Genomic DNA, 57,671 nt, shown 5'->3' on the forward strand with positions numbered 1-57,671 from the left:
GTTCCCGTTCGGCCGTGACGGGGTCGAGGCCCGTGTCGATGACACGCAGGTGATCGATGCCCATCGCGGCGGCTGCGGCGTCGAGGAACGGCTCCGGCCCGTCGACCCGGAGCTCGCGGGTTCCCTCGGCGGAGACGCCGTCGCCCGGCCGCATCGTGTACGCGACGAGCGAATCGCGGGCGAGCGGGTACATGACGACGGCGTCGGGGCCGACCATGGTGCACACCGTGTCCAGGTGCATCGTTGCGCGGTTCTGTGCGATCGGGACGGCCAGCACCGTGTGGGCGATGCCGTCGGCGAACACCGACCGTGCGAGCGATTCGGCCCCCGCGGCCGTCGTGCGCTCGCCGACGCCCACGGCCAGCACGCCCGGCGCCAGCAACAGCACGTCACCGCCTTCGACCGGGGCCGAATGCGCTCCGTACGCACGTGCCGCCCCGCGGAACCGCGGGTGATACGCGTACGCGAGGTCGAGCAACGCCGTCTCCCTGCTCCGTGCGGGCATGGCCAGCGACGAGATCGCCACGCGGTCGGCGATCCACGCCGACGAGTCGCGCGTGAACAGCAGGTTCGGCAGCGGATCGACCACGAACTCGTGCGCGTGGTGCATCTTCCGCACCAGCGAGGCGCCTTCGGAGGCCGGCAGTTCCTCGAACGTCATCCCGCGCATCAGTGCCTCACGCAGCCCGCCGGCGCCCAGGCCGGACAGATGGGAGCGCAGCGCATCCGCCAGTTCGGTGCCGAGCCGGCGCTCGTCCACCGCGGCGTGCACCCCCGCCGCGTGCGCCCGCGGGTCGGCCAGCGACTCGCCGAGGACATCGGCGAGCAGCAGCACCTCGACTCCCCGCGAGGTGAGTACCTCGGCGAACGCGTCGTGCTCCTGCTGTGCGCGTTCGACCCACGGGATCGAATCGAAGAGCAGTTGGTCGTTGTTGCGCGGCGTGAGCCTCGTGAGCTCGCCGCCGGGCCGGTGCAGCAGGACCGACCGCAGCGGGCCGACCTCGCTGTCCACGCCCGGGGCGATCGTGGTCGTGTTGTCCGAGTCCGGGCCGGTGATCGTGTTGGCTGTGTTCGTCACGCGCGTGAGCGTAGTGATGCTGGGCAATCACGGCTGCGTCTTCGGCCGAGGCGGCCACCGACCGGGCGGAGTGTCCCACGTGGTGCGCCTTTCCAGGTGCGCGAGCGCATCGGCGGTCGCCGAGCCCGGATCGGCGGTCACGAGGACGATCTCCTGGTCTTCCTCGTGGACGGGCAGCACGTCGCAGTTCAACTGCAGCGCGCCGACGTCGGGGCGCAGCATCGTCTTGCGGCGATGTCCGGGTGCCGGAGCCGGATGCCGATGCCAGAACTCACGGAACTCGCGGCTTTCATGCCACGTGCGGCCGGACGCCGCGTGCAGGATGCCGCGGCGGCATTGCGCGCGTGCCGGCGAGGCGGAACAAGTGCATCCGTTCGGCCGGGTGCGCCGCGCTCGACGAGTGCGCAGGAAGTCCGCGAGTTCCGTGCGCGACATGTCGCCCCCGGTCGCGTGCGGGAGGGATCGTCGATACCTGGTTGGTGGGCCGGGGCGGTGCCACCGTCGACGGTGTGAACACTACGACAGCCCTGGTCACGGGTGCGAACAAGGGAATCGGCAAGGAGATCGCCCGCCGGCTGGTCGCCGACGGGTGGACTGTCCACGTCGGTTCCCGCGACGTCGAACGCGCCAGGACGGCCGTCGACGAGATCGGTGGCGGCGCCGTGCCGTTGCAGCTCGACGTCACCGACCCCGGCAGTGTCGCGGACGCGGCCAGGGTCGTCACCAACGCGTTCCTGCCCGCGTTCGGCGCTCGTCACATCCGCGCATCGTCAACGTCTCCAGCGGGACCGGATCGCTGACCTGGAGCGTGGAGACCATCCCCAGTTCACCCCGGGCGGCGGAGCGGCAGCTGCCTACCGCTCGTCCAAGACGACGCTCAACGCTCTCACTGTCTTCTACGCCACCAGCTTGTCCGGCGCCGGGTCCGAGGTCAACGCGCTCGCTCCGGGGATCCGGGCCACCGGGCTCAACGCGTGGGCGGCCGAGGCCGGCGGTGACCCGGCCGAAGCGGCTCACGAGGCCGTTCGGCCGGCCCGGCTGTCCGACGAGGGGCCGACCGGCGCCTTCTTCTCCTGGGGTGGAACAGCCGTGCCGTGGTGACCGCAGCGGCCGGGCCGCGGGCCTTATCCGACCTGTTCGAGCGTGCGCCGGCGCGGAGCCCGCTCCGGGTACGGGCCCCAGCCGTACTCGGCGACCACCGACGGCACCGTCGTGAACACCCAGTTCTCGACGCCGCCGCCCATGATCTCGGCGTACCGCTCCGCGGCCTCCCGGTTCGCGAACCGGATCTGCTGATCGTGCAACGCCCGGTGCGTGATCTTGCAGGCCATCTCCATCCCCTCCGACACGGTCCCTTCTCTGCTTGCGGCGGCGCCGTCCCCTCGGCCGCCGCTCGTCGGCTGTGCACTGCTTGTCGGTTGTGCACTGCGGAAACGACGGAACTGTCGTACCCGCGTCGTACCTTCTTCCTGTCCGGCCCTCCTGTCCGGCGCAGCGGTTCCCCTGTCGTGCCGGCCCCTGTCGTGCCGTACCCGCTGTCGTGCCGACCCCGCCGCGCCGTTGGCCATAAGTAGAACACACGTTCGATGTGCTGTGCAAACCTCCCGGTCGTGCCTGCTGTGGTGATCATGACCGCGGGAGCGGGGCGGGCTGCTACGGCAACCACGAGACGCGGCCACGCAGCAGCGCGTAGCCCACGAAGGCGACAACGTCGAGCAGGGTGTGCGCTGCGACCAGCGGCCACAGCCGGTTCGTGCGCTGCCACACGCGGCCGAAGACCAATCCCATGACGACGTTGCCGAGAAATCCGCCGAAGCCCTGGTAGAGGTGGTACGACCCGCGCAGGACCGCGGAGATGATCAAGCTCGTATTCTCGCCCATGCCGAGTTGTCTCAACCGGGTGATCAGGTACCCGACGACGAGTACCTCCTCGGCGAAGCCGTTGCCGAAGGCCGACAGGGTCAGCGTGATCGGTCTCCACCACGTCTCGCCCAGGGTCGACGGCTGCACCGTGAGGTTGAGGCCGAACTGCCACATGGCCAGGTAGAACAGCAGCCCCGGGACACCGATCAGCGTGGCGAGGCCGATGCTCCAGCGCAGGTCGGCGGACCGTGGCCAACGGGGGAGGCCGATCTCGGCGAGCTTCGTGCCGCCGCGCCACAGCAGGTACAGACCCAGTGCGCCCCACGCGACGAGCTGAGTGGCACTGAGTAACTGTCGAAGGAGGTCAATTGCCTCGTTGGTGGCTTGCGGCGCGTTGATTGCGACCTGCTGACCACTCAGAGTCTCGGGACGTAACAGTGCGTCGACCAGGGCGAGCAGAGAGCGTGCGCCGGATAAACCGAGTGTGACTGCAAACACAATAACGACTTCGACGGTCAGCACCCGCCGCCGTCGCGCGTCGTCGCCGGTGGGAACCGGCGGTGGAAGTGGTGGGCTGTCAGGTGTAAACCACCTGCGCAGCCAGCGATTCAGGCGATCGCGTGAGCCCGATGACACCGGGGCACGTTAACGCCTCGTCACGGCTTCGATGCCGACCGGGGGAATCGTGAATCATCACGATCCCGCTAACAATGCGGCCGGTTATCCATAAATCGCCCGAACGGCCTACTAGGGTGCAGCGGTTGAAAGAAACGATGAAGGAGGAGAGCCTCGTGGCGGAAACGTCAGAAGCTGAGGCCGCGCCATCCACATCGCCGAAGGACACATCGTCTGGTCACATGGGGATCGCGCCGAGGGTTTTCTGGCCCTCTGTGATCATCGTGCTGGCCTTCGTCCTGCTCTCCGTGATCTTCCCCGACACCGTCGCGGAGATCGTCGGAAACGTCCAGGACGTGGTGATCGGCACGTTCAGTTGGTATTACCTGCTGCTCGTGTCCGTATTCGTGGTCTTCGCGATCTGGATCGGTGTCAGCCACTTCGGTGACATCAAGCTCGGACCCGACGACGAGGGGCCGGAGTTCGGCCTCGGTTCGTGGTTCGCGATGCTGTTCGCGGCCGGCATGGGTATCGGTCTGGTGTTCTGGGGGGTGGCTGAGCCACTCAACCACTTCGCCGGTATCCCGAACCGGGCTACCGGGATCGAGGAGGGCACCGAAGCAGGTGCCCACGAGTCGATCCTGCAGACGATCTTGCACTGGGGTCTGCATCCGTGGGCGATCTACGTCGTGGTCGGTGTGGCCATCGCGTATGCCATCCACCGCAAGAAGCGTCCGGTGTCGATCCGGTGGGCGCTCGAGGGCGTGCTCGGTAAGAAGGTCAACAGCTGGATCGGTGACGTCATCGACGTCGCCGCGATCTGCGGCACCCTGTTCGGTGTCGCGACGTCGTTGGGTCTCGGCGTCATGCAGGTCGCAGCCGGGTTGAGCTTCATCGACGTCATCGAGGAGCCGAACAACCTGACCTACGTGGTCCTCATCGGTGCGATCACGACGGCCGCGGTGATCTCCGTGGTCACGGGTCTGAAGAAGGGCATCAAGTACATCTCGAACATCAACCTCGGCCTCGCGGCCGGGTTGCTGCTCTTCGTGCTGATCGCCGGTCCGACCCTGTTCATCTTCCGTGACGTGGTCCAGTCGTTCGGCGACTACCTGCAGAACATCCTGCAGATGAGCGTCAACACCACGGCCTACTCGGGCGAGAACGGCACCGAGTGGCAGGGCTGGTGGACCACGTACTACTGGGCCTGGTGGATCTCGTGGGCGCCCTTCGTGGGTGTGTTCATCGCGCGGATCTCGCGTGGCCGCACGGTGCGCCAGTTCGTCGCCGGTGTGCTGCTCGTCCCGACCGTGGTCGCGATCATCTGGTTCTGCGTCATGGGCGGCACCGCGCTCTACCGTGAGCTGTGGGGCCAGGGTGGCCTGATCGGCGTCGACGACGCAGGCGCAGCGACGGTCGACACGAACACGTCGCTGTTCGCCCTGCTCGACGCTCTGCCCGGCGGGTCGGTGGTCATCGTCGGCGCGATCATCCTGATCGTGCTGTTCTTCGTGACCTCGTCCGACTCCGGTTCGCTGGTGGTCGACATGCTGTCCTCGGGCGGCGACCCGAACCCGCCGGTGTGGAGCCGGGTGTTCTGGGGTGTCGCCGAGGGTGCGGTGGCCGTCGCGCTGCTGTTGCCGGGTGAAGGCGGTGCGCTCGACACACTGAAGCTGGTCGCGATCCTCATCGCGTTGCCGTTCAGTGTCGTGATGATCGGTATGTGTGTATCGATCTGGCGCGAGTTCAGCGCGGAACGCAGAGCGGCGCTACGCGCACAACGGCGCATGCAACGCGACGAGCTCGCCGATCACGTGACGAGCAACCTCGTGGATGCCGGCATTGTCGAGGACCCGGAGAACGGGGACAGCGGCAACACCAAGGCGTAACGCCTGCCGGTAGCGCACGACGCGCGAAACCAACGGCGCCCCCGGGAGTCATCGTGCTCCCGGGGGCGCCGTTTTCGTGCCGAGGTACGCGTGTTTCGTGCCGGGGTCCGCGTGTCGTTCAGCTCTGCGGGCCGAAAGGGCAGCCGATGAGCCTGCGCAGGGCGAGTCCGAGCTGCTGGCGGCAGTCGACGGGTTCGCCGAAGGCGAGGCGCACGTCGTGGTCGGCGGTGGTGCCGTCGGCGGCGGTGTCGTCGGTGGGTGTGCGGAACGGGTCCGCGTCTCCGAGGTCGCCGGGGTGTTCGACGCGCAGGCGCAGGCCGTAGCGGTCGATGCCGAGCGGGCGGATACGGCCGCCGCGGAGTTCGTCGGGCAGGTGCCGGGCGAGTGCGGTGACGACCTCGGGGTGGGCGTGTTCGAGGTGCCGCAGCCACGCGGTCTCCTGTCGGCAGAACGGGTCGGGACTGGCCGAGCCGAACGTCTGAGCGGTCAGCGAGTGCGTGCCTTCGGGGTCGGCGAGCACGAACGAGGCGGGTACGAGATCGAGCATCGTCAGTCCGTGCCCGAGGTCGAGCAGACTCGGTTCGGCGCGCTGCTCGGCGATCGTGGCGGCGCGGGTCCGGGCGGTGCGCGGGTCGAGCCCGCGGAGCCAGCCGGTGAGCCACAACAGGCCGCGTACGGGACTGCGCAGGGAGACGGGCGCCTCGTCGGTGATCTCGAGCGTGACGGCGAGCTCACCCTGCGGCGTGGCGGCGCCGGTGGTGTCGGCCGGGTCGCCGACGGCGAGCACGAGCGGGTCGTCGTCGGGGAGCAGAATGCTGGCGCGGCCGCCTGCGTGCACGTGGTGCAGGACGGGCTCGGTGTGCGGGCCGGACGCGGGTTCGCGGGCGACGGCAGGCATCAACACGGCGGGTCCGCCGCGGGCGGCGATGCTCTTGGCGCGCTGCGCGGGACACGGGGTCCGGGGTGCTTGCGGACGGGTACGGGTCACCGGTCACCTCCAACTAAGGTGAGGCTAACCTATTTCCGCGATGAGGGGAATGCGCGATGAGGGAAATTCCCGAGCGGTCCTGGTGAGGCGGGGCGCGGCGGTGCCGGCCACCGGTCTGTCGGCATCCCGATATTCAGTCCGGAAGCGGGCGCTATTAGCGTGTGAAGGGTGTCAAGCGCTGTGGAACTCACGCCCCCCGGCCCTCGCGGAGTCCCTCCGCTGTTCGCTCGACTCGTTGACGACTCGGTGCTCTTTCCGCCCAGTGAGGCGGCGATGCCGGAGGCCCTGAAGGGTCACTTCGCTTCTCGTGGCGGAGACAGGTCGGGTGTGCTGGGCGTTTTCCTGTGCCAGGCGTCGCGCCTGCCCGAGTTGATCACGGAGCTCATCAAGATCAAGCCCGCCGAGCCGCTCCCGCTGTCGCTGATCATCGACACGGGTCTCGGCGGGGTGCCGAAGGCGATTTCGATCGTCGAGTCCCGGAGCGAGCTGCTGGCGCTGAAGATGGTCGAGATGCCCGCGCCGTCGGACGTCGACGAGGTGTGGCTCGAGCGGGTCTCGGAGTTCGTTCCCGAGGACGTCGTGCGCGTGGTGGAACCGCGGCGCGGCGTCGGCTGGCTCGACGGTGTGCAGAAGGTCGTCGAGCACGGCAGCAGGCCGAAGATCCGCTGTGGGGGTCAGTCGCCGGAGAACTTCCCCGGTCTCGACGAAGTGGCCGACTTCCTGTCGGTGGTCGCGAGTTCGACGGGTGCGACGTTCAAGGCGACGAACAGCCTGCATCGCGCGGTGCGTCACACCGCCGACGACGGTATCGAGCACCACGGTTTCCTGAACCTGCTCGTGGCGACGGCGCGCTGCCTGTCCGGTGGGGATGTGCGCGGGGCGCTGGCGAGTACGGACGGCGCTGCCTTGGCTGCGGAGGCCCGCGGTTTGTCCGACGAGGCAGCGGCGGAGGTGCGTGCGATGTTCGCCTCGTACGCGTGCGCCGAGTTCGACCGCCCGGTGGGAGACCTCGTGGACCTGGGGCTGCTCGGGGCGGAGTGACCTCGGGACGGAGTGACCTCGGGGCGGTGTGATCTCGGGGCGGTGCGACCTCGGGGCCGAGTGATCTCGAGGCGGTGTGATCTCGGGATGGAGTGAGCCGGGCCGCTCGCTCGGGCGGGTGGTCCGGACGAGCGAGCGGCTGTCGTGGCCGCACTCCTTCCTGTGGGCCCGCCGGGACTTGCCGTGGCGGGGTCAGCCCAGCAGGGCGGAGCCGAACGCGTAGGCGGCGAGCCCGGCGAATCCGATGCCTGCGGCGCGCTGCAGCAGGTGCGGGCGGACGCGATGGCGGAGCTTGGTGCCGACGACGATCGCGATCGCAGTGACGCACGCCACGGCGGCGAAGGCACCGAGGCCGACGGCGACCGGCTGTCCGTAGCGGGCCGCGAGGCCGGCCGTGGCGAGCTGGGAGGCGTCGCCCCATTCGGCGGCGAACAGGACGCCGAAGGACGCGGCGGCCGCGCGCAGGAACGGGACCCGTGCCGGTCCGGCGCGCATGGCGTCCTCGCCCGTGTCGTCGGTCGAGCGGAACCCCGAGCGAAGCAGGATCGCCGCGCCGACACCGAACATGACGCCGGCGGCGACCGAAACGAGACGTTCGGGAAGCAATGTCAATGCGCTGCCGAATACGACGGCCACGAGCGTTTGAATCGCGAATGCGGCGGTGACACCGGTCCATACGGCGCTCGCGCGATAACGCGTGGTCAGCACCAGTGTGGCGACCGTGGTCTTGTCCGGCAGTTCGGCCACGAAGACCAGCGCAAACGCCGTGAGGAAGGCCGGCAGCACAGTGGACATCAGTAGTTTCACCCCTTGGTCACTTCAACGATAAAGGGGAATTGCCGAAAATCAAGCCGATCGACCTCGCGAATCGGCATTTTTGGCACCCGTGGAAATTGCACTGACCCGTGGCTCACAATTTTTTTCGGGGTGCCGAAATTGTTGGCTGTGGAGCGGAAACGTCCGTGGCGGTGGTGGCGGGCGGGTGCACGCGCGGGCAGGACCTACGTCCTGTCGTAGTCGGGACCGGTGTACCTGTCGGGCGGGTGTGCGCGCGGAGCAGAGTCGTGGTCGTGGAAGTTCTGGAGCTCGCGCGGTGGCAGTTCGGGGTCACGACCGTCTACCACTTCCTGATGGTGCCGTTGACGATCGGCTTGTCGGTGCTGGTCGCGGGCATGCAGACGGCGTGGGTGCGCACGGGTGACGAGCGCTACCTGAAGATGACCAAGTTCTGGGGCAAGCTGCTGCTGGTCAACTTCGCGATGGGTGTGGTGACCGGCATCGTGCAGGAGTTCCAGTTCGGCATGAACTGGAGCGAGTACTCCCGGTTCGTCGGGGACGTGTTCGGTGCGCCGCTCGCCATGGAGGGGATCGTCGCGTTCTTCGTGGAGTCGGTGTTCCTCGGTCTGTGGATCTTCGGCTGGGATCGGCTGCCGAAGCGGGTCCATCTGGCGTGTGTGTGGGCGTTTTCGCTGGCCACGGTGGCATCGGCGTACTTCATCCTGGCGGCGAACTCGTGGATGCAGCACCCGGTGGGGGTGGAGTTCGTCGACGGGAAGCCGACGATGAACTCGATCTGGGCGGTCCTGACGAACAACACGGCACTGGCCGCGATTCCGCACACCGTCGCGGGGTGTTTCGCGGTGGCCGCGGCGTTCGTCGTGGGTATCGCGGCGTGGCGGCTGTGGCGCAGGCGAGGCGGTGACGACGAGCACCGCGCGGTGTGGCGTTCGTCGGTGAAACTCGGCGCGTGGACGGGCGTGGTCGCGTTCGTGGTGCTGGTCGTGACGGGCGATTTCCAGGGCAAGCTGATGTTCCAGCAGCAGCCGATGAAGATGGCGGCGGCCGAGGCCCTGTGTCACACGGAGGAGCCGGCGAGCTTCTCGATCATCGCGGTCGGGGACGTGGCGGACGCCGATTGCGAGAGCGTGAAGACCTTCACCGTGCCCGCGTTGCTGTCGTTTCTGGCGGAGGGTGACTTCTCGTCCGAGGTCAAGGGCGTGCAGCAGCTGACCGGGGAGTACGAGGACAAGTACGGCTCGCACTATCCGGACGATCCGGCGCTCGGCGAGCTGGCGGGTCAGCCGATCGACTACGTGCCGAACCTGCCGGTGACCTACTGGGGTTTCCGGATCATGATCGGCTTCGGTGCGCTGTCGGCGCTGATCGGTGTGGCCACGTTGTGGTTGACGCGTGGTGGGCGGATCCCGGGCGGCCGCTGGTTCCCGTGGATGGCGCTGGGCAGCATCGCGCTGCCGTACGTCGCCAACAGTGCGGGGTGGATCTTCACGGAGATGGGCAGGCAGCCGTTCGTGGTGGTGCCGAACCCGGATCCGAGCGGCGTCGACGGGGTGTGGATGCACACCGCGATGGCCGTCTCGCGCGTGAGCGAGGGCGAGGTGTGGTTCTCGCTGGTGTCGCTGACGCTGTTGTACGCCGTGCTCGGCGTGGTCGAGGTGTATCTGATGGCGAAGTACGTCCGCGGCGGTATCGAGTCGGTGATGCCTGCGCGAGGCGGTGGCGGTTCCGGTGGCGAGGGCGGCTCGCGTGGTGGCGCGGGAGGGGGCGGTCCTGGTGGCGGAGATCCGGCCACCGGCGACGGTTCCGAGGGGGACGAGCCGTTGTCGTTCGCGTATTAGCGCCGGGCCCGGTTCGTAGTCGGATTCGTGGTTCGTGAACGCCGCCGACGAGTGGCCCACGGACAGCAGAGGAGCAGTGGTGATTGTGGAGTTCAGTAGGCATGCCCCCGCCCGTCCCGGGGGACGATCCCAACTCCAGTCTACCGCCTCGACGGCTGTGCCCAGGGGTTGTGCAGCAAGTTGTGGACAACTCGGCACGTTGTGCACAACTCGTTGGGGAAAACAGGTTTCACCTGAAACATGTCGGGGCCGCGTGCTAGGCGCCCGCGACGATGCCCGCCGAGGTGCCTCGCGCCCTCTTTCCGCGGCTCACCGGCACACGTCGATGCGGCAGGGGTACTGATGGAACTCGAGGTCGTCTGGTTCGTCGTCATCGCCTTCCTGTGGCTCGGCTACCTGTTCCTCGAAGGCTTCGACTTCGGCGTCGGGATGCTCCTGCCGGTGCTCGCCCGCAACAACACCGAGCGCCGCGTCATGATCAACACCATCGGGCCCGTCTGGGACGGCAACGAGGTGTGGATCATCGTCGCCGCCGGCGCCACGTTCGCCGCGTTCCCCGCCTGGTACGCGGGCCTGTTCTCCGCCGCCTACCTGCCGCTGCTGTTCGTGCTGCTCGCACTCATCGGCCGCGGCGTCGCCTTCGAGTACCGCGGCAAGGTCGACTCGCAGCGCTGGCGCCGAGCCTGGGACAAGGTCATCGTCATCGGCTCCACCGTGCCGCCCATCGGCATCGGCTTCGTCATCTCCGCCACCGTCCTCGGCCTGCCGCTCGACGCCGACGGCAACCGGGTCGGCTCGGCCTTCGCAGCCTTCCGCTGGGACACGCTGCTCGGGGCACTCGCCGTCACCGGCTTCTCCCTGCTGCACGGCGCCGTGTTCATCGCGCTCAAGACCGACGGCGACATCCGGCGCCGCGCACGCCGCCTCGCCACCGCCATCCTGCCCGTCGCGATGCTGCCCGTCGCCGCCTTCGCGGGCCTCGTGCAGCTCCGCCACGGATCGGACTGGACGTACGTGCCCCTCGCCGTCACCGTCGCCGCCGCGCTCATCGCCTGGTGGCGCATCGCCGCCGGACGCGAAGGGCAGGCGTTCGCCGCGCTCGGCGTCGCGATCACCGGCACCGTCGTCACCCTGTTCGGCGCCCTGTTTCCCGACGTCCTTCCCTCCACACTGGACGCCGCCCACTCGCTGACCGTCCACAATGCCTCCTCCGGCGACTACACCCTCACGGTCATGACCTGGGTCGCGGCGTTCGGCACCCCGGCGGTGCTCGTCTACCAGGGCTGGACCTACTGGGTCTTCCGCAAACGCATCAAGACCTCCCACATCCCCGCTCCCCACACCGCACAGCAGGGAACCTCATGAGCCGTCCCACCCGCGACACCCTTTCCGCTACCGGCACCGGCGCCGAACCGTCCACACCGGACACGCCGGGCCGGTCGCGGGTGGGACACGGCCCGCTCGGCGCGCTCCCGGCACTGTCACCGGCGGCGCGCCGAGCGTTGGCCGCATCCGGCGTGCTCGCGCTCCTCAACGCCGCATGCCTCGTCGCGCAGGCGTTCCTGCTCGCCTCCGTGCTCGCCGACGTCGTGTCCGGGGGAGGAGCCGAACGCACCGGCGACCTCGCGCCCCGGCTCGGCCTGCTCCTGGCCACCGTCGTCGCGCGGGCCGTGCTGGCGTGGGCGATCCGCGTCGTCGCCGCCAGGGCCGCCGCGGGCGCCAAGGAGGAGCTGCGCGCCCACGTCCTCGACCACGCGCTCCGACTCGGCCCCGAATGGATCGCCCGCCGCGGCCCCGGCGAACTCACCGCACTCACCACCACCGGCCTCGATGCGCTCGACGCCTACTTCACCCGCTACCTCCCGGCGCTCGTCACCGCCGCCGTCGTGCCCCTCGCCGCGGGTGCGGCCGTGCTCGTCGCCGACTGGCCCTCGGCCCTGCTCATCGCCATCACCCTGCCGCTGCTGCCGCTGTTCGGCGCGCTCATCGGCTCCTACACCCGCGACCGCGTCGCGGCGGCGAGCGATTCCGTCGCCCGGCTGTCGGCCCACGTCCTCGAACTCGTGCGCGCCCTGCCCGTACTCGCCGCGTTCCGCCGCGCCGACGCGCAGGCCGACACCGTCCGCCGCGTCTCCGACCGGCACCGCCGCGCCACCCTCGGCACCCTGCGCGTCGCGTTCAGCTCGGCCTTCGCCCTCGAACTTGCCGCGACCCTGTCGGTCGCCCTCGTCGCCGTCGTCATCGGCGTGCGCCTCGCCGGTGGCGACATGCCGCTCGCGATCGGACTCGGCGTGCTCCTGCTCGCACCCGAGTGCTTCGCGCCGCTGCGGGCCGTCGGCACCGCGTTCCACGCCAGCACCGACGGCGTCGAAGCCGTCCGCCGCGTCACCGACGTGCTCGCCGAACCCGCACCCTCCGACGGCACCCTGCCCCCGCGCCGCGGCGACATCCGGGTGCGGAACCTGCGCGTCCACCGCCGCGGCGGCGACGCCCCCGACGGCGAGACGTTCACCGCGCGAGCAGGGCAGACCGTGTGGCTGCGCTCGCCGAGCGGCGCCGGCAAGAGCACCACCCTCGCCGTCCTCCTCGGCTTCGTCCGCCCCGACGCGGGCGACGTCGAGGTCGCCGGCATCCCCCTCGCCGACCTCGACCCCGACGCCTGGCGCGAATGCATCGGCTGGGCTCCCCAGTCGCCCTCGTTCACCGGGGGCACCGCCGCCGAGATCGCCCTCGCCGCCCCCGCACTCGACCCCGCCGACACCCACGACCTGCTGCACCGCCTCGGCCTCGACGGGCTCGCCGACCGGCCCGTCGCCACGCTCTCGGTCGGCCAGCGCCGACGCCTCGCCGTCGCCCGGGCCCTGGCGCGCGTGCGCGCAGGCGCATGGCTGCTGCTGCTCGACGAACCCACCGCGCACCTGGACGCAGGCAACGCCCGCCGCGTCCAGGAGCTCATCGACGAGGCGGCACGCGCAGGCTGCACCGTCATCGTCGCCGCCCACGACCGGGCCGCGCTCAGCACCACCGGAACCGGCACCACCGGCACCGGCACCGACCTGCCCGGCGCCCACGAGGACACCCACCCCTCCGAGCACCCCACGGCCCCGGCCCGCCCCACCGCGCTGCGCAGACTCGTCGACCGGCGATTCCTCGGTGGCGTCGCGCTCGGGGCGGGTTCGCTGCTCGCCGGGGTCGCGCTGACGGCCACGTCGGGCTGGCTCATCGCCCGCGCATCGCAGCAGCCGCCGATCCTCATGCTCAGCGTCGCCGTGGTCGGCGTGCGCACCTTCGGCCTGGCCAGGGCCGCGTTGAACTACGCCGAACGGCTCGTCACCCACGACGCCGCGTTCCGCATCGCCGCCGCACTGCGCGTCCGCCTGTGGCGCGTGCTCGTCGCGCGAGGGCCGGCCGCCGCGTTGCGCCGCGGCGCGGACCACCGCCGCCTCGTCGGCGACACCGACACCGTCCGCGACCTGCTGCCGCGCGTGCTCACCCCACCGCTCGTCGTCGGCACCGTACTGATCGCCGCCTGCACCGCCGTGACCCTCGTCCTGCCCGCGGCGGGACTGGTGCTCACCGCCGCGGTCGTCGCCGCCGCGGTCGCCGCACCGTGGACCGCTCTCGTCGTGGAGCGCCGCGCCACGACCACGCTCGCCGCGGGCCGGCGCCGGCTCGACGAGCGGGTGCTCGCCCTCTTCGACACCGCGGCCGAACTGGTCGCCGTCGGCGCTCACCGCCGCAAGCGCCGCGCACTGGCGCGGCTCGACGGGCGGCTCGCCGCCGCGGCGCGCAGACAGGCCTGGGGCGAGGGCGCCGCCGACGCCGTGATCGCCGCCGCCACCGGCGCCGCCGCTGTCGCAGGCGCCTGGCTCGCCGCGGGCGCCGTCGACGCGGGAACGCTGGCCCCCGTCGCCGCACCCGTGGTCGCGCTCGTGCCCCTGGCGCTCGCCGAGGTGCTCGCGCTGCTGCCACCCGTCGCCCAGCACTGGGACACCCTCCGCGCCGCCCGCGCCCGCCTGGCCGACGCCGGCAGCGACACCGACGACAACGCCGACACCGACGACAACGCCGGCACCGGCAACGCCGCCGCCCGCGGGCCGCACCCGGATCGCGAGCAGGAGCGCGAGCAGGAGCGCGAGCAGGAGCGCGAACCGGCACAGCACTCGGGGCGCATGCGGTTGCGCGGCGCCGACATCGCCTGGCCGTCGAGCACGCGCCCGGTGCTGCGCGGCGTCGACCTCGACATCCCGCCCGGCTCGCATGTCGCGGTCGTGGGCGCGTCCGGCGCGGGCAAGTCCACGCTCCTGGCCGCACTGCTGGGATTCCTGCGGCCGGTGCGGGGTGAGGCGGACGTGCCCGAGCGGGTCGCGTGGGCACCGCAGGATCCGCAGTTGGTCTCCACGACCGTCGCCGAGAACCTGTACCTCGCCGACCCCCACGCCACCGGCGCCGAGCTCGCCGACGCCCTCCGCACCGCACACGTCGACCTCGACCTGCACACCGTGCTCGACTCCGCGGGCGCCGGTCTGTCGGGCGGGCAGGCGCAACGGATGGCGCTCGCCAGGGCGCTGCTCGCCGCGCCCGGCGCCGACCTGGTCCTGCTCGACGAGCCCACCGCCCACCTCGACGAGGCGACCGCCGACCGGGTCCTCGCCGACCTGCGCGGCGCGTTGGCAGGAAAGACGGTCGTGCACGTCACCCACCGGCCGGACGAGGTCGACGGCGCCGACCTGGTGCTGGAGATCACCGACGGCCGGGTGCACGCGCGAGCCGCGACACGTCCGCGGGCGCACGCGAGGTGAGCGGTCGTACCGTCGGAAGTCTGATGGAACCGAACGTCGCCGCGCGGGCCCTTTCCGCCGCCACCGAGATCACGACGACCGTGCTGTCCGGGGACGATCCCGACGCCGTACTGCCCATGGTCGTGCGGCACGCCGGGCAGATCGCCGACGCCGATCTCGGCCTGCTCATGGTGCGGGACGAGGACGGCAGCGTCACCGTCGAAGCCGCCTACGGCGCCGACACCACGGGGCTCGTCGGGCTCGTGCTGCCTGCCGAGTCGGCGGCGGGCCGGGTCGCGGGCGGTGCCGAGCCGGTGTTCGCCGACGACGTCACCAGCGACCCGCGTACCTCGCAGTTCGTGCCCGCCGGACTCACCGGTTACGGCCCGTTCGCCGCGGCACCGTTCGGCACCGGCGGCAAACGGCTCGGGGTGCTCACCGCGTACCGGTTGCCGCACCGCGCGCCGTTCGACACCGGCACCGGTGACCTGCTCACCGCGTTCGCGGGACAGGCAGGGGTCGTGCTCGCGCTGGCCGACGGCGCCGACGCGCGCCACCGGTTGAGCCTGTATCAGGAGCGCGAACGCATCGCCCGCGAACTGCACGACGTCGTCGTCCAGCGGCTGTACGCGGCGGGCATGCAGCTCGACCGCGTGCATCGCAGGCTGCACCGGCGGTTCGCCCGCACCGAACGCGACCGGCTCGGCGAGGCCATCGAGCAGCTGGACCAGACGATCGAGGAGATCCGCGGCACCGTGCGCGAGCTGCGCTCGCCCGAACCCGTGCCGGAGACCCCCGACGCCAGTGACCTCGCCGAGTCGGCACGCTCCGAGGTGCGCATCGCCGGGGAGCTGCTCGGCTATCCGCCCACGCTGGAACTGTCGGGCGAGCTGGCCGGCATTCCCGGCGAACGCGGCGACCACATCCGCGCCGCTCTGCGGGAGGCACTGTCCAATGTGGTGCGGCATTCCGGCGCGAGCGAGGTGCGGGTGACACTCGAACGCGATGACCGCGAGGTCCGGCTGCGCGTGCGCGACAACGGATGCGGCGTTCCGGCCGACGTCGCACGGCGCGGGCTGCGTCATCTCGCCGAACGCGCCGGAGCCGCGGGTGGCCGCTTCGACGTCAATTCCTCACCCAGCATGGGCACGATGGTCGCCCTCGAAATCCCGCTGTAGGGGGCTGCCGGTAGTGCACCGCGACGTCAACACGGACTCCGGAGATCCGCAACACGGCCCCCGGAATCCGCAACACGGCCCCTGGAACCCGCAACACGGCCCCTGGAACCCGCAACACGGCCCCTGGAACCCGCAACACGCGTGCACGAGTGCAGGACACGCGAGTCAGGGGGTGCGGTTCGGGTTTGCGGTGTGGCGGGCGACCCATGCGGCGGCCTGGGTGCGGCGTTGCATGCCGAGTTTGCCGAGCAGCGATGTCACGTAGTTCTTCACGGTCTTCTCGGCGAGGAACAGGTGCTGCGCGATCTCGCGGTTCGACAGGCCCTGGCCGATGAGGTCGAGGACGCTGCGCTCGCGTTCGGACAGCCCGGCCATGCGGTCGGCCTCGGCGTCCCCTCGCATCGTGTCGAGCAGCCGGGCGGTGGTGACCGGGTCGAGCAGCGACCGCCCCGCGCCGACCTCGCGCACCGCGTGGACGACGTCCTGCCCGCGGACCTGCTTGAGCAGGTATCCCGATGCTCCCGCACGGATGGCGCCGACCATGGCTTCCTCGTGTTCGAAGGCGGTGAGCACGAGACAGTACGGCGGGCTGCTCAGCGCACGTAGCCGCCGGCACAGCTCCACCCCGTCGCTCTCGTAACCGCCGAGCCGCATGTCGACGACCGCCACGTCCGGTTCGACGTGCAGCGCGACCGCCACTGCCTCGTCCGCGGTGCCGGCCTCGGCGGTGACCGTGATGTCCGGTTCGTCGCCGAGCAGATCGCGCAGCCCGCGCCGGACGACCTCGTGATCGTCGACGAGGAGCACCTGGATGGCCATGAGTCGAGGTTACGTCCTCGCCGGCGAGGACGTGCGGCACGCGAGGCGCTGCCTACGTCACCCGATGAGCCGTCACCCGATGAGCCGCCACCCGATGAGTGCAGCGCCGATACGGAGGTTCGACGCTGAAACCCGCCGTCGACGCGCGTACCGTCACGGCCATGGTCGCCGAGGAGCCGCGTACGGAGCAGTCCGCGAAGCGGGTGAGGGCAGTGCTGGCGGGAGTCGTCGTCGCGGACACGATCCGCCCGCTGCTGGTGTGGGAGAACCCGTACTACCCGGCGTACTACGTGCCGCGCGAGGACGTCCGCGGCGACGTGCTCGTCCCGAGTGGACGGACCCGCGCGTCGCACCTCGGCGACGGGCAACTGTCGACCGTGCGCGCGGGCGGGCGGGAGGCCGTCGACGCCGCCGTCGAATACCCCGGCGATGCGCTGGGTGGCCACGTGCGGCTGGATTGGCCCGCGATGGACCACTGGTTCGAAGAGGACGAGGAGGTCTACACCCATGCCCGCGACCCGCACACGCGGATCGACGTCCTGCCGAGTTCGCGGCACGTGCGCATCGACATCGACGGCGAACCGGTCGCCGAATCGCACTCGCCGTGGTTGCTGTTCGAAACCGGCCTGCCGGTGCGGTACTACCTGCCGAAACCGCATGTGCGCCTCGACCGCCTGACCCGCACCGACACCGTCACGCACTGCCCGTACAAGGGCGCGGCCGAGTACTGGTCCGTCGGCGAGTACCCCGACATCGCCTGGTCGTACCGCAACCCGCTGCCCGAGAGCGAGCGCATCGCCGGGCTGATCTGCTTCGCCGACGAACGAGTCGACGTCCACGTGGACGGCGTACTCCAGCAGCGCCCGCAGACGCCGTGGTCGTGATCGCGGCTCATTAGCTATGCGGCGAGCCGTGGTGAGCTGAACTCAAAGGAAATGACGGAGCGGCCCCTATATGTTCCCCGGAAGACGTGCTCAGATTTTTCCATCGACCCCATTCGAAAGGGGGCCAGAGTAGCAATTTGCAAGGCCGTCGCCATACTTGGCGTATTTCCATCCGAGCCGGTTCGCTGCCGCCTGGCATGAATCCCTTGTTTGCTGCTCCTGCTTCCACGTGTAGTACAGGTATACGACAAGCATCAGTGGTGATAACACAAACCAGAACCAATCGGGCATTGGTCACTCCGGAAGATTTCTGATAATCGATTCTGCGGCCTTGTCTGCAACGGCGCAGGCATCCTTCTGAAGGTCTCCGCCCTGATTTACAATACTGACGACCGCGAACTGCTGCTTGGGGTCACCGGAATCCAATTTCACGCTCACGCCGCAACCTGAATCCGTGGCCTCGAGTCGCTCACCTCCGACTCCTGAAATATCTACGGATTCGCCAGTTGTCATCTTGCTCATATCCTGACCGCGGATGACGTTAAAACTGTCGAAGCCTGTTTGCGAACTGAAATCGCACTGGTAGTCGGCGGGAGTCGTCTCAGTATCGTTAGTCTCGAGTATACGGTTTGCTGCCTTTTTGGGGAGCAATGAGCACGCATCGCCGTCCGGCAGGCGTTTTGACGTCGAGGCTGGCTCAGCACCCCCTTCGCTTGCTCCGCAGCCAGTCGCAAGGAGCAGGAGGGCAGCTGCACAAGTTGATGTCACGCTGCTTCTCACCAGATGAGTTCGCATTTTCACGCCAATCTATCTTGCTCTGAAGGTGTTCATATCCTCTAAGGGTTTCAGTAACGTTGTGCAACCGTATCTGTTCGGGATGTGCAGGCTGGTTCTGCGGTGCATCGACCCAGAGGGCGCGTGACCGGTCTGGACACGCTGAGATCATTCGTGGGGTGCGCCTTGCCGCACGTCGGGGTTGGCAGGCCGTGTGGTCGGGACCGCGGCTGCCGTCCATACCGGCAATTCGACCGTTGCAGCTCCGCGGCGTCATAGTTGACGGCCCAGGGCCTTAGCGTTGTGGTCGCTTTGGCCGATGACCGGGAACTGCTGGCTCCCGTCGTTCGTCGAGAGCTTTACGCTCACGGTGCATGTGGTTTGGCCCGTGGCTTTTGATCGTGGCCCCAGTCACCTGCCCAGTTTGATGGGGTTGGCCTGAGGAAGCTGGGGCAGGTAACGACGGGTGGTGCGGGTGCGCTGCACCGTGTTCGACGCTCAGCTCCGCGATGTCGCACCGTCGGCCTTCTTCACTGCCGCCTCCACGATCGGGGAGGTTCGACACGGTGTTTTCACACCCTCGAAGGACATTCCTCCCGGTAGTGCCTCGAAGACGGTTGGATACCGAGAGGTGTGAAGGGGGACGAGATGGAGAACTGGCGGCACGAAGCTGCCGAGGCGGTCGGTACGGAGACCGCCCACGTCGGGGGAGAGGAACAGCTCACCGAGGACACGTGGCACGAGCTGGGACCGGTGCGCGATTCCGAGGACGGTCCGATCGTGGACCTGCGGGGGACGCGCCCCGGCAGGCTGCTCGACGTGCGCCTCGCCGGGTCCGCCGGTCCGCGGGAAGGCGCGGCCGTGCCGGTCGGGGTGCGCCTGCGGCGCGGTGTCCTGCGGCTCGACGACCCCGGACCGCTACCCGCCGAATGCGATCGCGCCTGGGCGCGGATCGCCACGGCCGACCATCGCGCGAGCCTCCTGCGCGGCCTCGGGTTCGCGCCGCTCGCGGACCGGCTCGCCGCCGGCAAGCCCGACCGTGCCCACGGTGAGCCGAAACGTGCGTGCTTCCTGCCCGGCGTCCGGCTGATCCGGGGCGGCCCCGGCAGCGGCAAGACGACACTGCTGAAGGAAGCGGCCGACGAACTCGCGCGGGAGGGGCACCGCGTGCTGCTGCTGACCCGCACCGAGCAGGTCCTCATATGTGTCCCCGACCAGGCGCGGCTGACCGTGCAGCAGCAGCTGGCCGATCTGTCCGTGGCCGAATCGCGACTGCCGGAACTGCGGGAACTGCTGCACGGATTCGACCGGGCCGCCTACGACGCGGTGCGGCGCCGCATCGACGACCAGCTCCACGCCGACGAGCTCGAACAGCAACTCGCGGCAGCGCAACGGGACTACGGCGCCGCGGCCGCCGACCTCGCGCAGGCACGGCAGGAACTGCGCCGCGCCCGCAACGACTGGTCAGGCGCCGCCGACGGCAGGCGCAACCTGACCGAGGTGCGGGCACTCACGGCGCAGCTGGCCGACGTCGACGCCGAGCTGGCACGGTTGCAGCTGCGCGTCGAACGGCGCCCGTATCGCGGCCGGAACCGCGACCGCAAGGCGCTGTACCGCACGGAACGAGAGCGTGATGCGCTACGTCAGCGCATCACGGTGGCCAGCGACGCGGCGATCACCGTCGAACGGGCCTCCGCCTTGGACACCGCACTGTCGGATGCGCATCACTGGCTCGACGAGGCCGCACGCGACGAATCGGAGGCCTACACCCGCGTCCAGCAGTTGCACGCCAAGATCGCCCAGCTCCGTTCGACGAAACCGTCCGAGCAGGACATGCGCTTCCACGCCGAATGCGTCCGCCGTGGCCTACCGGATCTGCAGACCGAGTACGACGACCTGGTGCGTAACTCCTCCGGGCAGGCGGCGCGCCGCGGCCAGCTCGAGGAACGGCTCTGGTGGCTCGGCGAGGGTGCCTGCGTGGCGACCGACGGCCCGGTGCACTGCTCCGACACGCTGCCGCACGGCGACGCGAACACCCGGTTCGACGTCGTGCTGATCGACGATGCGGGCAGCAGGCCGCTGTCCGAGGTGCTCGCCGCCGTGGGCCTGGCCCGCCACACCGCCGTCGTCGCGGGCGACCCCGATTCGCCGCAGCCGTGGCTGGGCCCGCGGCTGCGCGGCGAGGCCGGGGTGCGCCGCTGGTGCGGGGCGACGGTGTTCTCCCACTGCGGTATCCGCACCGCCGAGGATGCCCGCACCCACGCCGGCTGTTACGTGCTGACCGCGTCCCGCCGGGTGTCGCTCGAGCGCACCACCGGCGGACGTCACCCCGGCAACCGCGATACGGACGCCGGTATGGACGACACCGGTGTGGACGCCCGTGCGGGTGGCGGCGGGTACACCGCTCGGAGCGCCGGCCGGGTGGTCGTGCTCGACACGGCGGGCGAACCGCTGCGTCACGCCGGCATCATCGCGTCGCTGCCCCGCGGCTCGGCGGTCATCGCTCCGCACCGGACGGCTGCGGCACACTGGCTCGACGCGGTGGGCCGCAGGGACGATCTGGCCGTCGGCACGGCGCGCACGATGCACGGTGAGGAGTTCGACGTCGTGCTCGTCGACCTGGTCTCGGACGACTGGCACGCCCGCACCCGCGCCTTCGCCTCCGCGACCAGCCGGGCGCGCGCCACGCTGTACCTGCTGGCCGATGCGGCCTCGCTCGCGTCGGCGGCACCGGGGACGCCGCTCGACCGGGTCCGCAAGGCCGGCGCGGAGGTGCGCGCGGTGGGGGACACCGGGGTGGTGCCGGAGCCGAGAGCTACCACCGAGCCGGCAGTCGTGGCACCATGATCCGGTGCGTCGACCCGGTGAACCTGCGCAGGTGACCGCGGTACTCGACACCCTCCAGCGGATGCTCGACGCGGGTACGCAGGCCGACGTCGCCCGGATCGCGCGCCTCGCCGTCGACCGGATCGCCGCGTCGGGGAAGGAGACCGCCGACGGTGCCGCGGCCGATGCGGCATCGCTCGAGCGGGCGCTCGCTCTGTACGCCCGCGCGTGCGCGGTCCGTCCGCCCGAGGCGTCGGGGCTCGCCGACTGGGTGCTGAGCCTGTCGTTCGGCGACCCGGCCTGCACCGTCTCGCTGCACGACTTCGCCGATGCGCTCGGTGCGGACGGGCTGGCGCGCATCCGGTCCACTGTGGATGAGCGACTTGCGGAGTCCACAGTGGAACAGCCGGATCCGGTCGCGGAACGGCTCGCACAGGAGATCGCCGAACTGACCGGCGAGGTCGACCGGCTGGTGGCCACCTGGGAGAAGCTGCTCCCGAACAGCGAGGTCAGCCTGAAGATCGTGCGGGTGCTGCGCGCGGCGGGCAGGCACTCCGAGGCCGTCGCGCACGCTGCGCGTGCCAGGGGCAATGATCCCTCGCGGATCGGTGAGCTCCTCGCTGCGGGCCGCGACGACGACGCGTGGACGCTCACCCGGAATCTGCTCAGCGGCCACGGCGGCAGCGGCCACGGCGGCAATGGTCGTGGCGGCAGCGGCGGTTCGGGTGGACAACCGCCTGCCGGCCCCGCCGGTGCCGTCATCGACCTCTACCGCGGGCACATCGAATCCCTCATCGAGGCCAGGGACGCCCGCAACCCGGCCACGAACTATGCGCGAGCCGCGGTGGCGCTGCGCCGGCTGCGGTCCCTGTATCGCGACGCCGGGACACTCGCCGAGTTCACCGATTACCTCGCCGGACTCGTCGAGCAGCACCGGCGCAAGACCCGCCTGCTGGACGAGATCCGGGCGGCCCGCATCGCGTTGCCGAAACAGACGCAGCAGCCACTGCGGGGGCTGTGAGCCGTCACCGGTGCCGCCGTGGCCGCCGGTGGGACGGTTCCTCGGTCAGGGTGCGGTTTTCTGTTCCCGGCGGGACTCGTCCACGTCGAGCACGACGGCGCCGCACGCCATCGCCAGCAGTACGACGATTCCGAGAATCGCACCGATCCAGGTCACGATGGTCGCCAGCATGGCTACCGTCCCTTCCCCCTCGTAGGCGTTCGTGTTCGTTCACCAGGGTCGGGCCTGGACTGGACCGCAGCCATCGGCCAACCGGCTAAACCCCGTGCCTTCCGATCGACCGAAAGCACGAGAAAACGTCGCGCTCCGCGGTCAGTGGAACCCCTGGGCAGCATGTGAGTGAACAGGCGTGCCACGGTAGTCCGGTGTGAGCGGCTCCGCTGCCGGAATGACGGACACCGCGGTCAGCATGCGACCTTCGGAGGAGTGCCGACAACGCTCGGCTCCGGCGCCGGACCACGGCCGGGACCATGCCGGTGACCTCCGGCGACCGGATGTGGCGCCCCGGATGTGCCGCTGATCACCGCCGGTTGCCGTCCGACTGGGGGCACCCGTACCGAGCATCGTCACCGAATGCGACCAGTGAGCACCCGCAAATCCGGCTGTGTCCTCCCCGGCCGTCCTCGTCAGAGCTTGCGCAGGCGCACACGGTTGATGGAGTGGTCGCCGTCCTTGCGCATGACGAGCGTCGCGCGCGGGCGCGTGGGCCGGATGTTGTCCACCAGATTCGGCTCGTTGATCGTCTTCCACAGGTGTTTTGCCTCGAAGCGGGCGTCCTCGTCGGACAGGCCCGCGAAATGGTGGAAGTGCGAGCTCGGGTCGGCGAACGCGGTGTGCCGTAGCTCGAGGAAACGCTCGATGTACCAACGTTCGATGTCACTGGTGTGGGCGTCGACGTACAGCGAGAAGTCGAACAGGTCCGACACCGTCAGACTCGGGCCGGGCTGCAGCACGTTCAGGCCCTCGACGATGAGGATGTCCGGGCTCTGCACGGTCTGCTGCTCGCCGGGCAGGATGTCGTAGGCACGGTGCGAGTAGACGGGCGCGTGCACCTCGGAGGCGCCGGACTTGACGTCGGTGACGAACCGCAGCAGTGCACGGCGGTCGTAGCTTTCGGGGAAGCCCTTGCGGTGCATGATCCCGCGGCGCAGCAGCTCGTCCCGCGGATACAGGAATCCGTCGGTGGTGACGAGGTCGACGCGCGGATGGTCGGGCCAGCGGGCCAGCAGGGTGCGCAGGATGCGCGCGGTGGTCGATTTGCCGACCGCGACGCTGCCTGCGACGCCGATCACGAACGGGGCCTTCGCGGGCCGGGAATCCTCGCCGAGGAACGTCGTGGTGGCCTCGTACAGCCGTTGGCGAGCGGCCACCTGCAGGTTGATCAGCCGGGAGAGCGGCAGATACACCTCGGCGACCTCGGTCAGGTCGATCTGCTCGCCGAGGCCCCTCAGTTTGACCAGTTCGTCCGCCGTCAGCGGGAGCGGTGTGGAGCGCCGGAGCTCCCGCCACTGGTCGCGCTGCAATTCGACATAGGGACTCAGCTCACGGACCCGTGGCATTCGCTCACTCCTCGCCCGTCGATGGGCCGGCCTTCCCGCGGCTTTCGTAACGCAGTTCTTACGGTAAGGCGTGGTGCCCGGAAACGGACTGTGACGTTGTGCACCTCACCGGCGGCGTTGCCAGGGTCGCGTTCGTGAGCGCTCCTCGTTCGCCGGTCTATGCGGGATCGGGGGCCGCGGTGGCGATCTGGATCAGGTTGCCGCAGGTGTCGTCGAGCACGGCGGTCGTCACCGGGCCCATCTCGACGGGCGGCTGGGTGAACTCCACGCCGAGTGCGATCAGCCGCGCGTGCTCGGCGTGCACGTCGTCGACGGTGAACGCGGCGAGCGGGATACCGTCGGCGCGCAGCGCGTCCCGGTAGGGCTGCACCGCGGGGTGGCCGGACGGTTCGAGGAGCAGTTCCGTGCCCTTCGGGTTCTCCGGCGACACGACGGTCAGCCAGCGCGCTCCGCCGCCCATGTCCACGTCGTGCTTGGTGCGGAAGCCCAGGACGTCGGTGTAGAAGCGGTGGGCTTTCTCCTGGTCGTCGACGTACACGTTCGTCAGGTTGATTCGCATGGCCTGCTCCGTCTCGGTGTCGGATCGGTGTCGGGCGGTCCAGCTCACTTGCCTCCCGCGGGGCCCGCGGGAGGTGCGCTGCCGGGGAGTGCGCCGTCGGCGTCCGGATCGGCGCGTGGTCGACCGGAGCGATCGAGCCATCGCCCGGAGATCTGTTCGAGCGGGCCGGTGTCGAGGTGCTGTGAGATCGCCTGTCGCGACGAGGCGAGCCCGTGCCGGTGGGATTTCAGCCGAAGACCTCGTCCCACGCGGCGGAGACCTGATGGGCGCAGGTTTCCGGCGCGACGCCGCCGACGCCGGTGCCGAGGCCGGGCAGCGCGATCGTGGTGACGGCCTCGCGCAGCGGCAGCGCCTCACCGGTCTCCGCGCCGTCCACGTCGTCCGGCCCGTCGGGGCCTTCGGTGGTGTCGGCCGTGCCCTCGGCCCACAGCGTGAACACGGCCTTCGCCGCGAGGTAGGGATGCACGGTGTCCGGTGGCAGCTGCTCACCGGGTTCGCGCATCGTCGGTGCGCTGATCAGCCAGGCGGGCATCGGTTCCCCGGTCGGCACGACGAGCGCCTCGCCGACGGGCAGCTCTCCACCGTGGTAGGCCAGCACCGCGCTGCGCACGCGCTGTTCGATGCCGGGAAACGCCTTGGCGTACATCGCGTCGATGCCCCCGCGCATCCAGCCGTACGAGTTGGCCGGGCTGACGACGGCGTGCGCGCCGACGTCCAGTACCGAACCGCGGTGGACGCTCACCGGTCCGGAAACCTTGCCGGCCACCGATTCCCACGCGAGAGCCAACGGTTCGTCGACGGCGCACAGCACGACTTCCGGTGCGGCCGGACGGCGGTTTGCACCGGTCACGTCAGCCACACCATTCCACGTTATATGGGTGCCTGATTCGGCGGTCACCCGTCCAGGATCGCAAATACCCGCGGGTTGTGTAACGGGCTGTGGGAGTGAACATTTTCGCGGTCGGTAACCTTGCCGGTTGTGGTACGCATAGCGTTCTTCGGCCCGGAAGGCACTTTCACCGAGCAGGCCGCGCGGAATCTCGCCGGTGCTGATCGGCTGTTCCCGGTCGAGACAATCCCGGCAGCTTTCGACGCCGTTCGCAGCGGAGCGGCCGAGGGCGCGTGCGTGCCGGTCGAGAATTCCGTCGAGGGCCCCGTCACGGCGACGCTCGACAGCGCCGTCGACGGCGACCCCCTCGTGGCGGTCGCCGAGGTGCTGCTGCCGATCCGGTTCAGTGTTCTCACGCGTTCCGACGCCCCCGATCCGCCCCGCACGGTCGCCAGCCACCCGCACGCACTCGCGCAGGTCCGGGACTGGCTGGGTGAGCACCTGCCGGAGGCACAGCAGCTGGTGGCGTCGTCGACGGCCGGTGCCGCGGTGGGGGTGGTCGACGGCGAGTACGACGCCGCCGTCGTGGCACCGGTCGCAGCGGAGCATTACCCGTTGCGGGTGCTGGCCACCGACGTCGCCGACCTCGCCGATGCGCGCACCCGTTTCCTGCTGCTGCGCAAACCCGGCGAGCTGCCCGAACCGACGGGAGCGGACCGGACGTCGATCGTCGTCGCCGCGGCCAACCGCACCGGTTCGCTCGCCGGTCTGCTCGCCGAGCTCGCGATGCGCGGCATCAACCTCACCCGGCTCGACGCGCGGCCGGTCAAGGGTGACTACGGCACCTACCGGTTCTTCTTCGACTTCGAAGGCCACGTCGCCGAACCGCGTATTGCCGACGCACTCGCCGCGCTGCGGCGGCGTTCGACGCACGTCCGGTTCCTCGGTTCGCATCCGCGCGCCGACGGTGTGGCGGCCACACTCGAAGCGGGTGCGGGTAACGACGACTTCACCGCGGCCGACTCCTGGGTGGAGGCCGTCCGGAAGGGAGAACTGGCGTGAGGTTGTACCTGGTGCGGCACGCCCAGAGCGAGGCGAACGTCCACAAGATCCTCGACACCGCGTTGCCGGGGCCGCCGCTGACCGAGCTGGGCCGGCAGCAGGCCCGTGACCTGGCGGAGCGGCTGGGCGACGAGCCGATCGCGGCGGTGTACACCTCTTACGCCACGCGTGCCAAGCAGACGGCCCGCCCGTTGGCCGATGCGCTCTCGCTGGAGGTCACGCCGTTGCCTGGGGTGCAGGAGGTCGGCGTCGGCGACCTCGAAGGCCGCGGTGACCAGGAGGCCCTCGAGCTGCACGGCAAGATCGTCGGCCGATGGCTCGACGGGTGGCTGGACGTGCCGCTGCCCGGCGGTGAGACCGGTCACGAGGTGCGGGACCGGTACCTCGCGGCGATCGGCGGGCTGCGCGACCGGCACTACGGCTCCGGCGAGGCGGTCGTCGTGGTGAGCCACGGTGGTGCGATCCGGTTCGGTGCCGAATGGCTGGCGGGGAATGTGACCTCGGAGATCGCCGACAACGACCTGTTGCCGAATACCGCGGTCGTGCGGCTCGACGCGGATGCGAACGGCGGGTGGCGGTGTGCCGAATGGGCCGGCATCACCGTCGACAATTGACCCCCCATCCGGTCAATTGTTATCGCACCTTGACCGGATGAGGAAAGTTACGCGCAACCGAAGCGTGTGTGAAACGTCTTCCGGGTAGCCGAGATTCCGGCAAGGGAGGCGCGTGATGAACAAGATTCGTGAAACCGCTTCGTACCCGTCGGTCGTCGCAGGGGCGGCGATTCTGGCCCTCGTCCTCGCAGGCTGTGGTGGCCCGGCGGGAACGTCCGAGTCACCGGAAGCGGGGCAGTCGGCCGCGTCCGCCGCGAACGGCTCCGGTGATTCGGCCGGCTCCGACAACTCCGGCGGCACGCCCGATTCCGGCGACCGGCCGGGAGACGCCGTCACGGGCACCGCGCCGAAACAGGCCGTGCCCACGAACGAACGGGCGGGTGGCACCGGCGAATGCCGCGCCGCCGACCTCGAACTGTCCCTCGGCCGCGGGGAAGGCACCGCGGGCACGAACTACCGCCCGCTGCGCTTCACCAACGTGTCCGGCACCCCGTGCGTGATCCACGGTTTCCCCGGGGTCTCGTACGTCGCGGGCGACGACGGGCACCAGGTCGGCACGGCCGCGTACCGCACCGGGGAGAAGGGCGCTCCCGTGACGCTCCGGCCCGGGCGGACCGCGCACGCGGACGTCGGGTTCGTGCAGGTCCGCAACTACGATTCGGCCGACTGCAAGCCGAGGCCGGTTCGCGGCCTCCGCGTGTACCCGCCGCACGAGACGAACGCGATGTTCATCGCGGCTCCCGGCACCGGGTGCGCCGAGTTCCCGGACGGGCAGCAGCTGACCGTCGCGACCGTGCAGCCCGGCCGCTGAGGAAACCGACGCTGAGGAAACCGACGCTGACGGATCCCGGCCCTGATGAGCGGGTGCTGCCGAGCAGGCGCTGCCGGAGCGGGTGCTGCCGGAGCAGGCTGCTCCGGGGTCCCGCTCACGCCCTGCTGTGCCGTTCCGGCCGGTGCGTCCCGGCTGCTCGGCATCCCGGCTGCTCGGCGCCGTCCCGGTTGCTCGACTTCCGGCTACTCGGCTTCCGCTGCCGAGCCCGTGGTGCGCTGCCGGTCCAGCAGCAGCACCGCGGCGAGCGTGACGGCGCCGAGCGCGATCTGGCAGACGCCGGAGAAGGCGAACGTCGCGCTGGTCGAGCCCAGCACGGTCGTCAGCAGGCCGCCGAACAGGGCGCCGACGGGCAGCATGCCCCACACCACCGTCCGCCACACGCCGAGTACCCGGCCCAGTAGCTCGCCGGGTACGAGGCGGTGGCGGACGGTCGCCAGCAGCACGTTGGCGATGACGACGGCACCCGCGAACACGCCGAACAGCACCGCGCTCGCGACGGGCTGGGCCGAGTTGCCCATTGCGATGAACGCGGCCCCGGCCGCGGCCATGGCGGATGCCAGGACGTAACGGCCGCGGAACCGGTCGACCAGCCGCGAGGCGATCGCCGCGCCCGCCAGGCCGCCGAGGCCGCCCACGAGCCCGAACACGCCGAATGCGGCTTCGCTGAGTGAGAGGTCCTCGAGCGCATACAGCACCAGCTGGGCCTGCGCGAGCTCCGACGTCAGCGCCAGTCCGCCCGCTGCGACGACGAGCCGCCACATGACCGGGTCGCGGATCAGCCAGCGCATGCCGTCGGCGAGGTCGGAGCGCAGCGCGGCGGCCGGCCGGTCCGGTGCGTCGGACGCCGCAGACCGCTGGGGCCGGAAACTGCCTGCGAGGGCCAGCAGCAACGCCGCTCCGATCGCGAAGGACGCCGACGTCAGCAGGAACGGGAAGGCCGCGAACACTGCGAACGTGAGGCTGCCCACCGGACCGCCCGCGAACGTCTGCCCGACGATCTCGGTGGCCTGCAGCTTGCTGTTGGCGCCCGACAGTCCGTTCTGGTCGACCACGGACGGGATGAGCACGTTCGCCGCGCTGTCGGCCACGACCTCGGCCACACCCACGACGAGCGCGCCGATGTAGACCAGCCAGATCGACGTCGAGTCCGTCAGCACGAGCACGGTCATGCCGCCGATCGCCGCGGCTCGCGCGGTGTTGGCCAGCACGATGGCTTTGCGGCGGTCGACCCGGTCCAGCAGTGCGCCTGCCAGCACCGCGAGCAGCAGCCACGGCAGGAACTGGGCGGCCGACAGCCCGGCGATCAGCACCGGGTCGCGCGTGACCGTTGCGGCGAGGAGCGGGAAAGCGACCTTGGCGATGCCGTCGCCGAGGTTGGCGGCGAGGTTGGCGCCCAGCAGCAGAGGTAGTCCGCGGCGGGCGGGGGCGGAAGAAGTCGCTGTTGTCATGGGGTCGTGCGCCATCGCGTTAGAGCAGAGCGTGCCCGGGCGGCAGCCGCCAGTAATCTTACCCTTTCGGGCGAATTCCCGAGAGCGAAACGCGACTTTCGCAGGGGGTGCAGAGCGAGTCAGCCCCAGCCGAGCTCGTGCAGCTTGGCGTCGTCGATGCCGAAGTGGTGCGCGATCTCGTGCACCACGGTGATCAGCACCTCTTCGACGACGTCGTCCTCGGTGTCGCAGCAGCTCAGGATCGGCCCGCGGTAGATCGAGATGCGGTCGGGCAGCACGCCGCCGTAGTCGTGCCCGCGGTCGGGGAGTGCGACCCCGTGATACAGCCCGAGGATGTCGGGCTCGGACTCGTTGTACTCCTCGACGAGGACGACGACGTTGTCCATCGCGCTCGCGAACTGTTCGGGTACCTGGTCCAGCGCCGACGCGACGAGCTCCTCGAAACGCTGCAGCGGCATGTCGACGGCCATGCCGGTCAGCCTCCGTTCCCGTCGCCGTTACCCGCGCTGCCCGTGTCGCCCGAGCTGCCCGCGTTGCCGGAACCGCCGTTGCCGCTGTCGCCGTCGTTGCCGGAGCCGTTGCCGTTGCCGGAGTCGCCGTTGTCGCTGCCGGAGTCGCCGTTGCCGGAGCCGCTGTTGCCGGAGTTCTCGCCCGACCCCTGCGACGGGCGCGGTGTCGATGCGGCGTCCTTCGACACGCTGCCCCGGATCGAGGCCAGGCCGCTGTCGTCTTCCAGGAGCGCGCCGACCTTGCAGTTCACTCGCGTCGAGCCTGCCTGCCAGCTCTTCTTCCCGAGGGTGTCCCACGCGGTGATCAGGCCCTGTTTCCGCAGGTCGGCGTCGCCCGAGTAGTCGCCAGCGAGCTTGTTGCACCGCTTGTCGAGGAACGTGTTCTGGTCCTGCTCCGACGGGAACGCCTCGAACTTCTCGCCCAGGTCGACGACCGCGACCATCTCGTAGGAGTGCCGCTCGGTGCAGTCGACGGGATCGCTCGGCGACTTGTCCTCGATGCCGAGGCAGGTGCCCTTCTCCCACACGTCCGACTGGTCGATGTCGGCGGCGGGCTTCTCGAGGGTCTGCAGCGATCCGCCCGGAGCGGTGCGCTGGAGTCCGCAGTGCAGCCGCCGGTCGCCCGAGTCCCACTGCTGGTCGTCCGGTTGCAACAGGCCGAGGTTGAGCTTGCCCTCCGGGTCGAGCGGTCCGTCGAGGTATTCGCGCGCCTGCTGACCGCAGCGCTGGGTGGTGAGTGTGCGCCACGTCTCGGCGTCGGGTTGTTGCGCGCCGCGCGGGTACTCGGCGGAAATGTCGACCGCGCCGATGACCTCGAACAGGTGCGGCTCGCTGCAGTCGACGGTGCGGATGTCTCCCGCGTCGGCGGCCCGCCAGGTCAGGCAGGTGCCCGGAGGGGAACTGAAAGCCTGGTGCCGGGCTTGCGCGGCCGCTTCGGCACGCGCCTCCGTGCGCTCCTGTTCGGTCTCGAATCCCCAGCCCAGCAGCCACGACAGCGACATCGCCGCGATGGCACCCGCGAACACGCCCGCGACCAGGACACGGGTACGGCGTGCCGATTTCGTGCGCGCGGGTTTTTCCGGATGGAACCGGCGGGGCTCTTCGGACATCCATTCCATGATGCCTGCTCGTGACCGCGGTTGCGCGTGGGTCGCTAGGGTTGAGGTCGACCTCGGACGAGTGGCGGCCCGGCGATCGAGGGCGTGGTCGATGATGTGATCGGCCACGTGAGCCACGACGTGGTGGATGGCCTGGTCGGCTCGGCGGACAACCGGTCCGGCGAGCCCGGCGGACGACCCGGGCGGGACGAACCCCGGGCGGGACGAGCCTCGGGGTGGGACGAACCCGGGGCGGGACGAACGAGGTGCCGACATGTGGAGCCTTCGAGAATGAGCGACGAGAACAACACGCCTGGGGGGCCGCAGGGCCCGTGGCAGGGGCAGCCGCCGGATGGAATGCCGGGTCAGCCGGGGCAACCGCAGCAGGGCCCGCCCAGTGGGCCCGGGCAGCCGCAGCCTGAGCAGCCGCAGCCCGGACAGCCGGGCCAGATGCGGTACCAGGATCCGTCGACCGCGGCGCCGCGCGAGCCCACGCTCGCCGAGCAGCGTGCTCGCAAGCAGGCGGCCGTCGCCGAGAAGGAACGCGCCGCCCAGGCCGACCAGGCGAGGCGCGCGGCCGAGCAGAAGTCCGACACGCGGCGCAAGCTGTTCATCGGCAGTGGTGTCGGACTGGGCCTGGTCGGCCTGGTCGCGGGCTGGTACCTCGTCAAGCCCGAGGAGACGACGGCGGTCTGCACGACCGCCGACGGCACGGTCGTCGAGAACGACCAGTTCTGCGACGAGGACTACGTCAACAGCCAGGGCGGTCACGTCAGCGGCGGGTTCATGTTCCTGCCGATGCCCGGCGGTAACATGCAGCAGTACCGCTACAACTACGGCGGCAGCGGCGCGCCTGGCACGAAGGTGCAGGGCGGCACGTACAACAAGCCTTCCGGCGCGAACATCACGACCCGCTCCGGCAAGACCGTCCAGCGCGGCGGTTTCGGCGTCAGCGGCGGCAGCTTCGGCAAGAGCGGAGCCTGACCCCGTGCAGCGATCCATGTCCGCGCCCCGACCGAACTGGCAGCAGACCGTCGAGCAGCAGGGTCTCGTGTTCGGTAGCCCGGCCCGCTACGGCGACGGCAAGGCTCGGCCCTACTGGGACGAGTCGGTGCACTACGTCCTCCCGATGGACGAGGTGCTCGCGCTCGAGGCCGACGTCGAGCTGCTCCACTCGATGTGTCTCGACGCCGTCGACCACGTGGTGACCGCCGAGCGGTACCGCGAGTTCGGACTGCCCGAGTGGCTGTGGCCGCACATCGCCGAGTCGTGGAAGCGCGGCGACCCACACCTGTACGGCCGGTTCGACCTGCGCTACGACGGCCGCGGCCCCGCCAAACTGCTGGAGTACAACGCCGACACCCCGAGTTCGCTGCTCGAAGCGGCGATCCTGCAGTGGCACTGGAAGACCGAGGTCTTCCCCGACGCCGACCAGTGGAACTCGCTGCACGAACAGCTCGTGGAGCGCTGGCAGTACGTCGGCGGGCTGCTGCCGTCGAAGGAAGTGCACTTCACCTGGTCGAGCGCCGACACCAGCGGTGAGGATCACATCACCACGACCTACCTGCAGGAGACCGCCGCCGAGGCGGGCCTGGACACGGTCGCGCTCGCCATCGAGGAGATCGGCTGGGACCCGCTGTTGAAGCGGTTCGTCGACCTCGAGGAATCGCCCATCGGCACGGCCGTGAAGAACTACCCGTGGGAATGGATCGTCGAGGAGGAGTTCGGCCGCTACGCCGCCGAATCGCAGCCGCAGACGCTGTGGGTCGAACCGCTGTGGAAGACCCTGCTGTCCAACAAGGCGCTGCTCGGCATCCTCTGGGAGAACTATCCCGGGCATCCGAACCTGCTGCCCGCGTTCAACGACCAGCCGGGCCTGCTGACCGAGTACGTGCGCAAGCCCAAGCTCGGCAGGGAGGGCGCGAACGTGCAGATCGTCGCGCCCGGTTACGAGACCGAGACCGCGGGTGTCTACGGCGCCGAGGGCTACACCTTCCAGGCGTTCGACCCGCTGCCCGAGTTCGACGGCTACCGGCCCGCACTGGGGGCCTGGATGGTCGGCGACAATGCGGCGGGCCTGGGGATCCGCGAGACCGCGGGGCTGGTCACCGACGACGGCGCCGCGTTCGTCCCGCACCGCATCTCCGAGTGACCACCGGCGAGCACCACCACATCCGGCGACAAGCAGCGCCGGTTCCCGGCCCCGGCCGGGCCGGCCTTTCCGATACTCGAGCAAGGGAGAGTTCCACGTGAACGTCGCACTGTCCGAAGGCTTCTTCGGGGACATCGCCTGGGGCATCGGCGCGATCGCGCTGTACGCGATCGTCGGCCTGCTGCTGATGTTCATCGGCTTCTACGCGATCGACTTCACCACACCCGGCAAGTTGTCGGAGCTGGTGCGCAGCGGCCTGCCGAACGCCGTGATCGTCACCTCGTCGGGACTGCTGTCGATGGCGTTCATCGTCGTCGTCGCGATCTGGGCCTCGACCGGTGACCTCGCCGAGGGGCTGATCATGTCGCTCGTGTTCGGGTTCGTCGGCATCGTGGTGCAGGTCGCCGCGGTGCGCGTGCTCGAGTTCGCGACCCGCATCGACGTCCGCTCGACCATCGAGAGCGAGCGGTACGCGCCCGCGAGCCTGGTCGTGGCGGCCGCTCACCTGGCGCTCGGTCTCGTGGTGGCCGTCGCCATCTCGTGACGTTCCACCGGGCCGGGCGCCGTGGTTCCGTGCGCCCGGCCGCGGTGGCTCCCGCGGTCGTTCCCGCGGTGGCCCTGTAGTGGCTCCCGTGGTCGCGGACCGGCGGAAACGTTCTCGAGACCCGACCGTCTCGTGATCGTTTCGCGGGGTTGTCAGGTGCACCTGACGCGCTACGGTGGCGGCGTGCGGCTATTGCGGACTCCAGAAGATCGTTTTGAAAACCTTCCCGGCTTCGACCTGCCCGAGCGGTACGCCGAGATCGACAGCCCGGAAAGTGGCATCGTCCGCATCGGGTACGTCGAGGCGGGACCCGCCGACGGCCCGGTCGTGCTGTTGTTGCACGGCGAGCCGAGCTGGTCGTATCTGTACCGGAAGATGCTTCCGGTGCTCGCCGACGCCGGGGTGCGCGCGATCGCGCCCGACCTGGTCGGCTTCGGCCGTTCGGACAAGCCCGCCGACGTCGCCGACCACACGTACGCCGCGCACGTCGAGTGGATGCGCGCGTTCGCCTTCGACGTGCTGGACCTGCGTGACGTCACGCTCGTCGGCCAGGACTGGGGCGGGCTGATCGGACTGCGTCTCGTCGCCGAGCACCCCGAGCGCTTCGCCGGCGTCGTGCCGGCCAACACCGGACTGCCGACCGGTGACGAGGGAATGCCCGACGTCTGGTGGTCGTTCCACGACGCCGTCGAGAAGGCGCAGGTGCTCGACATCGGCCGGTTCGTGCAGTCCGGCTGTGTCACGAAGCTGACCGACGAGGAACGGGAAGCCTACGACGCGCCGTTCCCGAACGAGATGTACAAGGCCGGTCCGCGCGCGATGCCCTCGCTCGTGCCGACCATGCCCGACGATCCGGCGACGGAGGCCAACCGGGCGGCACGCGCCACGCTGGGCAAACTGTCGATCCCGATGCTGGTCGCGTTCTCCGATAACGACCCGATCACCGCGGGCATGCGCCCCGTGCTGGAGCGGCTGCCGGGCGCGGCGGACCGCGAGCACCCGACGATCACCGACGCGGGCCACTTCCTTCAGGAGGACGCGGGGCCCCGGCTCGCGGCGGAGATCGCGAGCTTCGTCCGCTCCCTGTAACCCTGCCCGCCCCCGTAACCCCTGGGCGCGTGTTCTGCACTCGTGTCGCGGCCTCCGGGGCTCGGTCGTTCCCGAACGGTGACGCGCTCCGCCTCCGTGGTCGTGCCTCGTCGGAGATCCGCCGGCCGGGCCGTCTACCCTCAGGGGCGTGATCGACCTCAGGACTCTGCGTGAAGACCCGGACCAGGTACGCGCCTCGCAGCGAGCTCGCGGCGAGGATCAGGGCGTCGTCGACCGGCTGCTGTCCCTCGACGCCGAACGCAGGTCCGCGATCGCGACGGCCGACCAGCTGCGCGCCGAGCACAAGGCCCTCGGCAAGCAGATCGGCAAGGCCTCCGGCGACGAGCGGGAGGCGCTGCTGGCCAAGGGCAAGGAGCTCGCCGCGCAGGTCAAGGAGGCCGAGGCCGAGCAGTCCCGCGCGAGTGACGAGTTCGAGCAGCTGCACCGCGCGGTGCCGAACCTGATCATCGAGGGCGTCCCTGCCGGGGGCGAGGACGACTTCGAGGTGCTCAAGCACGTCGGCACGCCGCGCGAGTTCGACTTCACCCCGCGCGATCACCTCGACCTCGGCGAGCGCCTCGGCGCGATCGACATGGAGCGGGGCGCGAAGGTGTCGGGCGCCCGGTTCTACTTCCTCACCGGGGTCGGTGCGCAGCTGCAACTCGCGCTGCTGAACATGGCCGCGGCGCAGGCGGGCGCCACCGGGTTCGAGCTCGTGATCCCGCCGGTGCTGGTGCGCCCGGAGATCATGGGCGGCACCGGGTTCCTCGGCGCTCACGCCGACGAGGTCTACAACCTCGGCGAGGACGACCTGTACCTGGTCGGCACGTCGGAGGTGCCGCTGGCCGGCTACCACTCCGACGAGATCATCGACCTGGGCAAGGGCTCGAAGCGCTACGCCGGCTGGTCGACGTGTTTCCGCCGCGAGGCAGGGTCGTACGGCAAGGACACGCGCGGCATCCTCCGCGTGCACCAGTTCGACAAGATCGAGATGTTCGCCTACTGCAAGCCCGAGGACGCCGAGGCCGAGCACGAGAAGCTGCTGGCGTTCGAGGAGGACATGCTCGCCAAGATCGAGGTGCCGTACCGCGTGATCGACACCGCGGCAGGCGACCTCGGCACGAGCGCGGCGCGCAAGTACGACTGCGAGGCCTGGGTGCCGACGCAGGAGACGTACCGGGAGCTGACGTCGACGTCGAACTGCACGACGTTCCAGGCGCGCAGGCTCGGCGTGCGCTACCGCGACGCGGGCGGCAAGCCGCAGACCGTGGCCACGCTCAACGGCACCCTCGCCACGACGCGGTGGCTCGTGGCGATCCTGGAGAACCACCAGCTCGCCGACGGTTCCGTGCGCGTGCCCGAGGCGATGCGCCCGTTCCTAGGCGGCCGTGAGGTCCTCTCCCCGGTCGGCGAATAGCGCACCGGGCGCGCCCGCGTCGAGCATCGCGGTGACGATCGCGGCCTCGCTCGCGGCCTCGCCTGCGGCACCGTCGATGAAGCTTCCGGAGCTGCACGAGTACGCGACGGAAGCCGGTTCCGGGGCGAGGACGTCGCGGGTCGCCGTGCGGACATCGTGGGGATCGCTGAGTGCGGCCGCCAGCTCCACCGATACCGGGTCCGGCAGGTACGGCAGGCGCGTGGCGTACAGGTCGACGTGGCCGGGCAGCCATCGCCACAGTTCGCGGTCGAGGGCGAAGTCGAACGGCACCACGAGCCCGATGCCCGTGAGCGTGGGCTCGGCCGGTCGGATCACGCAGTCATCGGACACGGAATTCACGGCAGGGCCGCGCAGGCGTGCGTGTGAGTGAAACGGCGGAAATCGTCACCCGGGCAGGCGGTGGCGGATCTCGGCCGGTGCCGTACCGGTGGGTGCCGTGCCGGTGGGTGCGGAGCCGGCCGGTGTCGTACCGGTGGACGCCTGGTCGGCGGGTGCCGGATCGGTGGATGCGGGGCCGGAGCCCGGTCAGGTCTCGGTGGTGTCGGCGATGTGGCGGGCGATCTCCAGTGCGCTCGTGGCAGCAGGGGACGGGGCGTTGAGCACGTGCACCTGACCGGGGGCACGGTCGATGAGGAAGTCGTCGGCGAGCGAACCGTCCGGCAGCAGCGCCTGCGCACGTACGCCCGCGCCGTGGCGCGCGATGTCGTCCGGTCCGATCGCAGGCACGAGCCGCGCCAGGCTACGGGCGAATCGCCTGCGGGACAGCGATCGCCGCACCTCGTCGAACCCCACCGGGAACGCGTACCGTCGCGTCAACCGCCACGAACCCGGAAACCGTGCCACGTCCGCGATGTCGCGTGGCGAGACGTCCCGCCACCGGTACCCCTCGCGGCGCAGCGCCAGCACGGCGTTGGGTCCGGCGTGGACACTCCCGTCGAGCATCCGGGTCAGGTGCACGCCGAGGAACGGCAGCGACGGATCGGGCACCGGATAGATCAGTCCGCGCACGAGGTGGCTCTTCTCGGGGCGCAGGGCGTAGTACTCGCCGCGGAACGGCACGATCCGTGCCCGCGGGCGCACCCCGGCGAGCTCGGCGACCCGGTCGGCGTGCAGTCCGGCGCAGTTGACGAGCACGTCGGCGCGGAGTGTCTCGGATCCGGGGCCGCTCGCGGAATTCGTCTCCGTCGCGACGTCGACGCCGCCGCCGCTGCGCGGGCGAATCGCCACCGCCCGCGTGCCGAGCCGCAGGTCGGCCCCGGAATCGGCCGACAGTCGCGCGAGCGCCGCGCACACCGCGGGGAAGTCGATGATGCCGGTCGTCTCGACGCGCAACGCCTCGACGCACGTCACCTCGGGTTCGTACTCACGTGCCTGCGCAGGGCCGATCAGCCGCGCAGGCACGCCGTTGGCCTGTGCCCGCTCGGCGAGGACGTGCAGGGCTGCACGTTCGGCCGGTTGCGTGGCCACGACGAGTTTGCCGCAGACCTCGGCGCCCGCGCCGTGTTCACGGGCGAACGCGAGGACGGACCGGTTGCCCGCCACCGACATCCGTGCCTTGCGCGAGCCCGGCTTGTAGTACAGGCCCGCGTGGACGACGTTCGAGTTGTTGCCCGTCTGGTGGGCCGCCCAGTGCTGCTCCTTCTCGAGCAACGTCACGCCGTCGCCGCGCAGGGTCAGCTCACGCGCGACCGCGAGGCCGAGGATACCGCCGCCGATGACCACAACCCGCCGCATGACCGACGACGGTAACGCCTCGCGCGCGACGGTCACCGGCTCCCGGCTCCCGGCTCCCGGCGACCGGCGCCGATGCGGTGCCGCCGACTACGAGGTGGCGAGGTCGCGGCCGGCGAACCCCGCCGTTCCTGCGGCCGCCAGCGTCAGCGCGAGCAGCAGCATCACCACCGGCGCCAGGAGTGTGACCTCGCCGCCCGGCAGTTCCGGCGCGTGTTCGAACGGCGATATGTCGACTACCCACCCGGGCAGCCGGAACGCGGGGCCGAGCAGCGACGCGGTTGCCGCGGCCGCCAGCGCGCCCCACGCCACCGGCGCCGACCGCGGCGCCGCGCCGAACAGTGCCGTCGTCAGCCCGCCGAACACCCACACGGCGGGCAGATACACCATCCCGGCGCCGAGAATGCGCGGCAGCTGCGCGATGTCGCCCGCGGCGACGGCATACCCGGCGCCGGCGCCCGCGCTGCCGATCGCCAGCAGTGCCACGCTCGCCGCACCCGGCACGGTGAGCTGTGCCGCCGTCCACCGGCGTCGACTCATCGCGCCCGCCAGCAACGGTTCGACTCGTCCGGCCTGTTCCTCGGTGCGGGCGCGCAGCACGGCGGCAACCAGGTACCCGCTGATCGCCAACGCCAGGAGCAGTGCGGTCATCCGGAAGAAGACGTCGGTCAGGTCCTCGGCCGCCGAACCGCCGAGCGCGGCCAGCAGATCCGGATTGTCGGCGAGGAGGCCGCCGGTCTGCTCGGCGGCAGCGCCCATGGCCGCCCCCGCGGTGAGCACGCCGACCGCCCAGCCGGTGATTCCGCTGCGTTGCAGTCGCCATGCCAGCCCGGTCGGCGTCGTCAGCCCGGTGGCGGCACGTGCGGGGCCCCGGCGGTGTGCCAGCATGCCTTCGCCCAGGTCTCGGTGCGATTCCAGGATCAGCGCGCCGACCGCACACGCCGCAGCCAGGGCGCCCACGAGCAGCAGCGGCCACCACCGCTGCTCCCCGAACGGCCGCGTCGCCTGCGCCCAGCCGACGGGGGAGAACCACGACAACGTGCCGTCACCGATGTCGCCGGCGGCGCGTGCGAGGTAGGCGGCGCCGAACACGCCTCCCGCGAGGGCCTGCGCCCCACGTGCATGGTCGGCCACCTGCGCGGCGAACGCCGTGATCGCTGCGAACACGATCCCGATCGCCGCGAGAGCAGCCCCGAATGTCGTGCTGCCCGTCCACGGCAGACCCTGCGCGCCCAGAGCCACGGCGATCGACCCGCCGACGGCCACGTCGAACGCGGCGGCGACCAGCAACGTTGCCGTGACCGGCGCATGCCGCCCCACGACCGCCGACCGCAACAACTCGACGCGGCCGAGCTCCTCCTCGGCACGCGTGTTGCGGCCCACCAGGAAGACGTTGCACAGCGCGATGCCGATCGCGGCGAACCCGCCGATCTCGAACACGACCACGCCGCCGAGCGTGTGCAACCCGTGGCCGGGGCCGCCGAGCGCGATGGCCGCGGGGCTGGCACCGGCCGTGCGGGCGTAGTCTTCGAGCGAGGCCTGCGTCGGGTACAGCGATTCGAAGCTGGCGACGGTCACGAGCGGCAGCGCGACGAGGGCGGCGAACCAAATCGCGAGCCGGAGGCGGTCGCGGCGGAGCGTCAGCAGGGTCAGTACCGACGTCGCGGCGAACGTGCGCGTCGTCATCGGTACGTGCTTTCCGGTGCGGTGCCGATGGTCGGGGCGTCGGCTGCCGGGGTGTCCACGGCGGGCCCCCGGTCGGCGGGTTCGCCGGTGCGGGTGCCGTGGGCGCTGTCGTCGTGGTTGCCGTCGTCGTGGTTGCTGTCGTCGTGGTTGCCGTAGTGGCGGAGGAACAGTTCCTCCAGCGACGGTGGTGAACTGGTCAGCGCGGTGATGCCGAATCCGGCGAGGGTTCGCATGGCCGCGTCCAGGTGATCGCCGTCGACGTCGAATCGCACGTGGTGACCGGCGTCGGTGCCGGGGGACTCGTGGGTCGTAGTCGCGGTGGCGTCGGTGCCGGTCGTGCTGGTCACGCCGCCGGGCATGCCGGTGGTCACGTTGTGCACGCCGGGCAGGTCGCCGATCGCGGTCGCAGGGGCGCGGGTGCGGGCGTCGACGGTGGTGTGGGTGAGGTGGCGCAGGTCGTCGAGGGTGCCGGTTTGGACGGTGCGGCCGGCGCGGATGATGCTGACGCGGTCGCACAGCGCCTCGACCTCGGCGAGGAGGTGGCTGGAAAGCAGCACGGTGCGGCCTTCGGCGGTGATCTCGGCGACGCATTCCTGGAAGACGGCCTCCATCAGCGGATCGAGTCCGGACGTCGGCTCGTCGAGGATGAGCAGCTCGGCGTCGGAGGCCAGCGCGGCGACCAATGCGACCTTCTGCCGGTTGCCCTTCGAATAGGTGCGCGTCTTCTTCGTCGGGTCGAGCTCGAAGCGTTCGAGGAGCGCCGAGCGCCGGCGCCCGTCGAGACCGCCGCGGACAGCGGCCAGTACGTCGACGGCTTCGCCGCCGGTGAGGTTCGGCCACAGCGCGACGTCGCCAGGAACGTAGGCGAGCCTGCGGTGGAGGGCGACGGCGTCGTGCCACGGGTCGCCGCCGAACAGGCGTATGCGGCCGCCGTCGGCACGCAGCAGGCCGAGCAGGACGCGGATGGTCGTGGACTTGCCCGCGCCGTTGGGACCGAGGAACCCGTGCACTTCGCCGGGTTCGACCGCCAGGTCGAGTCCGTCCAGGGCGCGGAACCGCCCGAACTCCTTGATCAGCCCGGCCACTTCGACGGCCGTGGCGCCGCTGGTTCCTTGCATCGCAACTCCCGGGACATCGATCGGAACGCGATAGTGACTTCCACTTGACAGTGACTCTACGGAGTGGCGGCAGACTTCTGCAAGTGACTCGATGTTGGCAGTGACTGTCTATTGAGTCCGGCTTTCCCTCGGCGTCGGGTTTTCGGTGATCGCCCGGTGCCGTCGACGTGGTCCGGGGATGCCGGGAACGGAAGTCACTGTCAGAAGAAAGCCGCTGCTATGGTCGTGCGGTGGTGAACGGGGTCGAGCCGCTCCGGGACCGGTATCGGCGTGAGCCGGGACTGCGGGAGCGCAAGAAGCTCAAGGCGATGCGGCACATCCAGGACACGGCGCTGCGCCTGTTCGCCGCGCACGGCTTCACGTCCGTGCCGATCGAGCGGGTCGCCGACGAGGCCGAGGTTTCCCCCAGCACGGTGTACCGCTATTTCGGCACCAAGGAGCAGCTCGTCCTCTACGACGAGAGCGACCCGGGTCTGATGCGGCGGTTCGACGAACTGCTCGTCGAGGACGGTCCCGTCGAGGCGCTGCGTCGTGTGCTGGGCGAATTCGACGACTTCCTGACCGGCGACGAATCGCTCATGCGGACGCGGATCCACTTCATGCTGACCGAACCGTCGGTGCGCAAGGCGCTGGGCTCGGAGGTCGACCAGGCAGAGGCATTGTTGCGGGACATCCTCGCCATCCACACCGGACGGGGGATTGACTCGCTGCGGCTGCGGGTGTTCGTGTCCTCGCTCGTCCACGGGCTCATCGCGTTGGTCGAGTACTGGCACGACACCGGCTACCGCGAACCGTTCGAGGACCTGGTCGAGGAAACGTTCGCGATGCTCGAGAACCTCGAGTTGTAACGGCTCGATACGTTGTTTGTCCGGCCGGTCGTTCGGCTCGAGCGGGGATGGGGGTCGCCATGATCGCCACAGCCGTGGTGGTGGCGCTGTGGGTGTGTCTCGGGGTGCTGCTTGTCGTGGTGTGGCCCCGACTCGGCAGCCACCGCGGCTGGCGCCTCGCCACGCTTGTCGTCACGATGGCCGCGTCGCTGACGCACCAGCTCGCCTACGGCACCGTGCCCGACGAGGCCCACGTCGGCTTTCGCTATGCGCGCAACATCGCCGACGGCTACGGGCCGGTGTTCAACCCGGGCGAACCCGTCGAGGGCTACACCGACTTCGCTTGGATCGTGCTCCTGGCGCTGGCCCGCGCGGTCACCGGTGCCGACGTCCAACCTGTCGCCGTCACCTTCGGCATCGCCTGCGTGCTCGGTTGTGTGCTCGTGGTCTACGCGCTCACCGGGCGGATTCTGAGCTGGTCCGGCCGCGGCCCGGCGTTCGCCGTCGCCGCCGCCGTGGTCACTGCCGCGACGGGTTCGCTCGCCGCCTACGGGCCGTCCGGTCTCGCGACGCCGCTGTTCGTGCTGCTCGTGCTGACGCTCGTGTATGCGCTGGTGACCGGTCATATCGTGCTGGCGGGACTGGTCGCCTCGCTGGCGGTGATGACGCGTCTCGACGGCGTGGTCGTCGCCGTGGTCGCAGGCGGGTGGCTGGTGATCGCCGTGCTGCGCGGTCGGATGCCGCGGTCGTCGCCCGCCGTGTACGTCGCCGGCGCCGCGGTGTTGCTCGTGCCGTGGGCCGCGTGGCGCGTGACCTACTACGGCGACGCCCTGCCCACGGAGGTCGTCGCCCGGCTCGCCCGCGCCAGCGACTCCCTCGTCGGCCGGCTCGGGGCCGGGTGGACGTACGTCACCGACTTCGCGCTCACGTACCAGGCGTTCCTGCTGGTCGCAGCCGTGACGATCGGCCTGCTGAGCTATCGGCGACGGCTGCCGGGCGCGACGTACGTGTGGCTGGCGCTGGTGCTGGCGCTGGCCGAAGCCGGGTACGTCCTGGCGGTCGGCGGCGGAACGCTGCCCGCGTGGGGGCAGCTGGCGGCCGTTCCGGTGCTGCTCACCGTCGCCGCGGCCGGCGGTGTCGCACTGGCCGGTGATCCTGCTTCCCGAGGTGACCCTGCGCCCGGCTCGGGCACGGCTTCCGGCTCGGACACGGCGTCGTCGGGTGGTCCGGCCACCGGGTCGGTGCCGACGGGACGTGGCGTCGCCGTCGTCGCCGTGGTGCTGGCCGGGCTGTCGGTGACGCTCGGTATGGCCAGGACCCTGCCGGCGATGGAGGAACTGCGGACCGCCGAACACGAACTGGGTGATATCGGCGAGTGGCTCGGTGCTCGCCTCACCGCCGGAACCGTCGTCAGCGCCGTTCCCGCGGGCTCACTCGCCGATGCGGCGGGATCGCAGCTGTACGTCGTCGATCCGAGTGGCACCACCGACGCCCATCTGGCTCGTCACCCCGAGGACCACGCCTACATCGTGCGCGACCGCATGCCCGCGGTGGTCGTCGATGCGGTGGGCGGATATCTGCCGGACCGGACGTGCCGGATCCACACCGAGTACGCGGGCCCCTACGAGGTGGTGCCGTTCCGGCGGGCCGGTGCAGGCTCCGGGGAGGCTGCGGGCGGCCGGTGGGTCGAGCTGTACCTGCACCGGCCGCAGGCGGACCTGCTCACCGAACGGCTCACCGCGGATCCGCGGTTCACGGCCGAGCCCTGCTGAAGCAGAGTGCGGCCGCGCGGGTCAGAACCAGCGTTCGAGGACCTGGGCGACGCCGTCCTCGTGGTGCGGCGCGGTGACCTCGTCGGCGACGTCGAGGACGGCCCGGTGCGCGTTGGCGACCGCGACGCCGTGCCCTGCCCACTGCAACATCTCGACGTCGTTGGGCATGTCCCCGAACGCGATGGTGCTGTCCGCGCCGAACCCGATGCGTTGTGCGACCGCGGCGATCCCGGTGGCCTTCGTGATGCCGGGCGCCGCCAGCTCGATGAGCCCGTCACCGGACGAGAACGTGACGTCGACGTGGGAACCGAGCACCTCGCGTGCGGCTCGCGCCATCGCGTCCGACGTCATCATCGGGTGGCTGGCCAGTAGTTTCACGGCTGCGTGGCCGAGCACTTCGGCCCGCGGGGCATACGAACCCTCACCGTCTCCCCACGGGTTGTGGTAGCCGGATTCGATCACGAAATTGCGCATGTCGTCGTCCACCGCGTGGGTGCCGACGCGCTCCGCGCCGAGCGTGCAGCCGGGAAGCGCGTGCTCGAGGGCGTCGGCGACGGTCGCCAGCTGGGCGGGATCCATCAGCCCGTGGACGTCGACCACGCGGTCGGCGCCGATGTCGTAGAGAACGGCACCGTTGGCGCACACGGCGTACCCGTCGAGCCCCGCCTGCTCGGCGACCTCCGGGATCCAGCGCGGTGGACGTCCCGACACGAGCACCACCGGCACGTCCGCGCCGACGGCACTGTCGACCACGTCGATCGTGCGCGGGCTCAGGTGCGTGGCCGTCGTCAGCAGGGTGCCGTCGACGTCGGATGCGATGAGGCTCGGTTTCTCCACCGTTCCAGTGTTCCAGAGCATGCGGACTCCTCCGCCGTGTTCCATACGACACCGGGAAGCCCCACGTTCGGGCGGCCGGGTCCGGTAGCGCCGTGCGCAGGAGCGACACGCCCGGGTTGCTGCGGGGAGCGGGCACCCACGACAACGGAGCCGCGGGCCGATAGCGTGTGGCGCCGTGCGCGTTGGCATTGTGATCCTTCCCGAGGACCGCTGGTGGGCGGCCGAGCCGAAATGGCGGGCCGCGGAGGAGTACGGCTTCGACCACGCTTGGACCTACGACCACCTCGGTTGGCGGAACCTGGTGGACGGGCCGTGGTTCGGTGCCGTTCCGACGTTGTCGGCCGCCGCGATGGTGACGTCGCACATCCGGCTGGGCACGTTCGTGACCTCGCCGAACTTCCGGCACCCGCTGCCGTTGATGCGTGAGGTGATCACGCTCGACGACCTGTCCGACGGGCGGTTCCTCGTCGGCGTCGGCGCGGGCGGCCTCGGTTACGACGCGACCGTGTTCGGCGAGCCGGAGCTGACGGTCGGCCAACGCGCCGACCGGTTCATCGAGTTCACGACCGCACTCGACGGCCTGCTGCGGGTGGACGAGTTCGACCACTCGGGTGAGTACTACACGGTGGAGGGCGCGCGGAATCTGCCCGGCGCGGTGCAGCATCCGCGTCCGCCGCTGGTGATCGCCGCCAACGGGCCGCGCACGATCCGGTTCGCGGCCGCGACCGGTGACGCGTGGTTGACCACGGGACGAAACTCCGACGAACTCGAATCGTGGTGGAAGGGCGTCGCCGAGCTGTCCGCGCGCCTGGACGACGAGCTCGCTGCAGCGGAACGTGACCCGGCGACGTTGCAACGTCACCTCAGCCTCGATGCCGCGCCGGTGTACTCGCTGACCAGCAAGGAGGCGTTCGTCGACGCCGCGGGCCGGGCCGCCGAACTGGGGTTCACCGACATCATGGCGCACTGGCCGCGCAGCAACAGCCCGTACGAGGGTCGTGAGGTCGTGCTGGAGGCGGTCGCCGACGAGGTGCTGCCCGAGCTGCAGGGACGTCCCGCGGCCGAGTGACCCACGGCCCGCCCGGCATCGCCCGGCGGGGCCGCAGCCGGGAAGCCTGATCGGTTAATTCGACCGGGTGGCAACTGGTGCGAACGGCCGAACCGGCGGAACCGGAAACGACCGCGTTCCGTCGGTTCTGACATACGGCGCCGATCACACGCGCATCACATGTGGTCCTCCCGGGGGTGCTGGAGCGCGAACCCTCGTGCGGTGGGCAGGCGGCCAGGTGAGAGTCGCAATGGGGACGTCCCGAACGGGGACAGGGGGAGCCTCGCCGCACGAGGGTCGCAGTGCGTCGGTAGCCTTTTGCACCGTGAGCGCGTTTACCGAAACTCCCAGCAACGGAAATGCCGGTTTCGACGGATACGACCTGGTCGTCGTGGGCTCCGGATTCTTCGGCCTGACCGTGGCCGAGCGTGTGGCCAGCCAGCTCGACAAGCGGGTCCTTGTCCTCGAGCGCAGGCATCACCTCGGCGGCAATGCGTACTCGGAGCCGGAGCCCGAGACGGGCATCGAGGTGCACACCTACGGTGCCCATCTGTTCCACACGTCGAACAAACGGGTCTGGGACTACGTCAACCAGTTCACCGACTTCACGGATTACCAACACCGGGTATTCGCGAAGTATCAGGGCCAGGTCTACAGCTTCCCGATGAATCTGGGTTTGATCAACCAGTTCTTCGGAAAGTCGCATTCCCCGGACGAGGCCCGCGAGCTCATCGCCGAGCAGGCGAGTGAAATCGAAACCTCCGACGCGCAGAACCTCGAAGAGAAGGCCATTTCGCTGATCGGCCGTCCTCTCTACGAGGCGTTCGTGCGCGGTTACACCGCCAAGCAGTGGCAGACCGATCCCAAGGAACTGCCGGCCGGGAACATCGCGCGGCTCCCGGTGCGCTACACGTTCAACAACCGGTACTTCAACGACACCTACGAGGGCCTGCCCGTCGACGGGTACACCGCGTGGCTCGAGAAGATGGCCGAACATCCCAACATCGAGGTGCGCTTGAACGTCGACTACTTCGACGTGCGTGATCAGATCCCCGCGGGTACGCCGGTCGTGTACACCGGCCCGCTCGACCTTTATTTCGACTACTCCGAGGGTCGTCTCGGCTGGCGCACGCTCGACTTCGAATCCGAGGTCGTGCCCACCGGCGACTACCAGGGCACACCGGTCATGAACTACAACGACCAGGAGGTGCCCTACACCCGGATCCACGAGTTCCGGCACTTCCACCCGGAGCGCGAGGACCGGTACCCGAAGGACAAGACGGTCATCGTGCGGGAGTACTCGCGGTTCGCCAACGAGGACGACGAGCCGTACTACCCGATCAACACCCCGGACGACCGGGAGAAGCTCGAGCGGTACCGCGAGCTTGCGAAGGTCGAGGCCAAGGAGCGCAACGTGCTGTTCGGTGGCCGCCTCGGCACGTACAAGTACCTCGACATGCACATGGCGATCGGGTCGGCACTGTCGATGTTCGACAACAAGATCGCTCCCCATCTCACCGATGCCGCCCCGCTGGACGGTTCCATCGATGCTTGAGCAGGACTCCGCCTTAGCCGACGCCAGGGCCACCACCACGGCCGACGCGGACGCCACGGCCACAGTCACCGCAGGCGCCACGGCCACGGACGATGCGGACGACGCGACGTCCACGACTCCGCCGGCCGGGGAGGTCGCCGTACTCGCGGCCGTTCAGGACCGGATCGTCAACCCGACGACCGTGAAGATCGCACGCGGCATGTCCCACTTCGGTGAGCACAGTGCCGGATGGTTCGCGTTGGCGCTGGTGGGTGCGGGTGCTGACAAGCAGCGCCGGAAGGACTGGATCACGGCGGCAGCGGGGATCGTCGGTGCGCACGCGGCGTCGATCGCCGTCAAGCGGATCGTGCGCCGCCCGCGGCCCGACCACCCCAGCGTGCGGGTGGGCGTCGGCACGCCCGGCCGGCTCAGTTTCCCGTCGTCGCATGCGACGTCGACGACGGCCGCGGCCGTTCTCTACTCGGGGCTCACCGGGCGCAACGTCGTGCCCGCGATCGTGCCGCCGATGCTGGCGTCGCGGCTCGTGCTCGGGGTGCATTACCCGACCGACGTCCTCGCCGGCGCGGCGCTCGGTGGTGTCGTCGGCGGGTTCGTGCGGCGCAAGTTGAATCGCAACCGGAGCTCACGATGAGTGAGACCACCCGACAGGCCGAGGCAGGCCAGGCGGAGGCGACCGTGTCGAGCGAGCAGACGACCGGCCAGGATCCCGGTGCGTCCGGGAACATCGTCACCGGGCTGTTGAAGACCGCGCGGCCGCGGCAATGGGTGAAGAACGTCCTCGTTCTGGCTGCGCCGTTCACCGCCGGTGAGATTGTGTCCGGCGGCGTTCTGCTGGATGCGCTGATCGCGTTCATGGCGTTCTCCTTCGTCGCGTCGGCCGTCTATCTGGTCAACGACGCCGTCGACGTCGACGCAGACCGGGCGCATCCGACGAAATGCAAGCGACCCATCGCTGCCGGGATCGTTCCTGTTCCCGCTGCGTACGCCGCTTCGGTGGGGTTCTTCGCCGCCGGGTGTGCGCTGAGCCTGCTCGCCTCGTGGCAGCTGCTCGTGGTTCTTGCCGTCTACATGGCCGTGCAGTTGGGGTACTGCTTCGGCCTGAAGCATCAGCCGGTCATCGACCTCGCCATCGTCGGATCGGGCTTCCTGATGCGTGTGATCGCGGGCGGTGTCGGCACGGGGATCGCGCTGTCGCAGTGGTTCCTGTTGGTGACAGCGTTCGGCTCCCTGTTCATGGTCGCGGGCAAGCGCTACGCCGAGATCAAACTCTACGAGCGCACCGGTGCCAAGATCCGTTCGTCGCTGAAGAAGTACTCGGCGAGCTATCTGCGGTTCGTGTGGGCGACGTCGGCAGCGATCCTGATCATGTCCTACTCGCTGTGGGCGTTCGAGCAGCAGCAGGCCGAACCGGGCTCGATCTGGAGCGTCATCTCCCTGGTGCCGTTCGTCGTCGCCGTGTTGCGGTATGCCGTGGATGTCGACAGCGGCAATGCGGGCGAACCCGAGGAGATCGCCCTCCACGACCGAGTACTGCAGGTCCTCGGTGGTACATGGGTGGTCATGCTCGTCCTCGGGTACTACCTGTAACTCCGGGCCACCTCGACTTCCGCGACGGATGACGCCACCGTGACGCAGCCAGAACCCGCCCCCGAGTCCGGCACCTCGAACGCGGACACACGGGTCACCGGTGAGGATCCCCGCGGCCGCTGGAGCCAGGTACCGCCGGTGCCACTTCCCGGTCCCGGTAGGGCGGCCGTCGAGTTGGTGACCGCGATCGTCGGAGCCACGGCGATCAGCATGGTCCTTCAACTCGTCGTGAACCGCGCGCCGGATCTGGTCCCGGACACGTACGTACCGAATGCCGCATTGTCGCTGATCGGTGCAGGCCTCATCGCGTGTCTTGTCGGTGGACTCGCCGTGCGTCGAGTGGCCGCGGCCTCGTGGTGGGTCAAGTTCGCAGGCGCGACCGGCGGGTTGGCGACGCTGGCGACGCTGACGCTCGCGCTGCCATTGCTGTCGACCCGCTATTACCTGGGCGGGACCACCGGCGACAACGAGTTCCGCCTCCGGTACATGGAGCGCATGGCCTCCGGGTGGGGGCTCGCCGACTTCAACTACGAAGGGCTTCCACCGTTCTACCCGGCGGGCTGGTTCTGGCTCGGTGGACGTTTCGCCAACCTCGTCGGATTACAGGGCTGGGAGGCGTACAAGCCTTTCTCGATCACCACGATCGCCGTTGTGGCGGCCGTGACGTTCGTGTTGTGGCGCTTTGTGGTGCGGCAACGGATGGCCGTGCTCGCGAGCCTGGGCACATTGCTCATGGGGCTGTACGTGCCGGGAGTCGGTGAACCGTACGCGTGGCCGACCACGGCATGGTTGTTGCCGGTACTGGTGTTGACGTGGAACTCGCTGAGGGACAGGGAGACGCCGCGTTGGCCGCTCCTGCTCAGCGGGGTGTACCTCGGCGTGTGCGCGATGACGTACACGTTGCACCTGGCGTTCGGTGCCATGGTGGTGGTGTTGCTGGCGATCGTCGCCGGTGTGCGCGAGGTTCGGGCAGGCGCAGCTCGCGGTGACCTCATCCGAGGTCTGGTCGGCCGGGTGGGTCTCGTTGCGGTCGTGGCTGCCGTTCTGATGCTCGTCGTGTGGGCGCCCTATCTGTTCGGTGGCGGCCTCGGTGCGGAGAACGTGGCCGCGCGCTACCTCCCGGAGACGAGTGCCTACTTCCCGATGCCCTTCAAACCGGACGGGCCGGTCGGCCTGTTGTGTCTGGCCGGGCTGGCATGGGCGGTCGTGCGGGCGCGAGCTCATCGGGTCGCGCTCGTGGTGCTGGTGACCACCGGCGCCGTCTACCTGTGGTTCGTACTTTCCACGTCGGCGTTGGCGTTCGACACGACACTGCTGGCGTTCCGGTTCAACGTGACTCTGAACCTCGCGCTGGCGGTGGCCGGTGTGTTCGCGGCTGTGGACGTCCTGAACTGGGCGCTGGGCAGGTGGTCCGAATGGCGGACGCAGATCACGGCCGTCGTCGCCGTTGTGGCGATCGGCCTGGGCGTGGGCGTGCTGCAGGACAGCGTGCGCGGCCCGATGAGCGCGGGGTTCGAATCCGCGCTCTCCGATTACTACCCGAACGGCAGGACCCCGGAGAGCAGGCACCACGATCCCGCCGAGGAGACCGACGAAGGTATCTGGAGCGGCAAGCTGCTCGCCACGATCGATGAACTCGGCACGGGTACGGCGGAACGCGAGACGGTTCTCTCGGAACAACACCACATGCTCGTGTTCCGGCCATTCTGGTTGTTCCACGATCACCGCCCGCACTACACGAACCCCTTGTCGCGGCACGACGAACGTGCGACCGAGATCGACAGCTGGGCCGCGTCGAACAGCTCGCAGGAGCTGTACCGGCGGATGCACGACGGGCCGTTCACCGCGCCGACCATGATGGTGCTCGAGAAACGCGAGAACGGCGACTATGTCTACACCGTCAAGTACGACACCTTCCCCCGGAGGACCGCGGCACTCGGCCGGAAGGTCACGTTCGCCCCGACGCTGTTCGATTCGCCGCGGTTCGCGAAGCGTGACGTCGGGCCGTATGTGGTGATCGCCGTCCGCTGACCCTTCGGCAAGGGCCAGCGCCGTGTGGTTCCCGGGAACCGTGTGATTCATGGGTGTGGCGTGATTCGCGGGTGCCGTGTGTCCTGTTGGTGCCGGTCGCCTCGTTGGTCCGCGGGGGTTTGACGGTTCGGCGCCGGGTGGGAGCCGGCTGTGGTCACCGGGGTGCTCGTCTGCGCCGGGTCGTCCCGGTCGCTGTCTCTGCCGTCGTCGGGCTGCAAAGGTGCTCGTCGATGTCACTGGTCCCCCTCGGTCGGAGTGGTGGTGTCGCTTCCGTCGTCGTCGGCCGGTAGGTCCTCGACCTGCTTCGCCGCGCGACGCCCGGTTGTGTCGGTGGGTCGTTGTATACGTAGTCCTTGTCCGCGTGGTCGGTCGGGCCAACGAGCTGGTTCGTGCCCGCAGGCCGGCTTCGAGGTTTCGTTGAGGTTTCGCAGCATTCAACCGGACGCGCCCGGATCGGTCCTATAGCCCATTCGGGTATATCGAACACGGGTTTGACATGAACCGACCCGATGCATAACGTCGACGACAACTGCGAACGAAAGGGGGATCATGAATCTCGATGGTGTCGTCCGTGCACGAAGACGGATCGCGCAGGTTCAGGCCGAGTACGTACGTGAGCTCGCTGCTGTTGCCACCGGTGATTCGAGCATCGGCGAGGACGAGCATGTCGCGGCCGAGTTGGCCGTGGCGTTGGCTGAGTCCGAGCGGGTCGTGCGCCGGGAGCTCGCGTGGGCGAAGCAACTCACCACACGGTTGCCACATGCGCTGCGGTCGTTGTCCGATGGGGACATCGATTTGCTGAAGGCCGCAAAGCTTGCCGACCAGACCGCGGTGTTGTCCGATGAGCCGGCCGCCAGGGTTGACGAGTTGGTCGCAGACAAACTCGTCGGGCGCGACGCCGGTTCGATCCGGCGCATCGCGTATCGGGCCGTGCACAAGGTCGACCCGGATGGTGCCGCAATACGTAGGGCACAACGACGCGAAGGTCGGAAGGTCGAGATCGTCCACCACGAAGACGCGATGGCTACGGTTTCTGCCGAACTGACGGCGGAGGTGGCGTCGGCGACATATGCATGTCTCGACCGGATGGCCAGATCCGAGCGCAACCGCGGCGATACGCGGACCATGGATCAGCTGAGGGCCGACAAACTCGCCGAATGTGTCGTCGGGGGCTCAGGTAGCCGTTCCGGTGCCCGTGCTGGCAAAGCAGAGATCTATGTCCATGTCGATCTGCCGACCTTGACGGGACTCGCGGACAACCCGGCACATCTCGCCGGACATGGGCCGATACCTGCGGCCGTGGCTCGTCAGATCTCCCAGGATCCCACATCGACGTGGCGGAGGATCGTGACCGATCCGCTGAGTGGGGCGCCGCTCGAGGTCGGACGGAAGCGGTATCGGCCGACCAAATCGGTGGCGGACTACGTGAAGGTACGTGATCGAGAGTGCCGTTTCCCCGGTTGTCATCGGCCTGCCGGGTACGTCGACCTCGACCACGTGACGCCACACGGTTGTGACGGGCCGACATGTGCGGCGAACCTCATCGGCCTGTGCCGGCACCACCACGTCGTCAAGCACGCGGTGGGGTGGCTGTTCGAACTCGAGCCCGACGGCACTCTCCACATCACGACGCCGCGCGGGATGAGGCACACCAGCCGTCCTCCCGTCGAGGTGTGCGACGGCGCCGGCGGTGGTGATGAGGGTGAACGTCGTGATGTGTCGGTCGACAGCGGCAACAGCTCGAGCACTGGCTCCGCCGGGGGCCGCCGGACCCGGAAGCGCAGACGGCGCGCGAACCGGTGCAGTTCCCGACGCGATGCTAGCGCTGCGACCGGGTCATCCGGAGATGACGCATCGGCGCGGGATAGTCGAGCCGGAACACGCTGATCGGCTCGGAAAGTTTGTCGCCGCGGAGGTACGTCGGAACCGGTTTCTGCGTCGACAGCTGCATCAGCGGTGCATAGGGTCCGCCCTGGCTCTTCATATAGGACACGCCGCCGATGTCGCGAATCGATGGTCCGGACGCGAAGCGGTAGCGGACGGGTTCGACAGTGCCGTCGGCTACGGACGGCGGGCGACGACACGGCATCGTGAACGCGCTCACCCAGTCGAGTACGACGGATTCCGAAGTGGGTACGAGCTCTGTCGAAGGAACGGTTTTCGGTAACCGGGGTGTTCCTACGGCGACCATTCCGTCGCCGGAACGTTCGTCGACCAGTTTCAGTCTCAGCATGGTGGCGGCGTCCGGATCGAATCTCCGCTCCGTCCAGCTCGGAGTGAGTGGAACCGAGCTGGAGGTCAGGACTCGACCGGTTTCATCGGCGAACTCGACCGTTGCGGATACGGCACCGGCCCCGCGGGCAGGCACCACCACCGGAGGTGCGGTGGGAGAGTCGCTCCCCTCGGGTAGGTGGTACCAGGACGTCGTCACCGCCCCGGAACGGCCGTTGCTGTGCCATACGGGTGCCTCCGTGCTTCCGTACGGCTCGAGCAGGCCGCGTCGTGGAAACGCACCGTTCTTCACAAATCCATCCACAGTGGCCGGTGCAGAGGCGCGGAGCATCCCTGCTCCGACGTCCGGTTCGACCTGTATCCACTCTTCGATTCCGCACGGTTCGCCGGACAGTGCGGCGAGATTCGCGGCTCCGGTCGTGTAAGTCCCTGCGCGCGGCACCATCGCGTACGCCATCGTGCCGACCTCGACCACAACCACTCCGAACGCGACGACAGGTACGAGCCACGCCGGGGTCCGGAGCCAGCGCCAGACTCCGACGAGTCCGGCCATCGACACGGCGATGCCAGCCAACAAGGCGACGTCGGCTACGCGGATACCGGCGACCGCCGGCGGCACCTCCGACCACTTCACGTTCAGCCCGCCGAGAAACCACCACCGCAACGGAGCCCCGATGCCGACCCACACGGCGACCGTCAATGCAGCGCACGTCAGCGACAACTGCCATCTGCGTAGCAACGCGCCGTGCGCGATCGCGTGGACCGTCACGGCGGTCAGCAGCGTTGCTACACCGGCGAGGACACCGAAATGATGGGTGTACTTCGTCGGCGTCAGCGCGAGCGCGGCGAAGTACAGCACCGATGCGACCAGGAGGCGGCGGGTCGGTGTCCACGCGACCTTCGGCGTTCGCCGCAGCATGACCAGCACGACCAGAACGGCCATGCTGAACCACAACAGCATTACAGGAAGCCGTCGGTTCAGTCCGCCCTGTATCGGGTCGAATAGCCACTCGTAGCGTTGGCCTTCACCGGTTATGCCGTCGTTCGGGCCGATCTCGGTGCGCACCTCGACGGCGTGCAGTACGGCGTCGAACGATTGTCCGTGGAACATCAGCAGCAACACCGACGCGCCCGCGCCCAACAACACGGGGACCGTTCGCAGTCCGTGTGTTCGGAACGTCGGCCATGCCGCCGGCAGCGCCACGAGCAGTTGCAGGAGGACTGCGATGCCGGTCGGGGTGAGGGCCGTGGTCGCGCCTGCGATGACGACGGCGCAGGCCAGGAGCGACAGCCGGCGCGTCGCGATGCCCCGTTCGACCACGGCCAGCGTGGCCAGCGAGCCGAGCATCACCCACGGTTCGGGTCGGAGGCCGATGCCGAACTGCACGGTCCAGAGCAGGAACACGCTCATGGCAGCCCAGCGCGCCGCTGTCAGCCTCCCCTTGGCGAACCGTGGCAGCAGGACGCGGTCGATCAGCAGCCACGACACGAGACATATCAACAGAGACGGCAAGCGCAGCCACAGCGTTGTCGTGCTGACCTCCACCCATGGCCGGTACAGCTCGTAGAACCAGCTGAACGGAGCCTCTGGAGCGTTGAGCCAGCGCATGTAGTTGCCTACGAAGCCGGTGTCCGTCGACGACAGGATCATCGTGATGATGTAGCCGTCGTCCACCGTGGAAGCGCCGATCACGGTCCACAGGACGAGCATGCCCGTGACGATGCCGTCCCGTGGCCGAGGGCGGGCCCAGCCTCGTGGCAGTAGTCTCGGGCGACGTGGCTCGCCGATCCGGAGTGCGAGCAACATCCCGACGAGGCATGCGACGGCGGTGACGCCGGCGGCGATCTTCACAGCGCTCTGGTCCGAGGCGTACCGCATGTCCGGGGTGACACTCACCCGCAGGTCGGGCGCATTCGACGCATCGGTGAACAGGCCGTTGACGGAAGGTCGTCCTGTTGTACGTCCTTCCTCGCGACCGTCGATGTACACCGCGGTTCCGGATGTTGTCGCGACGATCTGCCATCGGCAGCTGCCCGTCGTCGGTGCGGATGCCAGCTGTGTCTCGCCGAGCGTGGCCGTGACCCGTCCGTTCGAAATCCGCACCGAAAGGCCGTCCGGAGGGGGCTGGACGCCGCCGGGGCCGACCGTCGACACGAGCGTGCCGCCGTCGAGCGAGGCGACGTCGGCGCAGGAGAACGTGACGTCCATTCGCTGGGGCGAGTACGGCAGCAGGGGAAGGGTCGTGTCCTCGGGCGCCGTGGAGGGCCATTCGTATGTCGTCGTGGTCTGGTCCACGGGTGCCAGGACGAACACCACTGCGGCAAGTGCGGCCAGCAACCCCAGAACGGTCGCCGAGAGGTGGCGTGCCGTGTCGGATCGGCTGGGTGCGGTCGCGGATGCGGTCACATCAGCACTGTAAAGAGTCGTGTCACTCCGTGGAGTAATGACCACACCTGCAAACATAGGAGGTGATTACGCCGAACAGTGGAAGTAAGTCATGGCAGGTCGTCAGCGAACAGCGGTGGTCGTCGGTCTGTCCGCGGTCGGTGGGCTGCTGGCATTTCTGCTTGTCAGAACGAGCCTGACCGACGACGCCTACATCACGCTCACCTATGCCAGGAACCTCGCGGAGCACGGTGAATGGGGAATCATTCCGGGCGCCGCGAGCAACTCGGCCACGTCGCCGTTGAACGTGCTCCTGTTGGCACTCGGCGCCGTGGTCACGAGATGGTTCGGGGACGCGCAGCCGATCGTGGCGCTCGGATTCGTCACGGTGGGTGCGACGGCGGCGCTCGGCTGGGCGTGGACGCGAATGTCGGTCCGGCTGCGATTTCCCGCCCCGGTGGCGCTCCTGGGCGTGGCCGTGGTCGTGGTGAACCCGTTCGTGCTGTCGGCGATCGGTCTCGAGGTCTTGCTGATCCCGGCCGTGGTGGCCGGCCTCGTCGCGGCCACGGTCGAGCGGCGTCCGGTGTGGTTCGGCGTCGTTGCGGGACTGGCGGTGCTCGTGCGCCTCGACCTGGTCGTATTCGTTGTCACCATGTTCGCGGTCGCCATGGTTCGCGCGTTCGGGCGCCGTTGGTGGCAGGCGCTTGCCGCGATGATCGTGGTCGCGTTGCCCTGGTATGCGCTGAGTTGGGTGACGTTCGGTTCGGCGGTACCGGACACGTTGGTGGTCAAGCAGTCGCAGGACGGTCTGTTCGGCCCGTGGAGCTATGCCACCGGCATCGGCATGTACCTCGAAGGGGTGGGCGTGCCGGTTCTGCTGGCGCTCGTGCCGGCGGCGTTGGGTGTGATCGCGCTGCTCGCCGCCGTGATCGTCCGGTTCGTGGTCGTCGATCGCCCCGCGTTGGGTGCGGTCGCGGGCCTCGGCGCCGGCGGAGTGGCGCACTACGTTGTCTACGTCCTGCTCGGCGTCGGGCCGTACCACTGGTATTACGTGCCGCCGTTGACGGCGTTGGCGATGTGTGCCGTCCTCGCACTGGGTTCCTGGTGGGGTCATCGCCGCGGAGGTTCCGGCGCCGGCCCCGATCGCCGGAAGCGCCCCCTTGTCGCTGTCGGACTGTTCGGAGCGATCACCGCGCTTGTCCTCGTCACCGCCTCGACCGAGGTGCAGCGCGGCGTGCCGTGGCGGTCGCCGCCGATCTTCGGCAACTGGGCGAATGCCGAAGACTACGCTCGCGTCGGCACCGAGCTCGGCCGCCGCGTGGGGGACGTCCCGGTCCGGTCGCCCGGTGAGATCGGCACCCTCGCGTACTTCTGCGAATGTCGAATCGTCGACCCGTTCTCCGACCGAGGCCGCGTCCCCGAACTACTCGAAGCGCGGTTGGCCGAGGCCGGCCCGATCGGTTCGGCGCTACTCGAGGCCAACTACCTGTGGTTCGACCGCGATCGTGAACCCCTCGACCCCGGGTATCGCCTGTTGTACAGCCCAGGGCCGGGCCCGGGGCCGGGGCACGGTCCGCACACCTGGACCGTGCGTTCGGATGCCAGGGGCATCGGTCATTTCACCCTGGTCCGCATCCGCTGACGCAGACGTTCCGTTTTCGCGCAGACCCGGTAGCTTGTCCCTGGCCGGATGGGTAGGAGCGATGACGACGACACACGAGGCGGACGCATCCATGACCGCGCAGAGTGACGGCGGCCCGACCAGCGACGACGCGGACGTCGAGGCCACCACCTCGACGGACGAGGATTCCGCGGACAAGACGGCGTCGCAGGGTGTCGAGACGTCATCCGGCGCGTCGGGACGGCTCCGGCGTGTGCTGTCCGGGCGGGACCCCGTTGCGTGGCTGCTCGGCGCCGTCGCGGCCCTCGTCGCGGTGGTGTTCGTCGTGGTCGACCTGGTGTGGAACCAGGGCACGTTCATCGCCCCGCTCGACGACGTCTACATCCACCTTCAGTACGGCAAACAACTCGGCAGCGGTGAGCTGTTCCGCTTCAACCCCGGCGACCCGATCAGCACGGGCGCCAGCAGCATCCTGTACTCGTTCGTGTTGGCCGTCGGGTGGTTGCTCGGCTTCAGCGGCAACGGGCTGCTGGGCTATGCGGTCGCCACGGGCATCGTGTGCGCCGCATTCGCGACAGGCCTGACGTACCACCTGGGCCGACTGCTCGTGGGACGCGCGGTCGGCGTGTGGGCCGGCGTGCTCACGGCGACGTCCGGCCCGCTCATGTGGGGTGCGGCCAGTGGCATGGAGGTCGGCCTCACTGCCCTGCTCGCCGTTGCGGCGGTGTACCTGTTCGTGCGGGAACGTCCCGACGGCCGATTCCGCTGGACCCCGATCGTGGGCGTGCCCCTTGCGCTGGTGCGGCCGGAGGGCATGGTCCTGGCGATCGCGCTGATCGGCGCGATGTTGTGGACGACGCTGGGGGGCAGGCGTGCAGGTGAACCGCGGCGTCCGCGCATGGCCCTGTGGACGCTGTTGCCGTTGGCAGCCCCGATCGGCCAGTACCTGTTCTACTGGATCGCCACCGGCACGTTCTCGGCCAACGGCGTGCAGTCGAAGTCGTTGATGTCGGACCGGCCCACGTTCTACATCGGCGACTTCGTCCAGCGAGCCTCGGAGAACCTGCGCGGTGCCGTCGGCTTCTTCAACGGTATGTCCGGCCAGAACTACGCGT

At 69.6% G+C, this 57,671-nt stretch carries 50 protein-coding genes (2 of these 50 only partly in view); 29 read left to right on the top strand and 21 right to left on the bottom strand.

Annotated elements, in window-relative coordinates; genetic code table 11:
* Both LY41_RS17695 and LY41_RS17700 read right to left on the bottom strand, forming a co-directional pair.
* Positions 1–1,012: the 5' portion of an arginine deiminase gene (locus LY41_RS17695; protein WP_253865554.1), read on the bottom strand. The gene continues 209 nt to the left of window position 1, outside the view; 1,012 of the gene's 1,221 nt are visible here — the first part of the coding sequence; the start codon lies at positions 1,010–1,012; its stop codon lies beyond the left edge, outside the window.
* Between the two features lie 93 nt (positions 1,013–1,105).
* A complete protein-coding gene (locus LY41_RS17700) occupies positions 1,106–1,513 on the bottom strand; it encodes an MmyB family transcriptional regulator (protein WP_253865159.1) in 408 nt (135 codons plus the stop codon).
* A 74-nt stretch (positions 1,514–1,587) separates the two neighbouring features.
* Here LY41_RS17700 and LY41_RS23920 point away from each other — a divergent pair, with 74 nt between their 5' ends.
* Both LY41_RS23920 and LY41_RS23925 read left to right on the top strand, forming a co-directional pair.
* Positions 1,588–1,878, top strand: coding sequence for an SDR family oxidoreductase (locus LY41_RS23920; protein WP_308292270.1), 291 nt, complete (start codon positions 1,588–1,590; stop codon positions 1,876–1,878).
* Positions 1,879–1,987: 109 nt separating this feature from the next.
* On the top strand, positions 1,988–2,179 hold the full coding sequence (locus tag LY41_RS23925) for a Rossmann-fold NAD(P)-binding domain-containing protein (protein WP_308292271.1): 192 nt from the start codon (positions 1,988–1,990) through the stop codon (positions 2,177–2,179).
* A 23-nt stretch (positions 2,180–2,202) separates the two neighbouring features.
* Here the strand turns inward: LY41_RS23925 and LY41_RS17710 are convergent, their stop codons facing one another.
* Entirely contained in the window at positions 2,203–2,409 is a 207-nt protein-coding gene (locus LY41_RS17710; protein WP_253865556.1) for a hypothetical protein, read from the bottom strand.
* A 322-nt stretch (positions 2,410–2,731) separates the two neighbouring features.
* Positions 2,732–3,541, bottom strand: a complete 810-nt coding sequence (locus LY41_RS17715; RefSeq protein WP_425563732.1) for a CPBP family intramembrane glutamic endopeptidase — start codon at positions 3,539–3,541, stop codon at positions 2,732–2,734.
* A gap of 191 nt (positions 3,542–3,732) precedes the next feature.
* On the opposite strand from LY41_RS17715, the gene LY41_RS17720 reads away from it, so the two are divergent.
* On the top strand, positions 3,733–5,445 hold the full coding sequence (locus tag LY41_RS17720; RefSeq protein ID WP_372493311.1) for a BCCT family transporter: 1,713 nt from the start codon (positions 3,733–3,735) through the stop codon (positions 5,443–5,445).
* A gap of 118 nt (positions 5,446–5,563) precedes the next feature.
* Here the strand turns inward: LY41_RS17720 and LY41_RS17725 are convergent, their stop codons facing one another.
* Positions 5,564–6,433: a DUF2470 domain-containing protein gene (locus LY41_RS17725; RefSeq protein WP_253865162.1), complete on the bottom strand. Its 870-nt coding sequence runs from the start codon at positions 6,431–6,433 to the stop codon at positions 5,564–5,566.
* Positions 6,434–6,613: 180 nt separating this feature from the next.
* Here LY41_RS17725 and LY41_RS17730 point away from each other — a divergent pair, with 180 nt between their 5' ends.
* A complete protein-coding gene (locus tag LY41_RS17730; protein WP_308292279.1) occupies positions 6,614–7,474 on the top strand; it encodes a hypothetical protein in 861 nt (286 codons plus the stop codon).
* A gap of 192 nt (positions 7,475–7,666) precedes the next feature.
* Here LY41_RS17730 and LY41_RS17735 read toward each other — a convergent pair whose 3' ends face one another.
* Positions 7,667–8,269, bottom strand: coding sequence for a TMEM165/GDT1 family protein (locus LY41_RS17735; protein WP_253865164.1), 603 nt, complete (start codon positions 8,267–8,269; stop codon positions 7,667–7,669).
* A gap of 275 nt (positions 8,270–8,544) precedes the next feature.
* On the opposite strand from LY41_RS17735, the gene LY41_RS17740 reads away from it, so the two are divergent.
* The 4 genes from LY41_RS17740 to LY41_RS17755 all read left to right on the top strand — a co-directional run bounded on the left by LY41_RS17740 (position 8,545) and on the right by LY41_RS17755 (position 16,069).
* Positions 8,545–10,110, top strand: a complete 1,566-nt coding sequence (locus LY41_RS17740) for a cytochrome ubiquinol oxidase subunit I (RefSeq protein ID WP_253865165.1) — start codon at positions 8,545–8,547, stop codon at positions 10,108–10,110.
* Positions 10,111–10,452: 342 nt separating this feature from the next.
* A complete protein-coding gene (gene cydB / locus LY41_RS17745) occupies positions 10,453–11,475 on the top strand; it encodes a cytochrome d ubiquinol oxidase subunit II (protein WP_253865166.1) in 1,023 nt (340 codons plus the stop codon).
* Positions 11,472–14,912 (top strand): thiol reductant ABC exporter subunit CydD, encoded by a 3,441-nt coding sequence (cydD, locus tag LY41_RS17750; RefSeq protein ID WP_253865167.1) that lies wholly within the window; start codon positions 11,472–11,474, stop codon positions 14,910–14,912. The genes cydB and cydD overlap by 4 nt, the downstream gene beginning before the upstream one ends.
* A 23-nt stretch (positions 14,913–14,935) precedes the next feature.
* Positions 14,936–16,069 carry a GAF domain-containing sensor histidine kinase gene (locus LY41_RS17755; RefSeq protein ID WP_253865168.1) on the top strand — a complete coding sequence of 378 codons (1,134 nt, stop codon included), beginning with the start codon at positions 14,936–14,938 and terminating at the stop codon, positions 16,067–16,069.
* Positions 16,070–16,234: 165 nt separating this feature from the next.
* On the opposite strand, the gene LY41_RS17760 is transcribed toward LY41_RS17755, so the two are convergent.
* Entirely contained in the window at positions 16,235–16,888 is a 654-nt protein-coding gene (locus LY41_RS17760) for a response regulator (protein WP_253865169.1), read from the bottom strand.
* A 161-nt stretch (positions 16,889–17,049) separates the two neighbouring features.
* Between LY41_RS17760 and LY41_RS17765 the strand changes: the two genes are divergently transcribed.
* Positions 17,050–17,772, top strand: a complete 723-nt coding sequence (locus tag LY41_RS17765; RefSeq protein ID WP_253865170.1) for a DUF427 domain-containing protein — start codon at positions 17,050–17,052, stop codon at positions 17,770–17,772.
* 294 nt (positions 17,773–18,066) lie between these two features.
* Here LY41_RS17765 and LY41_RS17770 read toward each other — a convergent pair whose 3' ends face one another.
* Positions 18,067–18,573 (bottom strand): hypothetical protein, encoded by a 507-nt coding sequence (locus tag LY41_RS17770; protein WP_253865171.1) that lies wholly within the window; start codon positions 18,571–18,573, stop codon positions 18,067–18,069.
* A gap of 606 nt (positions 18,574–19,179) precedes the next feature.
* Here LY41_RS17770 and LY41_RS17775 point away from each other — a divergent pair.
* Positions 19,180–21,393, top strand: coding sequence for a coiled-coil domain-containing protein (locus LY41_RS17775; RefSeq protein ID WP_253865172.1), 2,214 nt, complete (start codon positions 19,180–19,182; stop codon positions 21,391–21,393).
* A 31-nt stretch (positions 21,394–21,424) separates the two neighbouring features.
* A complete protein-coding gene (locus tag LY41_RS17780; RefSeq protein ID WP_253865173.1) occupies positions 21,425–22,393 on the top strand; it encodes a hypothetical protein in 969 nt (322 codons plus the stop codon).
* A 45-nt stretch (positions 22,394–22,438) separates the two neighbouring features.
* Here LY41_RS17780 and LY41_RS23690 read toward each other — a convergent pair whose 3' ends face one another.
* From LY41_RS23690 to LY41_RS17795, 4 genes are all read right to left on the bottom strand, one after another.
* The gene (locus LY41_RS23690; RefSeq protein WP_301297270.1) at positions 22,439–22,564 is read right to left on the bottom strand and encodes a hypothetical protein; all 126 of its coding nucleotides are present in this window, start codon (positions 22,562–22,564) and stop codon (positions 22,439–22,441) included.
* A 455-nt stretch (positions 22,565–23,019) separates the two neighbouring features.
* Positions 23,020–23,952 (bottom strand): type I pantothenate kinase, encoded by a 933-nt coding sequence (gene coaA / locus LY41_RS17785; RefSeq protein ID WP_253865174.1) that lies wholly within the window; start codon positions 23,950–23,952, stop codon positions 23,020–23,022.
* 157 nt (positions 23,953–24,109) lie between these two features.
* Entirely contained in the window at positions 24,110–24,511 is a 402-nt protein-coding gene (locus LY41_RS17790; protein ID WP_253865175.1) for a VOC family protein, read from the bottom strand.
* A 226-nt stretch (positions 24,512–24,737) separates the two neighbouring features.
* Positions 24,738–25,409, bottom strand: coding sequence for a macro domain-containing protein (locus tag LY41_RS17795; protein WP_253865176.1), 672 nt, complete (start codon positions 25,407–25,409; stop codon positions 24,738–24,740).
* Between the two features lie 81 nt (positions 25,410–25,490).
* Between LY41_RS17795 and pheA the strand changes: the two genes are divergently transcribed.
* From pheA to LY41_RS17810, 3 genes are all read left to right on the top strand, one after another.
* Entirely contained in the window at positions 25,491–26,402 is a 912-nt protein-coding gene (gene pheA, locus LY41_RS17800; protein ID WP_253865177.1) for a prephenate dehydratase, read from the top strand.
* Positions 26,399–27,016 (top strand): histidine phosphatase family protein, encoded by a 618-nt coding sequence (locus tag LY41_RS17805; RefSeq protein WP_253865178.1) that lies wholly within the window; start codon positions 26,399–26,401, stop codon positions 27,014–27,016. Before pheA ends, LY41_RS17805 begins: the two co-directional genes overlap by 4 nt.
* A gap of 115 nt (positions 27,017–27,131) precedes the next feature.
* Complete coding sequence (locus tag LY41_RS17810) at positions 27,132–27,827, top strand: DUF4232 domain-containing protein (protein ID WP_253865179.1); 696 nt, start codon at positions 27,132–27,134, stop codon at positions 27,825–27,827.
* A 203-nt stretch (positions 27,828–28,030) separates the two neighbouring features.
* Here LY41_RS17810 and LY41_RS17815 read toward each other — a convergent pair whose 3' ends face one another.
* The 3 genes from LY41_RS17815 to LY41_RS17825 all read right to left on the bottom strand — a co-directional run bounded on the left by LY41_RS17815 (position 28,031) and on the right by LY41_RS17825 (position 30,914).
* Positions 28,031–29,311 carry an MFS transporter gene (locus LY41_RS17815; protein ID WP_372493312.1) on the bottom strand — a complete coding sequence of 427 codons (1,281 nt, stop codon included), beginning with the start codon at positions 29,309–29,311 and terminating at the stop codon, positions 28,031–28,033.
* Between the two features lie 104 nt (positions 29,312–29,415).
* On the bottom strand, positions 29,416–29,766 hold the full coding sequence (locus LY41_RS17820) for a metallopeptidase family protein (RefSeq protein WP_253865180.1): 351 nt from the start codon (positions 29,764–29,766) through the stop codon (positions 29,416–29,418).
* Between the two features lie 5 nt (positions 29,767–29,771).
* A complete protein-coding gene (locus LY41_RS17825; protein WP_253865181.1) occupies positions 29,772–30,914 on the bottom strand; it encodes a septum formation family protein in 1,143 nt (380 codons plus the stop codon).
* 279 nt (positions 30,915–31,193) lie between these two features.
* On the opposite strand from LY41_RS17825, the gene LY41_RS17830 reads away from it, so the two are divergent.
* The 5 genes from LY41_RS17830 (at position 31,194) to serS (ending at position 36,104) form a co-directional block, all read left to right on the top strand.
* Positions 31,194–31,886 (top strand): hypothetical protein, encoded by a 693-nt coding sequence (locus LY41_RS17830; protein ID WP_308292272.1) that lies wholly within the window; start codon positions 31,194–31,196, stop codon positions 31,884–31,886.
* Positions 31,887–31,902: 16 nt separating this feature from the next.
* Positions 31,903–33,054: a glutathionylspermidine synthase family protein gene (locus LY41_RS17835; RefSeq protein ID WP_253865182.1), complete on the top strand. Its 1,152-nt coding sequence runs from the start codon at positions 31,903–31,905 to the stop codon at positions 33,052–33,054.
* 97 nt (positions 33,055–33,151) lie between these two features.
* Positions 33,152–33,598: a DUF350 domain-containing protein gene (locus tag LY41_RS17840; RefSeq protein WP_253865183.1), complete on the top strand. Its 447-nt coding sequence runs from the start codon at positions 33,152–33,154 to the stop codon at positions 33,596–33,598.
* A gap of 183 nt (positions 33,599–33,781) precedes the next feature.
* Positions 33,782–34,687: a haloalkane dehalogenase gene (locus tag LY41_RS17845; protein WP_253865184.1), complete on the top strand. Its 906-nt coding sequence runs from the start codon at positions 33,782–33,784 to the stop codon at positions 34,685–34,687.
* 148 nt (positions 34,688–34,835) lie between these two features.
* Positions 34,836–36,104 (top strand): serine--tRNA ligase, encoded by a 1,269-nt coding sequence (gene serS / locus LY41_RS17850; protein WP_253865185.1) that lies wholly within the window; start codon positions 34,836–34,838, stop codon positions 36,102–36,104.
* On the opposite strand, the gene LY41_RS17855 is transcribed toward serS, so the two are convergent.
* The 4 genes from LY41_RS17855 to LY41_RS17870 form a co-directional block, all read right to left on the bottom strand.
* On the bottom strand, positions 36,066–36,440 hold the full coding sequence (locus tag LY41_RS17855) for a hypothetical protein (protein WP_253865186.1): 375 nt from the start codon (positions 36,438–36,440) through the stop codon (positions 36,066–36,068). The genes serS and LY41_RS17855 overlap by 39 nt on opposite strands.
* A 210-nt stretch (positions 36,441–36,650) precedes the next feature.
* Positions 36,651–37,859, bottom strand: a complete 1,209-nt coding sequence (gene lhgD, locus LY41_RS17860; RefSeq protein ID WP_253865187.1) for an L-2-hydroxyglutarate dehydrogenase — start codon at positions 37,857–37,859, stop codon at positions 36,651–36,653.
* Between the two features lie 87 nt (positions 37,860–37,946).
* Complete coding sequence (locus tag LY41_RS17865; RefSeq protein ID WP_253865188.1) at positions 37,947–39,542, bottom strand: ABC transporter permease; 1,596 nt, start codon at positions 39,540–39,542, stop codon at positions 37,947–37,949.
* On the bottom strand, positions 39,539–40,660 hold the full coding sequence (locus tag LY41_RS17870; protein ID WP_253865189.1) for an ABC transporter ATP-binding protein: 1,122 nt from the start codon (positions 40,658–40,660) through the stop codon (positions 39,539–39,541). Before LY41_RS17870 ends, LY41_RS17865 begins: the two co-directional genes overlap by 4 nt.
* Before the next feature lie 230 nt (positions 40,661–40,890).
* Here LY41_RS17870 and LY41_RS17875 point away from each other — a divergent pair, with 230 nt between their 5' ends.
* Positions 40,891–41,508: a TetR/AcrR family transcriptional regulator gene (locus tag LY41_RS17875; protein WP_253865190.1), complete on the top strand. Its 618-nt coding sequence runs from the start codon at positions 40,891–40,893 to the stop codon at positions 41,506–41,508.
* A gap of 59 nt (positions 41,509–41,567) precedes the next feature.
* On the top strand, positions 41,568–43,259 hold the full coding sequence (locus tag LY41_RS17880; RefSeq protein ID WP_253865191.1) for a DUF8728 domain-containing protein: 1,692 nt from the start codon (positions 41,568–41,570) through the stop codon (positions 43,257–43,259).
* Between the two features lie 21 nt (positions 43,260–43,280).
* Here LY41_RS17880 and LY41_RS17885 read toward each other — a convergent pair whose 3' ends face one another.
* Entirely contained in the window at positions 43,281–44,117 is an 837-nt protein-coding gene (locus LY41_RS17885; protein ID WP_253865192.1) for an HAD family hydrolase, read from the bottom strand.
* A 154-nt stretch (positions 44,118–44,271) separates the two neighbouring features.
* Here LY41_RS17885 and LY41_RS17890 point away from each other — a divergent pair, with 154 nt between their 5' ends.
* From LY41_RS17890 to LY41_RS17915, 6 genes are all read left to right on the top strand, one after another.
* Positions 44,272–45,165 carry an LLM class flavin-dependent oxidoreductase gene (locus LY41_RS17890; protein WP_253865193.1) on the top strand — a complete coding sequence of 298 codons (894 nt, stop codon included), beginning with the start codon at positions 44,272–44,274 and terminating at the stop codon, positions 45,163–45,165.
* Positions 45,166–45,469: 304 nt separating this feature from the next.
* A complete protein-coding gene (glf, locus tag LY41_RS17895; protein ID WP_253865194.1) occupies positions 45,470–46,699 on the top strand; it encodes a UDP-galactopyranose mutase in 1,230 nt (409 codons plus the stop codon).
* The gene (locus LY41_RS17900; protein ID WP_253865195.1) at positions 46,692–47,330 is read left to right on the top strand and encodes a phosphatase PAP2 family protein; all 639 of its coding nucleotides are present in this window, start codon (positions 46,692–46,694) and stop codon (positions 47,328–47,330) included. The genes glf and LY41_RS17900 overlap by 8 nt, the downstream gene beginning before the upstream one ends.
* Positions 47,327–48,286: a decaprenyl-phosphate phosphoribosyltransferase gene (locus LY41_RS17905; RefSeq protein WP_253865196.1), complete on the top strand. Its 960-nt coding sequence runs from the start codon at positions 47,327–47,329 to the stop codon at positions 48,284–48,286. The genes LY41_RS17900 and LY41_RS17905 overlap by 4 nt, the downstream gene beginning before the upstream one ends.
* Positions 48,287–48,325: 39 nt before the next feature.
* A complete protein-coding gene (locus LY41_RS17910; protein ID WP_253865197.1) occupies positions 48,326–50,317 on the top strand; it encodes an arabinofuranosyltransferase in 1,992 nt (663 codons plus the stop codon).
* Positions 50,318–50,866: 549 nt separating this feature from the next.
* A complete protein-coding gene (locus tag LY41_RS17915; protein ID WP_253865198.1) occupies positions 50,867–52,204 on the top strand; it encodes an HNH endonuclease signature motif containing protein in 1,338 nt (445 codons plus the stop codon).
* On the opposite strand, the gene LY41_RS17920 is transcribed toward LY41_RS17915, so the two are convergent.
* Entirely contained in the window at positions 52,137–54,956 is a 2,820-nt protein-coding gene (locus LY41_RS17920) for an arabinosyltransferase domain-containing protein (protein ID WP_253865199.1), read from the bottom strand. The genes LY41_RS17915 and LY41_RS17920 overlap by 68 nt on opposite strands.
* 91 nt (positions 54,957–55,047) lie before the next feature.
* Between LY41_RS17920 and LY41_RS17925 the strand changes: the two genes are divergently transcribed.
* Positions 55,048–56,577: a hypothetical protein gene (locus LY41_RS17925; RefSeq protein ID WP_253865200.1), complete on the top strand. Its 1,530-nt coding sequence runs from the start codon at positions 55,048–55,050 to the stop codon at positions 56,575–56,577.
* Positions 56,578–56,638: 61 nt separating this feature from the next.
* Positions 56,639–57,671, top strand: partial view of an ArnT family glycosyltransferase gene (locus LY41_RS17930; RefSeq protein ID WP_253865201.1) — the 5' end (the start) only. Its footprint extends 1,202 nt past the window's final position; 1,033 of the gene's 2,235 nt are visible here — the first part of the coding sequence; the start codon lies at positions 56,639–56,641; its stop codon lies beyond the right edge, outside the window.

The organism is Prauserella halophila (assembly GCF_024171895.1).
In the GTDB taxonomy this organism is placed as follows: domain Bacteria; phylum Actinomycetota; class Actinomycetes; order Mycobacteriales; family Pseudonocardiaceae; genus Prauserella; species Prauserella halophila.

Bases quoted from the DNA above. Each gene is read 5' to 3' on its own strand.
- LY41_RS17700 (WP_253865159.1), bottom strand. From the start codon at position 1,513: ATGTCGCGCACGGAACTCGCGGACTTCCTGCGCACTCGTCGAGCGCGG.
- LY41_RS17710 (WP_253865556.1), bottom strand. From the start codon at position 2,409: ATGGCCTGCAAGATCACGCACCGGGCGTTGCACGATCAGCAGATCCGG.
- LY41_RS17735 (WP_253865164.1), bottom strand. From the start codon at position 8,269: ATGTCCACTGTGCTGCCGGCCTTCCTCACGGCGTTTGCGCTGGTCTTC.
- cydB (WP_253865166.1), top strand. From the start codon at position 10,453: ATGGAACTCGAGGTCGTCTGGTTCGTCGTCATCGCCTTCCTGTGGCTC.
- cydD (WP_253865167.1), top strand. From the start codon at position 11,472: ATGAGCCGTCCCACCCGCGACACCCTTTCCGCTACCGGCACCGGCGCC.
- LY41_RS17755 (WP_253865168.1), top strand. From the start codon at position 14,936: ATGGAACCGAACGTCGCCGCGCGGGCCCTTTCCGCCGCCACCGAGATC.
- LY41_RS17760 (WP_253865169.1), bottom strand. From the start codon at position 16,888: ATGGCCATCCAGGTGCTCCTCGTCGACGATCACGAGGTCGTCCGGCGC.
- LY41_RS17765 (WP_253865170.1), top strand. From the start codon at position 17,050: ATGGTCGCCGAGGAGCCGCGTACGGAGCAGTCCGCGAAGCGGGTGAGG.
- LY41_RS23690 (WP_301297270.1), bottom strand. From the start codon at position 22,564: ATGCTGGCGACCATCGTGACCTGGATCGGTGCGATTCTCGGAATCGTC.
- coaA (WP_253865174.1), bottom strand. From the start codon at position 23,952: ATGCCACGGGTCCGTGAGCTGAGTCCCTATGTCGAATTGCAGCGCGAC.
- LY41_RS17790 (WP_253865175.1), bottom strand. From the start codon at position 24,511: ATGCGAATCAACCTGACGAACGTGTACGTCGACGACCAGGAGAAAGCC.
- LY41_RS17810 (WP_253865179.1), top strand. From the start codon at position 27,132: ATGAACAAGATTCGTGAAACCGCTTCGTACCCGTCGGTCGTCGCAGGG.
- LY41_RS17815 (WP_372493312.1), bottom strand. From the start codon at position 29,311: ATGGCGCACGACCCCATGACAACAGCGACTTCTTCCGCCCCCGCCCGC.
- LY41_RS17820 (WP_253865180.1), bottom strand. From the start codon at position 29,766: ATGGCCGTCGACATGCCGCTGCAGCGTTTCGAGGAGCTCGTCGCGTCG.
- LY41_RS17825 (WP_253865181.1), bottom strand. From the start codon at position 30,914: ATGTCCGAAGAGCCCCGCCGGTTCCATCCGGAAAAACCCGCGCGCACG.
- LY41_RS17830 (WP_308292272.1), top strand. From the start codon at position 31,194: ATGAGCGACGAGAACAACACGCCTGGGGGGCCGCAGGGCCCGTGGCAG.
- LY41_RS17835 (WP_253865182.1), top strand. From the start codon at position 31,903: ATGTCCGCGCCCCGACCGAACTGGCAGCAGACCGTCGAGCAGCAGGGT.
- lhgD (WP_253865187.1), bottom strand. From the start codon at position 37,859: ATGCGGCGGGTTGTGGTCATCGGCGGCGGTATCCTCGGCCTCGCGGTC.
- LY41_RS17865 (WP_253865188.1), bottom strand. From the start codon at position 39,542: ATGACGACGCGCACGTTCGCCGCGACGTCGGTACTGACCCTGCTGACG.
- LY41_RS17870 (WP_253865189.1), bottom strand. From the start codon at position 40,660: ATGCAAGGAACCAGCGGCGCCACGGCCGTCGAAGTGGCCGGGCTGATC.
- LY41_RS17880 (WP_253865191.1), top strand. From the start codon at position 41,568: ATGATCGCCACAGCCGTGGTGGTGGCGCTGTGGGTGTGTCTCGGGGTG.
- LY41_RS17885 (WP_253865192.1), bottom strand. From the start codon at position 44,117: ATGCTCTGGAACACTGGAACGGTGGAGAAACCGAGCCTCATCGCATCC.
- LY41_RS17900 (WP_253865195.1), top strand. From the start codon at position 46,692: ATGCTTGAGCAGGACTCCGCCTTAGCCGACGCCAGGGCCACCACCACG.
- LY41_RS17905 (WP_253865196.1), top strand. From the start codon at position 47,327: ATGAGTGAGACCACCCGACAGGCCGAGGCAGGCCAGGCGGAGGCGACC.
- LY41_RS17915 (WP_253865198.1), top strand. From the start codon at position 50,867: ATGAATCTCGATGGTGTCGTCCGTGCACGAAGACGGATCGCGCAGGTT.
- LY41_RS17925 (WP_253865200.1), top strand. From the start codon at position 55,048: ATGGCAGGTCGTCAGCGAACAGCGGTGGTCGTCGGTCTGTCCGCGGTC.